A 56,311-nucleotide genomic window follows, 5' to 3' on the forward strand; every position below is an offset into this window, starting at 1 on the left:
CGGCCTGCTCGGCGACGACCTTCTGGCGCACGGCGTCCTTGATCGTGTCGAGTGCCGGCACGGCAGCCGGCTTGTACTCGGTCACGCGGGCCGAGATCAGCGTGTTGTTGCCGATGTCGATCGCCTGCGTGTTGTTCTGGTTCTTCACCGCGTCGTTCGCGAACACGGCGGCCAGGAACTTCGGATTGTTCAGCGGGCTCGTCGGCGGCAGTTGCGGATTCGACGTCGGCGTGACGGTGGCCGTCTGGATCGTCAGCTTGTACTTGTCCGCGGCCGGCTGCAGCGTCTTCGCCTTTTCATAGACGGTCGACGTGAAGCCTTCCGCGTTGTCCGAGAACGCCTTCGATGCGTACTGCTGCTTCAGTTCGGCCGCGATCTGATCCTTCACGTCCGCGAACGGCTTGACGGCCGCCGGCTTCACTTCGGTCGCCTTCAGGATGTGGAAGCCGAGATCCGACTGCACGACACCGCTCACGTCGCCCTGCTTCAGCGCGAATGCGGCATCGTCGAACGCCTTGCCGCCCGCCGTCGAACCGCGCGTGATGAAGCCGAGGTCGCCGCCCTTCGCTGCCGACGGCGCGTCCTGTGAGCTCTTCTGCGCGATCTGCGCGAACTGGTCCGGATGCGCCTTCACGTCGGCGAGCACTTGCTCGGCCTTCGTTTTCGCGGCGGCCTTGTCGGCCGCGCTTGCGCTGCCCGCCGCGGCGAAGAAGATGTGGCTCACGCGAACCTGCGCTTCGGTACGGAAGTGCGTCGGATTGTCGTCGTAGAATTTCTTGACGTCCGCATCGGTCGGCTGCGCGCTCGCGGCCGCTGCGGCCGGCGAATAGACGAGGTACTGGATCGTCGCCGTCTCCGGCGTCGCGAAGCTCTGCTTGTGTGCGTCATAGTACGCGGCGAGCTGCGCGTCGGTCGGCTGGACCTTCGATGCGAAGTCGCTCGTCTTCAGCACGAGCGCCTGCACTTCGCGCTGCTGCGCGGCCAGTTCGGACAGATGCTGCGCGAGGCTCTTCGGCGTGAACGCGCTCGACACGATGCTGGCCGGAATCTGCTGCAGCGAGAGGCTGTAGCGCACGCGCTCCTGGTACTGCTCGGGCGTCATCCCCTGGAACGACAGCAATTGCGCATAACGCTCGACATCGATCGAACCGTCGGGCTTCTTCAGCGACGCGATCATCGGGTCGCTCATCAGCGCTTCGCGCACGGCGTTGTCGGAGGCGGTCAGGTGCAGACGCTGCGTCTCGTCGGCCAGCACGCGTTGCTGGATCAGGCCGTCGAGCACCTGCTTGCGATGGTCGGGCGTATCGAACATCTTGATGTCGAACTGCCCGCCGAGCGCCTGACGCGCCTGGTCGATCTGCTGGCGGAACGCGCCGTCGAATTCGACCCGCGTGATCTTGTGCCCGTTGACTGCCGCGACGTTCGCACTATCGTCGAAGAAGCCGCGGAAACCTTGGATCCCGACGAAACCCAGCCCCGGCAACACGATCAGGAGCAGGAGCGCCATCATCAGGCGCTGGTGATTACGGAAGAAATCGAGCATGCGTGACGGGAAAATTGGACAAAACGTCCGATATTACAACATACGGGGTGGGACGGGAGAAAAGCAGACGTGGTACGCGTGAGCGGCGTCCTCCACTCCACAGTTACGCGCCAGAGAACGGGCGCAAACTGGACGCACAAATGAAAAAACCCGCACGAGGCGGGCTTCTTCATTTTCTGGCGGAGCGGACGGGACTCGCCTACATCCTGCAGGCCGCGATTGCGCTTGCAAGCGCAACCCTTCGAGTCCCGCCGGAAGCCGCGCAGGCGGCTTCCTCCACTCCGCAGTCACGCGCCCGCAAACGGGCGCAAACCGGACGCACAAACGAAAATGCCCGCACAAGGCGGGCACTTTCGTTTGTTTGGCGGAGCGGACGGGACTCGAACCCGCGACCCCCGGCGTGACAGGCCGGTATTCTAACCGACTGAACTACCGCTCCTTGGTCTGGCTGAATCAGGAAACTGGTGGGTGCTGAGGGGTTCGAACCCCCGACCTACGCCTTGTAAGGGCGCCGCTCTACCAGCTGAGCTAAGCACCCGTTCCCGATTCGTTCTGGCTGCGATCTGCGTTTCCGCATCAACAACCAGCGAGCCCGCAAGTTTAATTCATCCCCGATCATTTTGCCAAGCCTGGATGCGAATTTTTTTCTGCCGCACCCGCGCGTGATTTCGACACGCATAAAAAAACCCGCGGACACGCCGCGGGTTTCGTGAACAACCGTCAGGAACAACGGCGTTCCGGGTCTCAGTGCTTGACGACTTCCGTCGAGCCGGCATCCTTCGCCGCCTCGCCGACCGGCGCCGCGGCCTTCGCTTCTTCTTCCGGCGGCAGCGGAGTCGGCGAACGCTCGAGCGCGAGCTCCAGCACCTTGTCGATCCAGCGGACCGGCACGATCTCGATCGCGTTCTTCACGTTGTCCGGAATGTCCGCGAGATCCTTCACGTTCTCTTCCGGGATCAGCACGAGCTTGATGCCGCCGCGATGCGCGGCAAGCAGCTTTTCCTTCAGCCCGCCGATCGGCAGCACTTCACCACGCAACGTGATTTCACCCGTCATCGCGACATCGGCACGCACGGGGATACCCGTCAGCACCGACACCAGCGCGGTGGTCATCGCACCGCCGGCGGACGGACCGTCCTTCGGCGTCGCACCTTCCGGCACGTGGATGTGGATGTCCTGCTTCTCGAACGCTTCGTCCTTGATGCCCAGACGGCGCGAACGCGAGCGCACGACCGAACGCGCAGCCTCGACCGACTCCTTCATCACGTCGCCGAGCGAACCCGTGCGGATCACGTTGCCCTTGCCCGGCATCACCGCGGCTTCGATCGTCAGCAGGTCGCCGCCGACTTCCGTCCACGCGAGGCCCGTCACCTGACCGACCTGGTTTTCCTTCGCCGCGAGGCCGAAGTCGTACTTGCGCACGCCGAGGAACGTATCGAGGTTCTCGCCATCGACCTTGATCGCGCCCGATGCCTTCTTCAGCAGCAGCATCTTCACGACCTTGCGGCAGATCTTCGACACTTCCCGCTCGAGCGAACGCACACCGGCTTCGCGCGTGTAGTAGCGAATGATGTCGCGGATCGCCTGTTCGGTGACGTCGATCTCGCCTTCCTTCAGCCCGTTGTTCTTCTTCTGCTTCGGCAGCAGGTAACGCTGGGCAATGCTGACCTTCTCGTCTTCCGTGTAGCCCGACAGACGGATCACTTCCATCCGGTCGAGCAGCGGCGGCGGGATGTTCAGCGAGTTCGACGTCGCGACAAACATCACGTCCGACAGGTCGAAGTCGACCTCGATGTAGTGGTCGGCGAACGTGTGGTTCTGTTCCGGATCCAGCACTTCGAGCAGCGCCGACGACGGATCGCCGCGGAAATCCATGCCCATCTTGTCGACTTCGTCGAGCAGGAAGAGCGGATTGCGCACGCCGACCTTCGCGAGGCTTTGCAGGATCTTGCCCGGCATCGAACCGATATACGTGCGGCGGTGGCCGCGGATCTCGGCTTCGTCACGCACGCCGCCAAGCGCCATCCGGACGAACTTGCGGTTCGTCGCACGGGCGATCGACTGGCCGAGCGAGGTCTTGCCGACACCCGGAGGCCCAACGAGGCACAGGATCGGTGCCTTGACCTTGTCGACGCGCTGTTGCACCGCGAGATACTCGAGGATGCGTTCCTTGACTTTCTCGAGGCCGAAGTGATCCTCGTCGAGCACCTGCTCGGCGTTCGACAGATCGTTGTTGACCTTGCTCTTCTTGCGCCACGGCAGGCCGATCAGCGTGTCGATGTAGTTGCGCACGACGGTGGCTTCCGCCGACATCGGCGACATCAGCTTCAGCTTCTTCAGCTCGGCGTCGGCCTTCTTCTTCGCTTCCTTCGGCATGCGCGCGGCGTTGATGCGCTTCTCGAGTTCCTCGAGATCGGCACCCTCTTCGCCCTCGCCCAGTTCCTTCTGGATCGCCTTGACCTGTTCGTTCAGGTAGTACTCGCGCTGGCTCTTTTCCATCTGGCGCTTCACGCGCCCGCGGATGCGCTTTTCGACCTGCAGGATGTCGATCTCGGCTTCGAGCTGCGCGAGCAGATGCTCGAGACGCTCGATGACCGGGAACATCTCGAGGATGTGCTGCTTCTGGTCGAGCTTCAGCGGCAGGCGCTCGGCGATCATGTCGGCGAGACGCCCTGCTTCGTCGATGCCCGACAGCGACGTGAGGATCTCCGGCGGGATCTTCTTGTTCAGCTTCACGTACTGGTCGAACTGCGACACGATCGCGCGGCGCAGCGCTTCAGTTTCAGCGCTGTCGGCATGATCGGGCTCGAGCGGCATCACGTCGCAGGAGAACTGCGTCTCCTGTTCTTCGATCGACAACGCCTTCGCGCGCTGCAGGCCCTCGACGAGCACCTTTACGGTGCCGTCCGGCAGCTTCAGCATCTGCAGAATGTTGGCGATACAACCGACCTCGTACATGTCCTTTTCGGTCGGTTCGTCCTTGGCCGCGGTTTTCTGGGCGACGAGCATGATGTGCTTGCCGCCTTCCATCGCTGCTTCGAGGGCCTTGATCGATTTCGGCCGGCCCACGAAGAGCGGAATCACCATGTGCGGGAAAACGACGACATCCCGCAGCGGCAGCAGCGGGAGCGTGATGCGTTCCGGCGGGAGAAGTTGGGTGCCTGACATTTCATTTCCCCATGAGTGGAATCAATTGTTCGGTAATTGAGGCCGCCACAACGAATTGCAAGCCTTCAAGTGCGGGAAATATTCGGTAAGAAAGTAACCACCGCGTGTCGAGTCAGAGTTACCCACAAGATAAACGAAAAAAAGCCGCCCACGGTCTCATGAACGGCCTTTTTCGCAGAACATCGTCGGCTAGCCGGTCAGTTCGAACCCGCCACCTTCGGCGTGTCCTCGTAGATCAGCAAAGGCTTGCCGTCGCCCTCGATGACGTTTTCGTCGATGATGACCTTGCTGACCCCTTTCATCGTCGGCAGTTCGTACATCACGTCGAGCAACGCCTGTTCGATGATCGAACGCAAACCGCGCGCGCCGGTCTTGCGGCGGATCGCCTTGCGGGCAACCGCCTGCAGCGCGCCTGGCCGGATCTCCAGTTCGACGCGCTCCATCGCGAACAGCTTGTGATACTGCTTCACGAGCGCGTTCTTCGGCTCGACCAGGATCTTCATCAGCGCGGCTTCATCGAGCTTGCCGAGCGTCGCGACCACCGGCAAACGGCCGATCAATTCGGGGATCAGACCGAATTTGATCAGGTCTTCCGGTTCCGTTTCGCGCAGCACTTCGCCCGCGTCGCGTTCCTGCTTGCTCTTGACCGTCGCGCCGAAGCCGATACCGGTTTTCTCGGTACGATCGGTGATCACCTTTTCGAGACCGTCGAACGCGCCGCCGCAGATGAACAGGATGTTGGTCGTGTCGACCTGGATGAAATCCTGGTTCGGGTGCTTGCGGCCGCCCTGCGGCGGCACCGACGCCATCGTGCCCTCGACGAGCTTCAGCAGTGCCTGCTGGACACCCTCGCCCGACACGTCGCGCGTGATCGACGGGTTGTCCGACTTGCGGCTGATCTTGTCGATTTCGTCGATGTAGACGATCCCGCGCTGGGCCTTGTCGACCTCGTAGTTGCAGTTCTGCAACAGCTTCTGGATGATGTTCTCGACGTCCTCGCCGACGTAGCCGGCTTCGGTCAGCGTCGTCGCATCGGCGATCACGAACGGCACGTTGAGCAACCGCGCGAGCGTCTGCGCGAGCAGCGTCTTGCCGGAGCCCGTCGGGCCGATCAGCAGGATGTTGCTCTTCGACAGCTCGACGTCGTCCTTCTTGTCGAGATGCTTCAGGCGCTTGTAGTGGTTGTACACGGCCACCGCGAGGATTTTCTTCGCGCGCTCCTGGCCGATCACGTACTGATCGAGGATGTCGCGAATTTCCTGCGGGCTCGGCAGATCCGACCGGGACAGGCTGGCCTCGACGCCGGCGGCAGCCGCCTCGTCGCGAATGATCTCGTTGCAGAGGTCGATGCATTCATCGCAAATGAACACCGACGGGCCCGCGATGAGTTTTTTCACCTCATGCTGGCTCTTGCCGCAAAACGAGCAATACAACAGCTTCTCGCTGTTCGAACCTTTTTTGTCCGCCATGAATGTAGAGCCTCCGGACAGGTAAATGACATGATACGCCGAATGCTCCGAACGCCGCGCCTAGGGCGCGACCGGAGCGGGCCGAATGCGCTTGCCGCAGATGCTCAGGGCGTGCGGGATATCGCCGGGGCGCCGCGCGAATCGGGGCGGCACCCCACTTAAATTCACGGGCGCTTCAGGAGCACCTGATCGATCAGCCCGTACGCCTTCGCATCTTCGCTCGACATGAAGTTATCACGGTCGGTGTCGCGCGCGATTCGCTCGACGTCCTGGCCCGTGTGCTGCGCGAGCAACTGGTTCAGCCGCTCCTTCAGGTAGAGGATTTCGCGCGCCTGGATCTCGATGTCGGATGCCTGGCCACGTGCGCCGCCGAGCGGCTGGTGAATCATCACGCGCGAGTTCGGCAGCGCGAAACGCTTGCCCTTCGCACCCGACGCGAGCAGGAACGCACCCATACTGGCCGCGAGCCCCATGCACAGCGTCGACACGTCCGGCTTGATGAACTGCATCGTGTCGTAGATCGCCATGCCGGCCGACACCGACCCGCCCGGGCTGTTGATGTAGAGGCTGATGTCCTTGTCGGGATTCTCGCTCTCGAGGAACAGCAATTGCGCGACCACGAGGTTGGCGGTCTGGTCGTTCACTTCGCCGACCATGAACACCAGGCGCTCCTTCAGGAGACGCGAATAGATATCGTACGAACGCTCGCCGCGGCCGCTCGTTTCGACGACGATCGGCACCAGCCCCAGTGCTTGAGCCTCGAAACCCTGCGGCGCGTTCGAAGCAAGCATGTCCAGCAATTCAGCGCGAGTGATCATTCAATGAACCTTGTTCGAATGGAAAATTGAACGGAAGGAAGCCGCCCGCTCAATCGCCATATTAATGGCAACCGTGCGCTTGACGTAAAAACGGCGTGCAGGCCGTCGCTCCGACAGCCGGCACGCCGCTAGAGCGACACTTACGCTTGCGACGACGCGCTCGCGAGTGCCTCGAAGCTCACTTCCTTGTCCGTCACCTTCGCCTTGCCCAGCACGAAATCGACGACGTTGCTTTCAACGACGAACGCTTCCATCTCGGCGAGGCGCTGCTGGTTGGAATAATACCAGCGGACCACTTCCTTCGGGTCTTCGTAGCTCTTGGCGAACTCGTCGACTTCCGCGCGGATCTGTTCCGGCTTCGCTTCGAGGTTGTTCGACTTCACGAGCTCGGCCAGCACGAGGCCCAGCTTCACGCGGCGCTCGGCCTGCTCGGCGAACATCTCGGCCGGGATCGGTGCGTCCTTCGCGTTCGGCACGCCGCGCTGCGCCAGATCCTGGCGAGCCATTTCGACGAGGCGTTGCTGGTCCTGCTCGATCAGCGCCTTCGGCACGTCGAGTTCGGAGATCTTCAGCAGCGCGTCCATCACCTGGTTCTTGACGATGGACTGCGTGCGGCGCTTCGCTTCGCGTTCGAGGTTTTCCTTGATCTCGCCGCGCATCTTAGTGAGGTCGCCGTCTTCGATGCCGAGCGACTTCGCGAATTCGCCGTCGATTTCCGGCAGGTGCGGCCACTCGATCTTCTTCATCGTGACCGTGAATTGCGCGGTCTTGCCTGCCACGTCAGCGCCGTGGTAATCGTCCGGGAACTTCAGGTCGAACGTGCGCGCTTCGCCGGCCTTCAGGCCCAGCGCCGCGGTTTCGAATTCCGGCAGCATGCGGCCTTCGCCGAGCACGAACGGGAAATCTTCAGCGGTGCCGCCCTGGAACGCGACGTCGTCGATCTTGCCGACGAAGTCGACCGTCACGCGGTCGCCGTTCTTGGCTGCGGTGTCCGCGCCGCCGTCACCATGGTCGCCGGCTTCGCCGCGTGCGTGGAAGTGCACGCGCTGCTTGCGCAGGATGTCCAGCGTGCGGTCGATTTCGGCGTCGCTGATCGACGTCGTCGAGCGCTCGACTTCAGCCGTCGCCAGATCGCCGATCTTCACTTCCGGGTAGACCTCGAACGTCGCGTCGAACGCGTACGCATCTTCAGCCTGCTCCTGCTTCGGCTCGAAGCTCGGCTGGCCGGCGACGCGCAGGTTTTCCGCGCGGCTGATCGTGAAGAATTCCTGGCCGATCTTGTCGCTCAGCACTTCCGCCTCGACCTGACCCGCGTACTGTTGCGCGACCATCTTCAGCGGCACCTTGCCCGGGCGGAAACCCGGCATGCGCACGTTCTTCGCGAGTTTCTGAATACGGGCGTCGATTTCCTTCTGCACGGTGTCTTTCGGCAGGGAAATCGTCACGCGGCGTTCAAGCTTGCCGAGGTTCTCAACAACGTTAGCCATGGCTTCAATCGTCCTAAAATTATTCGAGCGAATCGGGTTTTCCTTGCCGTGCCTGCCTGCGGCATTGCATACGCCGCGCCGGAGCGCCACGCCATCCCTGCACGCGCCGAATGGCTAGCGCAAGCGGCTCGGAGCACGGCTTTGGCCGGAAGAATCGACTATTCTAGCAAACAATTTTCCTCACACCGCCAGATCGGCGCGATGCGCATGCGTCCCCGCCGTGTCGGCAACCCATTGCACGGCAATGCGCGCGGATCGCCGCTATGCCGAACGCCGTATCCACCACGGGCCCGCCATCCTGTAAGCTCCGATCGAGGGTGAGGCGCCGTCGCGCCCCCATTATTCTTCACACCAATCACGCCTTCCGGAGACACCATGCCGCAACACCCGTCCGCGCCTGTCGTCGTCATCGCGCCCGATTCGTTCAAAGGCTCGCTTTCCGCCGAGCAGGTCGCGGATGCGATCGCCACCGGCATCCGCCGCGCCCGCCCCGATGCGGTCGTGCGCAGCTGCCCGATGGCCGACGGCGGCGAAGGCACGCTCGACGCGATGCTGGCAGGTGGCGGCACGCGGCGCGCGCTGCGGGTGGCCGGCGCGTCGCTCGCGGCTCGCGACGCGGCGGTCGGCGTGATCGACGCGCGCACCGCGATCGTCGAAACGGCCGAGATCGTCGGCATTACGGACCCGGTCGGCATGAGCGTGGCGGTGGATGCGCGCAGCACGCGAGGAATGGGCGAGGCGATCCGCACGCTGCTCGACGACGGCGTGCGCCGCTTCTTCGTCGCGCTCGGCGGCAGCAGCACCAACGACGCGGGTGCCGGGCTGCTCGTGGGCCTCGGCCTGCAGTGCTTCGACGCCGGCGGCCAGCCGGTCGAGCCCGTGCCGTCGCGGCTCGCCGACATCGCGCGCATCGACGCGTCGGGGCTCGACCCGCGCCTGAAGGAAACGGAATTCATCGGCATGTCCGACGTCGACAACCCGCTGACGGGCGCGCACGGCGCAACCGCCGTGTTCGGCCCGCAAAAAGGCGTGACGCCGGAGCAGGTTGCGACGCTCGACGCCGCACTCGGCCGCTTCGCCGACCTGCTCGAGGCCGCGCTCGACCGGCGTGGCCGCGATCTGCCGGGCGCCGGCGCCGCGGGCGGCCTCGGTTTCGCGCTGCACATGCTCGGCGCGCAATTCGAAGCCGGCGCCGAAGTGGTCGCGCGGCAGGTCGGGCTCGACGCGGCGCTTGCCGGCGCCGACTGGCTGATCACCGGCGAAGGCCGCTCCGACGTGCAGACGCTGCACGGCAAGGCGCCGTTCATCGCGTGCCGGCATGCGCAGGCCGCCGGCGTGCCGGCGTCGCTGCTGTCGGGCGCGGTCGACCCGGCCGCGCTGCCGCGCCTGTCCGAACATTTTTCCGGCTGCTTCTCGCCGGCTCCCGGGCCGATCACGCTCGACGTCGCGATCCGCGACGCGGCGAACCTGCTCGCGAACGAAGCGGAGCAATTGACGCGCCTGAAATACGGCGCACACTGACCGTTGACCCGAGCGCTCGATACAGGAACAATCGGGCCCGCCCTTTTTCTTCAGGATTCGACATGAAAGGCCGTCAAGCCGGGCTCGATCAGTTTCTGACCTATCGCCTCCACGCGCTCACGAAGCGATCCGACCGCGGGATCGGCGAGGTGTATCGGCACAAGCTCGACATCTCGCTGCCCGAGGCGCGCGTGATCGCCGCCGTCGGCGCCTTCGGTCCGTTCTCGATCATGGATCTCGCGCGCCACACCAATCTCGACAAGAGCCAGGCGAGCCGCGCGGCCGAAGCGCTGCTGCGCCAGGGGCTGCTCGAGCGCAGCACGAGCGACGAGGATGGCCGGATCGTGCTGATCGCGCTGACCGCCGACGGTCGCGCGCTGCATCGCAAGATCATGCCGATCGTGCGCAAGTGGAACGACGGCTTGCTCGCATGCCTGTCCGACAGCGAACGCCAGACGTTCGAACGGCTGCTCGACAAGGTCGTCACGCACGCGACCGAGCGGGACGACTGACCCGCATCGCGGGTTTGGCGCCGGCACGCTGCCGAACCCTGCCGGCGGCATTGATCAGATGAATTCGACGGGCCACCCGGGTCGCACCACCAGCGGCGCGGGTGGCCCGCTTTGCATCGTGCGGCGGCGTCGAAAGGTTCGCGGTTCGCCGCCGGGCCGAGGCCGCGCATGCAGCGGCCGCTCACGCGCTACAGGCCGCTGTTTACCGCGCGCTGGCGCACCAGCCCGAGCACCGCGTCGCAATACGGCGTCGGCACGTCGAGCTTACGCCCGAGTTCCGGAAACACGCCGAGGATCGGCCCGATCTCGAGCGAACGCCCTGCCTCGAAATCCTGCAGCATCGACGTCTTGAACGCACCCAGCTTGCGCGTGACCGCGATCCGCTCGGGCCCGCTCATCCCCGTCGACAGACCGAGCTTCGCGCCGATCGCGCTGGCCTCTTCCATCATCCGCAGCGCGAGATCCTGCGTGAACGGATCGTCGAGCAACTGCTCGGCCGTCGACCCCGTCAGCGCGCTCAACGGATTCATGTTCATGTTGCCCCACAGCTTCGTCCAGATCTCGGTCCGGATCGCGGGCGTCGACTCGACGTCGAAACCACCCGCCACAAGCGCTGCGGCAAACCGCGCGGTGGCCGCGTCGAGCCGTGCATCGGGGGCACCGACGATCAGCCGGTTGCCGCGGCCGCGGCGCACGACGCCCGGCGCGTCGGTGCTCGACGACAGATGCACGACGCAGCCGATCGCCTGCGCGGGCGGCAGCGCCGCCGACACGGCGCCGGCCGGATCGACCGCGTCGAGCGGCACGCCGTCGATCGGCCCTTCGAGCCCGTGCGTGAACCACCACGGCAGCCCGTTCATCGCGGCGACGATCACGGTGTGCGGCCCGACCAGCGGCGCAATGCGCGCGGCCAGCGCCGGCAGCGCCTGCGCCTTCAACGCGATCACCACGTAGTCCTGCACGCCGAGCGCGCCCGCATCGTCGCTCGCACGCACCGGAACCGACGAAACAACGCCCGCCTCGTCGATCACGCGCACGCCGTGCGTATTCAGCGCATCGAGCGTTGCGCCGCGCGCATACGCGCTCACGGTCATGCCGGCCCGCGACAGCGCGGCAGCGAGCAATCCGCCGATCGCGCCCACACCGACCACCGCTGCGCGCACCGACCCTGAATTCGTGTCGTTCATGATGAAATTCCATCTCCTGGGAGCTGACGAGCATAACGCTCAATGGTTGCGGGCACAACCATTTGCATGACGGCGTGCGGCGCGCCCGCGCTCACCCGCTTCAGCGCGGCTCGCCGCCGGCTGCCACCGGCTCGTCGTCGGCCGCGCCGCTCGTCGCGCCAAGCACGCCCGCGATCTGGCTCTTGTCGTGCATGCCGAGCTTGCGGTACGCGCAGCGCAGATAGTGGCGCACGGTCGTCGGCGAAATCGCCATCTGCTGCGCGACTTCCTTGTGCGAACGCCCGGCACCGTAATAGCGGATCGCCGCGAGTTCGCGCGGGCTCAACCGGTCGAGCAGCGAGCGTGGCCGCGCCTCGATCTGGAACAGCCCCGCGACGGGCACGCACTGGATGCGCAATGCTTCGCCGACGAACGGCTGGCCCGACTGGCGCCGCAGGTGTGCGACGAGGGGCTCCGGCACGCGCGCGCCGACCCATGCCGGCCATTCGGTGCGCAGCACGTCGTCGAAACCGTGATCGGCATGATGCAGCACGCCGAAGTTGTCGCACAGCGCGCGCGCCGCCGGCGCAACCGCATCGCCACGTTCGCGCGTGAGCTGCGCGGCGCGATTGATCGTGAGCGCGGCCGCCAGATGTGGAATCACTTCCTCGAATCGGCGCGCATCGTCGTCGCTGAACGGGCGATTCAGGCCCTGGCGGTAAATCGACATGAACGTCGTCAGGCCGAAGCGGCGATCGAGCGTGCACACGCACATCAGTTGCGCGAGCCCGTACTTCACGCACCAGTCGCGAAACCGCGCATCGAGCCCCGGCTCGACGACCGACAACCGCACCGCGCGACCGTGCGCGCCGTGCAACGTGCGGTGCGCGAGCGGGTCGCAATCGCGCACGCGCTTCCAGTCGCTGAAGAACGCGTGAGGCAGGCGGAACAGGAAGCTGTTGTGCATCACCGGGCCGGTCGGCGCATGCGTCGCGACGCCGGTCCATGCGGCATCGAACGGAACGAGCGCCTGCAGCAGCGAAAAGAAACGGTATTCGAATTCGCCGATGCCGGACTGTGCGGCAACCGCGTACAGGTCGAGCAGCATTAGCCCGAGTTCGCGCTGCGACGCGTCGCCCCGCGTGACGCCGTCGAAATCGGCACGACGGGACGGCCGTGGCGGCCACGCGAATTCGTCGAGCACGATGGCGGCCGGCACGTCGCGCAGCGCATCGAGATCCTGCCCGATATCCGTCGTGATCCTCACCTTCCGCTCCCCTGCCCGATCGGGCTGCTGATGTGCGCAACGACACCGGCCGATTATAGCGAGCGGCTTTTTTGGCGGGCCACGGTGCCGGAACGGGCATCAACCCCATCCATTTGAACGGTGCGCGACACGTTGCTGCTGCGCAGCACGCCGCGTCGCGGCATCGCGCTACGTCCAAGCCGCGCACCGCGGGTTTTCCGCACCGTTCATCTGTACGACTGTTCGAAGGTTTTCCCGCTGCGGACACTGCGTCGCGACAACACCAACGACAAACCGATGCAGGACGGCATGGAGAACCCGACGTGACGAAACCCCGCTTCATCCGCACGGCCGCGGCCGCCGCGACGCTCGCCGCGTGCAGCGCCGCCGCGCACGCGCAGTCGACCCTCACGCTGTACGGCGCGCTCGACGCCGGCGTGCAATACCTGACGCACGCCGACGGGCGCCACGCGGCCGTGCAGTTGCAGAACTACGGCATCCTGCCTTCGCAGATCGGGCTGAAAGGCAACGAGGATCTCGGCGGCGGCTGGCGCGCGCTGTTCAAGCTCGAACAGGGCCTCAACCTCGACGACGGCACCGCGACCGTGCCCGGCTACGCGTTCTTCCGCGGCGCGTACGTGGGCATCGCGGGGCCGGTCGGCACCGTCACGCTCGGCCGGCAATTCAGCGTGCTGTTCGACAAGACGTTGTTCTACGACCCGCTCTGGTATGCGTCGTACAGCGGCCAGGGCGTGATCGTGCCGATGACCGCGAACTTCATCGACCACTCGGTCAAGTACCAGTCGCCGACGTTCGCCGGCTTCGACGTCGAGGCGCTTGCCGCGACGTCCGGCGTCGCCGGCAATACGCGCGCCGGACGCGTGCTCGAACTCGGCGGCCAGTACACGAGCAACGGCCTGTCGGTCAGCGCGGTGCTGCACCAGGCGCACGGCGACGTGTCGGGGGCCGACGACACGTCGGCGCGACGGCGCGAACTCGGCACGCTCGCCGCGCGCTACGCATTCGCCACCTTGCCGCTCACCGTCTATGCCGGCGTCGAACGCCTGACAGGCGACCTCGATGCGGCGCGCACGATCGTCTGGGGCGGTGCGCGTTACCTGACGTCGAACGGGATCGGCCTGAACGCGGGCGTGTACCACACCGACTCGCACACGCCGGCGATCGGCCATCCGACGCTCTTCATCGCGAGCACCACGTACGCGCTGTCGAAACGCACCGTCGCATACGTGAACCTCGGTTACGCGCGCAACAGCGGCCAGAGCTCGCAGACCGTCTACGAATACGACCCGACGCCGCTCGCCGGCGCGTCGCAGTTCGGCGCGATGGTCGGCATGTACCACCTGTTCTGATTTCCCCACACGAGAACCCGCCATGAAAACCCTGTCCCCGGATGCCGCACTTTCGCACGACGGCCGCGCGTCGACCTTCGCGCGCTCGACGCTCGTCGCGCTCGTCGTGTTCGCGGCCATCACACCGCTGCTGCTGCTCGTGGCGCCGGCCGTCGCCGGCCAGCTTGCGACGCAGCTCGGGCTGTCCGCGTCGCAGATCGGCACCTACTTCTTCGTCGAACTCGGTGCGTTCAGCCTCGCGACCGTGCCGTCGTACCTGTGGCTCGGCCGTGTGGACGCGCGCCGCGTCGCCGCGTTCGCGATCGCGCTGTTCGGCGCGGGCAACCTGCTGACCGCGCTGTGGATGCCGGACTTCACCGTGCTGCTCGCGCTGCGCGCCGTCACGGCGCTCGGCGGCGGATCGCTGATGGTGCTCTGCATGACGAGCGCGGCAACCAGCGAGAACAGCGACCGCGTGTACGGCCTGTGGGTCGTCGGCCAGTTGATCGCGGGCGCGATCGGCCTGTTCTTGCTGCCGCATGTGTTCGCCGCATTCGGGCTGCGCGCGCTGTATGTCGCACTCGCCGCGCTCGCACTGCTCGCGGCGCCGCTGTCGCGCGGTTTTCCGTCGTCGCTCGGCGTACGGACGGCATCCGCACAAACCGCGCGCGGAAATGCACCGCATACGCCGCGGCATTTCATTGCGCTCGCGATCGGCGCGGTGCTGACGTTCTATCTCGCGATCGGCAGCGTGTGGACCTTCGCGAGCCGCGCTGCAACGGAAGCCGGGCTCGACCCGCAGTCGACCGGCAACGTGCTCGCGATCGCGAGCGTGATGGGGATCGCCGGCGCGGCGCTCGCCTCGTGCGCAGGCGGCCGGCTTGCGCGGCGCGCGATGCTGGCCGCCGGTTACGCGCTGCTCACGGCCTCGCTCGTCGCGCTCGCCGCGATGCGGCACGCCGGCGGCTACAGCGCGGCGATCTTCGCGTTCAAGTTCGCGTGGACGTTCGTGCTGCCGTTCATCCTCGCGACCGTCGCGCAGATCGACACGTCGGGCCGCCTCGTCGCAACGCTCAATTTCGTGATCGGCGCCGGCCTCGCGGCCGGCCCGCTGCTCGCCGGGTTGATGCTCGACGCGGGCGGCACGATGCGCGCGCTGTACTCGGCCGCGACGGCCGTCGCGATTATCTCGTTCGCCGCGCTGCGCCATCTCGATCGCCGCGCACGCCCTTCCGTTTCCTCCCAACCGTGACAGGTCACAAACGTCCATGAACCGCACTGCCTTCTTCACCGACGAACGCACTTTCTGGCATACCGGCGGCACGCACGCGCTGTTCTTCCCGGTCGGCGGCTGGGTCCAGCCGCCATCGAGCGCGGGCTACGCGGAATCGCCCGATTCGAAGCGTCGCTTCCTGTCGCTCGTGCAGGCCTCGGGGCTGGCCGCACAGCTCGACCTGCGCGGCGCCGCGCCGGCATCGACCGCCGACCTGCTGCGCATTCATCCCGCGCGTTATCTCGACGCGTTCCGCGCACTCAGCGATGCGAACGGCGGCGATCTCGGCGATCTCGCGCCGTTTGGCAAAGGCAGCTACGAGATCGCCGCGCTGTCGGCCGGCCTCGCGATCGCTGCCGTCGACACCGTCGTTGCCGAGCACGCGGCCAATGCGTTCTCGCTGTCGCGGCCGCCCGGCCATCACTGCCTGCGCGACCGGCCGATGGGCTTCTGCCTGCTGGCGAACATCCCGATCGCGATCGAGGCCGCCCGCGCGAAACACGGCATCGAGCGCGTCGCGGTGATCGACTGGGACGTGCATCACGGCAACGGCACGCAGTCGATCTACTACGACGATCCGGACACGCTGACGATCTCGCTGCACCAGGACCGCTGCTTCCCGCCCGGCTACAGCGGCGCGGACGATCGCGGCGAAGGCGCGGGCGTCGGCGCGAACCTGAACGTGCCGCTGCTCGCGGGCAGCGGCGACGACGCGTATCGCTATGCGTTCGAGCGGATCGTGCTACCGGCGCTCGAGCGTTTCCGGCCCGAGCTGATCGTCGTCGCGAGCGGCCTCGACGCGAGCGCGGTCGATCCGCTTGCGCGCATGCAACTGCATACCGACAGCTACCGGTTCATGACGCACGCTGTGAAGGATGCGGCGCAGCGTCATTGCGGCGGGCGGCTCGTGATCGTTCATGAAGGCGGGTATTCGGAAGCGTACGTGCCGTTCTGCGGGCTCGCGATCGTCGAGGTGATGGCCGGCATCCGTACCGACGTCGCCGATCCGATGCTCGATCTCGCGATCGCACAGCAACCGGGCAAGCGGTTCGTCGCGTTCCAGCGCGAACTGATCGATGAACTGGCTTCGGCGTTCGGGTTGTAACGCGCGGGAACCCGCGTGACGGGGCCGGCACGCGCCGGCCCTTGCGCGATCCGTGCGGATGGGGTTTCCTGTGCATTTACCCCTGTTCCGGCCCGAAGCCGCACTCTTCCGATGAAATCGTCCCCGCGCGATAACAACGACAATGCCAAGACGCGCCGCCAGCCTTCGAAGCTGGTCCTGAACATCGCCGCCGTCACGGTCGGCCTCATCACGTTCGCGATCGGCGCGGCGTGGGTGATCTATAGCTGGGTCGTCGATCGCGAAGCGCAGTATTTCGCGATCCCGCTGGTGTTCTCGGTGCCGGTGATCGTGGCGGTCGCGATCCGGAGCTTCTGGGAGTAGGCGCGCCTGAAACGACAAAGCGCCGCGGTCGGGTGACGCGCGGCGCTTGTTATCGAGCTTGTGTCAGACGAAGCGGCGAACCCTGCGGTTCGCTTGCGAACCGGTCACAGGCCGGGGCGCGGGCACGGATTGGGGGCTGCGCCCTGATATCCGCCGGCAACGGCGCCCAGCGCGGCGCCGGCCAACGACGTGCCGAGCGCTTTCAGCACGTTTTCCGTCGACAACGGCTCACCGCTCGACATCACGCGCCCCGAGTAAGCGGAGCACGCCGACGACGCTGCAACCGTCTGCACGGGTTTGGCGCTCCATGCGACGTTTTCGGCGGGCGTAGAGGCAAATGCCGGCGCGGCCAGCATCAGCGCGAAAATGGAAATCGGCAAGCGTGCGGTGTTCTTCATCGGTGGCCCTCGGCGTAATGTGCTTCTTATATGAAAAGTGATCACGATATTACACGCGGCCGACGTTCCGTGAGCGCTCGTTAATGCCCGCATTCCAGAGAAAGCGCCGGCATCAAAAGAAAAAGCGCTGCGGTCAGCCGACCGGCAGCGCTTTTTCCGGAACACGCATCCTGGCGGGTGCGGGTTCGACTTCTGGTGCGTGAGGCCGGACTCGAACCGGCACACCCTTGCGGGCGTCAGGACCTAAACCTGGTGCGTCTACCAATTTCGCCACTCACGCGCATTTCTGTCGCCTGACCGCGCGGCACGCAAGATGCGTTCTCCACGCGCCCGGGACGTCACGCCGGCTCGAAAACCGGCACACCCGATCAGGCGAGCGCGAGATTCTACCCGATCCGTGCGGGCTTGTCTCGCCCCGCCGGCACCCGTCGTGCGGCGGTGCTAGAATGCCGCGCTCGACGTTTCGGCACCGTGCCGCCGCGCGTCCCCCGAACCCGCCCCCCACACGATTCCGCCCGTGAACTTCGACGACTACTGTCAGCAAAAGGCCGCCCCCGCGGGCTCCAGCGTCTACTACGCGTTGCGTCAGGCGCCGCTCGCCGCGCAGCCGCGCCTGACGGCGCTGTTCGCGTTGCGTCGCGAACTCGAGGAAACCGTCAAGGAAACCAGCGACCCGACCGTCGGTCACACGAAGCTTGCGTGGTGGCACAAGGAACTCGCGGCGCTGGCCGCCGGAGAACCGTCGCACCCCGTCACGAAGGCGCTCGCGCAGCATCATCCGGCGATCGCCGCCGAGGCCGACGCGCTGCGCACGCTCGTCAACGGTTACGGGATGGACCTCGAACAGGCGCGCTACCTCGATTTCGCGAACCTGCGGCGCTACATCGCACAGGCCGGCGGCACCTTCGCGTCGCTGGTCGCGCGCGCAGGCGCAGCGAACCCGGCCGACCCGCAACCGTGGGCCGCGGACGCCGGCCACGCGCTGATGCTCGCGCAATTCGTGCAGGAACTCGGCAACGACGCGCGCCACGGCCGCATCTACCTGCCGATCGACGAACTGCAGCGCTACAACGTGACCGCGGCCGATCTGCTGAACCGCCGCTACAGCCCCGCCTTCACCGAATTGCTGCAATTCCAGACGGCCCGCGCGCGCGAGGCGCTTGCCGCCGCTGAAGCGGCGATCCCCGCATCCGAGCGCCGCGCGCAGCGCACGCTGCGCGCGCAGATCGCACTGGCCGGCGCGCTGCTCGACGAAATCGAACGCGGCGGCTACCAGGTGCTGCATCAGCGCATCGCGCTGACGCCGATCCGCAAGCTGTGGATCGCGTGGCGCGCCGCGCGCCGGCGCTGAACCCGGCGCATCACGCCTTCAACAACGGCAGCGTGTCGAAGCGCTGCTGCAGCACGCGCGTCGCATCGAGCCCCCACCACGGACCCAGCACGGTCGCGTAGAGCTGGCGGAAATCGACCGCGACCGGCAGGTTGCCATTGCCGTCGAGCCGCCCAAGCGCCGGCGGCGCGCCATACAGCCCGCCGGCCACCCGGCCCCCCATCACGAAATGCGGCGCGGCCGTGCCGTGATCGGTGCCGTTGCTCTGGTTCTCGTGCACGCGCCGCCCGAATTCCGCATACGTCATCACGAGCGTCTGGTTCCAGCGCCCGAGCTCGATCAGCGCGCCGCGCATCGCGCTCATCCCTTCCGCGAACTGCTTGAGCAGCGCGGCCTGCTGCCCCGGCTGGTTCTGGTGCGTGTCGAAGCCGTTGAGCGTCAGGCGCAGTACCGCGACGCCATCCTGCGCGCCAGGCCCGGACGCTTCGCACGCGGCCAGCACCTGCATCGCGGTCTTGACCGACGTGCCGAACGCGCCGGCCGGAAATGCCGTCTTGAATTCACGCATCCCGCCGCGCGGGCGCAGCCGGTCGGCCGCCTTCACGATGTCGTTCTCGACGTCGATGATGTGCGCGAGCGCCGGGTTCTGCTCGCGCAGCGACGACGGCTCGGCGAGCCGGGCCGCACGGATGAACTGCGCGGGATTGACGAGCGCGATCGCACGCGCGCCGTTCGCGAGCGGCCCCATCTCGGCGCTGCCGAGCACGACGCCGTCCGCCGCGAAACCGGGCGGCACGGGCGCCTGCGCGAACGTGCGCGTGAGCCAGCCTTCGTGCAGGTACTGGTCCGAGCGCGACGCGGTATCCCAGATCTCGATCGAGCGGAAATGCGACAGGTTCGGCTGCGGATAACCGACGCCCTGCACGACCGCGACCTGTCCGTCGCGCCACAGCGGCATCAGCGGCGCGAGCGACGGGTGCAGCCCCGTGTGCGCATCGAGTTGCAGCACCTGCTCGCGCTTGATGCCGATGCCGCGCCGGAACTGGTAGTACAGCGGGTCCGCATACGGGACCACCGTGTTGAGGCCGTCGTTGCCGCCCTTCAGCTCGACGAGGATCAGCACGTTCGCATACCCGGCCGCCGGTTGCCGTCCCGTCGATGCGGCCGCCAGCGCGGGCGACTGCCACATCGACACGCCGGCCGCGGCCGCCGCGCCCGTCAGCGTCAGAAAATCACGTCGGTTCATCGCGCATCCTTTGGTTTGCCGCCCGGCACCTTTACCGCACCGGCTCCCCGATTCGTCGTCGTTTGCATCATTTCAGTTGATAGGCCGGATCCATCAGCAGCGCTTCGAGATACGCGCTGCCGGTCGAATCCGTGTCGATCGCCGCGACCGGTGAAAGTTGCAGCACCGCGTGCTGCAACTGAAGCTCGGTCGACAATCCCGCGATCGCCTGCGGCCGCGCACGATATTGCGCAAGCCAGCGTTCGAGATCGAAGCGCAGGCCGGCACGCGCGGGCTTGGCCGGCCCGCGCATGCCGGCGGCGGACGCCGTGTCGGCCACCGGCATCGCATGCACCCGGGCATTCGGCGGCGGCGCCATCGCATGCCCGGGCGGCCGCATGCCGGCCGTCTCCGTCGCGCGGAACAGTTGCTCGACGAACTGCTTGCGCGCGAGCAGCGTGGTGCTGTTGATCCATAACGCGCCGCCGGGCCAGCCCTTCACGTTCGGCGGATAGAACAGGTTCTGCCCGAGCGTGCGCACGGTGTTCGCGAGCATCTGCGGATCGCCGTAGGCAACGTCGAACAGCCGCACCGACCCGACGACGAACTCGGCCGGCGACTTGACGAGCACGCCGCGGTTGCGCGGATCCCAGAACGCGTCGGTCGACCACAGCGCGGCGAGCGCCGCGCGAATGTCGTAGCCGCTCGCGCGAAACCGGTCGGCCACCGCATCGAGCGAGCCCGCGTCGGGCGTATCGGACACGAACTCGCGCCACAGCTTGCCGACGATGAAGCGCGCGGTGCCCGGCCGCTTCAGCAGGATGTCGAGAAAGCCGTCGCCGTCGAACGGCCCCGTTTCGCCGAGAATCGTCTTGACACCCGCGTCGTGCAGATCCGGCCGCACCTGGAAGCGCAGCGTATCGGGATCGACCGTCCAGCCCGTCATCGCGCGCGCGGCTTCGGTCACGTCGTATTGCGTGTAGTGTCCTTCGCCGAGCGTGAACAGCTCCATCACCTCGCGCGCGAAGTTCTCGTTCGGGCGCCCCTTCCGATTGCTCGCGCCGTCGAGATACTGCAGCATCGCCGGATCCTTCGCGACCGCGTGCAGCAGCGTGCCGAAGTTGCCGAGCGCCTCGCTGCGAAACAGCGCGTTCTGCGCGGCCATCGTCTGCGGGTAAGGCACCTTGTCCTGCCCCGACGTGAAATGCCCGTGCCAGAACAGCGTCATGCGCTCGGTCAGCGGCGACGGCGTGACGACCATCTCGTTGACCCAGGCCGCGCGCAACGCATCGTAGCGGTGATTGCGCTCGTTCTGTTCGTCGCGCCGCATGTCGGGCGTCAGCGCCTGGCGCTGCGCGCGCGTCGGCGGCAACGTGCCGATCCAGTCCGGCCAGGTCGTGACGGGTTCGCGGCGAACATTGCCGAGCGTGTCGGCAACGACCTGCGCGCGCGTCATGCCGACGACGCGCGCGACATCGGCGGGCGCGGGAGAAAAACCGGTGCGGCTCAGGAAAAACAACGCATCGTCGGCGTCGAGCGGCGACTGCATAGCGGGCGACGGCGCCGGTACGGCAGCGTTCGCTTTCATCGTCATGGACTCCCGGAACGCACCGGCGGTGCGGATGCCGATACAACGGCATTCGACAGGCGAAAGTTGACGGAAAAATTGCTACGAATTTTTTCCGCGCGGGATTTTCCGCGCAATGAGAAAAACGGCGCGTGTCAGCGCTTGTACAACTCGCGAACGGCGTCTTCGATGTGCTGGCGCAAGAGGTGGCGTTCTTCGGGCGTCATATGCCCGTCACGGCGGCGCTGTTCGAGATCGGGAGGCACGGCGGAACGGACCGTCATCTCGGCGGGACGATCGGGCTGCGGCGCCTTGCCGCGCGGCGGCTTGCGCGACGGGGCGCCCTGCTCGGGACGTTGCGCATACGCGAAGTTCGACGCATACGGACCGGCGAGCGCGATCGTCAGCATCAGTGCAATCCGGACAGATCGCATGACCGTCCTCGCTTCTTTGGTCGATTTGTTCCCTTCGTCACGCGGCAACCGGCTACCTCTGGTACTTGAAAAACCCTGCGGAAATCGGGTGTGCAAAGATGAAAGATGGAGTGCTGGGGAGTATCTACCGAATTTCAGCTTCGAGTAAAGGAATCTCTATAGCCTGCCTTTACTCTGCGCGACACTACGGGTAAATTTTGTAACTGACTGTAACGCACGAAAATACGTGGCCGTGCGTCAATTCCCATTCGCGATAAGATGCCGATCATGGAAACGAAAAACCCCTCCAAGATTCTCGTCGTCGACGACGACCCGCGCCTGCGCGATCTGCTGCGCCGCTATCTCGGCGAGCAGGGTTTCAACGTATATGTCGCGGAAAACGCGACCGCGATGAACAAGCTCTGGGTACGCGAGCGTTTCGACCTGCTCGTGCTCGACCTGATGCTCCCCGGCGAAGACGGCCTGTCGATCTGCCGCCGCCTGCGCGGCAGCAATGACCGCACGCCGATCATCATGCTCACCGCGAAGGGCGAGGATGTCGATCGCATCGTCGGCCTCGAGATGGGCGCCGACGATTACCTGCCGAAGCCGTTCAACCCGCGCGAGCTCGTCGCGCGCATTCATGCGGTGCTGCGCCGCCAGGCACCGGCCGAACTGCCGGGCGCGCCGTCGGAAACCACCGAGGTGTTCGAGTTCGGCGAGTTCTCGCTGAACCTCGCGACGCGCACGCTGACGAAGTCCGGCCAGGAAATTCCGCTGACGACCGGCGAATTCTCGGTGCTGAAGGTGTTCGCACGCCATCCGCGCCAGCCGCTGTCGCGCGAGAAGCTGATGGAGCTCGCGCGCGGTCGTGAATACGAAGTGTTCGACCGCAGCCTCGACGTGCAGATTTCGCGCCTGCGCAAGCTGATCGAACCGGATCCGGGCAGCCCGCGTTTCATCCAGACCGTCTGGGGCCTCGGCTACGTGTTCATCCCGGACGGCGCCGCCTGATCTTTTTCTTTTCCGGTTTCGCCCCCCACGGCCCGTCCCATGCGTATTGACCGGCGCCTCCTGCAGCTCGCGTTCGGCGGGCTGTTCTGGCGCACCTTCCTGCTGATCGCGCTGCTGATCTCGGTCAGTCTCGCCGCGTGGTTCCAGAGCTTTCGCGTCATCGAGCGCGAGCCGCGTGCGCAGCGCGTCGCGCTGCAGCTCGTCGCGATCGTGAAGCTCACGCGCACCGCCCTGCTCTATTCCGATCCCGATCTGCGGCGCGCGCTGCTGCAGGATCTCGAGAGCAACGAGGGCGTGCGCGTTTACCCGCGCGAGAAAACCGACAAGTTCAAGCTGCAGCCCGACGAATCGCTGAACCGCCTGATCGAACACGACATCCGCAGCCGTCTCGGCGACGACACCGTGATCGCGCAATCGGTCAACGACATTCCCGGCGTGTGGATCAGCTTCAAGATCGACGACGACGATTACTGGGTCGCGCTCGACCGCGACCAGCTCGACAACGTCACGGGCCTGCAGTGGGCCGGCTGGGGGCTGTTCGCGCTCGCGCTGTCGCTGTTCGGCTCCGCGTTCATCACGAGCCTCGTGAACCGGCCGTTCGCGCGGCTCGCGCTCGCCGCGCGCCAGATCGGCTCGGGCCAGACACCCGAGTTGCTGCCCGAGCGCGGGATGGGTGTCGCGGCCGACACCAATCGCAGCTTCAACCAGATGGTGCGCGACCTCGAACAGCTCGAGGCCGACCGCGCGCTGATGCTCGCGGGCATCTCGCACGACCTGCGCACGCCGCTCGCGCGGCTGCGCCTCGAAACCGAGATGAGCCCGTCCGACCAGGCGACCAAGGACGCGATGGTCGACGACATCGAACAGATGGACCGCATCATCGCGGCCTTCATCGACTACGCGCGCCCGTCGCAGCGCAGGCCCGAGCCCGTCGACCTGTCGTCGATCGCGCAGGAAGTCGCCGCACGCGTGTCGGGCGAGGACGGCGTCGAGATCCATACGCGGCTCGCGCCGCGCGCGATCATCGAAGCCGACGAGACCGACATGCGCCGCGTGATCGGCAACCTCGTCGAGAACGCGCGCAAGTACGGCCAGAGCAAGCAGGACGGCATCTCGCGCATCACGCTCGAGACGCGCGTGTCGCACGCGCGCGTCGAGCTGTCGGTGAGCGACGAAGGCCCCGGCATCCCCGAGGATCAGCTGCCGCTCGTGATGCGGCCGTTCTACCGCGTCGACACCGCGCGCACCAAGGCGGACGGCACGGGCCTCGGGATGGCGATCGTGCTGCGGCTCGTCGGCCGCTATCGCGGCGCGCTGCGCCTGCGCAACCGCAACCCCGAAGCGGGCCTCGAAGTCACGGTCGAATTCCCCGGCGCCGGCAAGGCGCGTGCGACCGCGTGACGCGCTCGCCCGCGCCCCTCGCACTTCACACTATCGATCCAGTTGAAAAAAACTATGAAGATCATTAGTTAAAATCTATTGAAGTGTTTTATTAATAGTGTTAGAGTCTTCCCCATGCTGTCACAGCATCGTTGCAGCACCGAGGTAGCTTGACTCAGTCTTCTTCCCAACTCATACAGGAGTATCCGCATGAAAACCGTGGGCGATAAACTCGAAGCTTTCACCGTCGTAGCCGCGAAGCCGGGCTTCAATCATCACGAGGAAAACGGCCAGTCGGCGTTCGAGACCGTCACCGAAGCGTCGTTCCCGGGCAAGTGGAAGATCATCTACTTCTATCCGAAGGATTTCACGTTCGTGTGCCCGACGGAAATCGTCGAGTTCGCGAAGCTCACGAAGCAGTTCGAAGAGCGCGACGCCATCCTGCTGGGCGGCAGCTCGGACAACGAATTCGTCAAGCTCGCATGGCGCCGTGAGCACAAGGACCTGGACAAGCTGAACCACTACGCGTTCGGCGACGTCAAGGGCGAGCTGATCGACCAGCTCGGCGTGCGCGACAAGGAAGCCGGCGTGGCCCTGCGTGCAACGTTCATCATCGATCCGGACAACACGATCCAGCACGTTTCGGTGAACAACCTGAACGTCGGCCGTAGCCCGGCAGAAGTCCTGCGTATTCTGGACGGCCTGCAAACGGACGAACTGTGCCCGTGCAACCGTGCAGTCGGCGGCGCAACGCTGTAAGCGCATCGATGCACGAAGCCCGCGGCGCACGTCCTGCCTGCGGGCTTTTTTAACGGCCAACCCATAGGAGATATCAATGGAATTCATCGATTCGATTAAGGCGCGTATTCCCGACTACGCGAAGGACATTCGCCTGAACCTCGACGGCACGATCTCGCGCTCGTCGCTCGAAGGCACCGACGCGGTCGGCGTCGCGCTGGCAGCGGCGATCGCGGCGAAGAGCAGCGTGCTCGTGAAGACGATCCGCGAGGCCGGCGTGCTGTCGCCCGAAGAGACGAACGCCGTGCTGACGGCGGCCGCGCTGATGGGGATGAACAACACCTGGTATCCGTATGTCGAGATGGCCGACGACGCCGACCTGAAGACGCAGCGCGCCGAGCTGCGGATGGGCGCGTATGCGACGCACGGTGGCGTCGACAAGCGCAAGTTCGAGATGTACGCGCTCGCCGCGTCGATCGTCGGCAAGTGCCACTTCTGCGTGAAGTCGCACTACGCGCTGCTGAAGAACGAGCAAGGGATGACCGTCACGCAACTGCGCGACGTCGGCCGCATCGCGTCGGTGATCAACGCCGCCGCGCAGGTGATCGCCGCCGAAGGCGAGTGAATGGCCGCATGAGCGGTTGCGCCGCGCGGCCGGCAGCCATGCCGGCGCGGCCGCCGCTGCAAACGAAAATGCCACGCTAAAGCGTGGCATTTTTCATTTCCGCACCACGGCGCGCGGAGCGAACCGCACACCGCGACGGCCGGGCGTCAGCCGCCCTGCTTCACGAGCAACGCGGCGGCCTGCGCCTCGATCCCGTCGCCGCGACCGAGATAGCCGAGCTTCTCGTTGGTCTTCGCCTTCACGTTCACGCGATCGAGCGGCAGCCCGAGATCGGCCGCGATGTTCGCTCGCATGCCGTCGATGTGCGGCGCGAGCTTCGGTGCCTGCGCGATCACGGTGCTGTCGACGTTCTGGATCGTGAAGCCGCCCGCCTTGACCCGTGCGGCGCACTCGCGCAGCAGCACGCGGCTGTCCGCGCCCTTGAACGCCGCGTCCGTGTCGGAGAAATGGCGGCCGATGTCGCCGAGTGCCGCCGCGCCGAACAGCGCGTCGGTGACCGCGTGCAGCAGCACGTCCGCGTCCGAGTGACCGAGCAGGCCGCGCTCGTACGGAATCGTCACGCCGCCGATGATGAGGGGGCGCCCCGGGACGAGCTGGTGCACGTCGTAGCCTTGTCCGATTCTGAAATCCATGCGTGTTCCGATTGAGATGGGGTAAAAGTCAGGAAGCGGTCGCGGGGCGCGCGAGGATCGCTTCCGCGAGCGCGAAATCTTCCGGGTACGTGACCTTGAAGTTGCGCAGGCTGCCCTGCACGACGCGCGGCGTATGGCCGGCCCATTCGATCGCGCTCGCTTCGTCGGTCAGGTCGTGCCCTTCACGCTGCGCGCGCAGGATCGCCTCGCGCAGCATGCCGATGCGGAACATCTGCGGCGTCTGCGCCTGCCACAGCGCGTCGCGCGACTCGGTACGCGCGATCGCGTCGCCGCCGGCCGGCACGCGTTTGAGCGTATCGGCCACCGGCAGCGCGACGATGCCGCCGACCGGGTCGTCCTTCAGCGTCGCGACGAGCGTGCGGATCAGCTCCGGCGTGATGCCCGGGCGCGCGGCGTCGTGCACGAGCACCCAGTCGTGATCGGTCGCGCCGAATTCGCCCAGCTCGAGCAGCCCGTTCAGCACCGACGCCTGCCGCGAGCCGCCGCCGCAGCGGCGCACCGCGAAGCGCAGGCCCGCGAAGCGGCGCGCGTCGAAATGGGCATCGTCGGGTGCGAGGACGACGAGCGTCTGCGCGAATTCGCTGCACGCGTCGAACGCGGCGAGCGTGTAATGCAGGAGCGCGCGGCCGGCCAGCGTGCGATATTGCTTCGGCACGGCCGAACCGGAACGGCTGCCCGTGCCGGCACAGGGAATCAGGGCGAAAAGTCGGGGAGTCACGAAAGGAAAACGCCGGAAAGATGAAATCGAGAAGCGGATTTTATAATAGGTCTTTCGTCTCGACCGGCGCACCGTGTGCGCCCGTGCACGCCACCCCTGCCGTCCCTATGCCAGATAACGCTTTCACCCCGTCCGCCTCGCCCGTTGCCCGCGTCAAGCCCGGTCAGCGTTTCGCCTTCGACGGCGCGCATGGCTCCGCCGACGCGCTCGCCATCGCCCGTTATCTCGCCGACAACCGTCCGGACGTGCCGCTCCTCGCCGTGATCTGCGCGAACGCGGTCGACGCCCAGCGGCTTTCGCAGGAAATCCCCTATTTCTCGCCCGACGCTCGCGTGCGCCTGCTGCCGGACTGGGAAACGCTGCCGTACGACACGTTCTCGCCGCACCAGGACCTCGTGTCGGAGCGTCTCGCGACGCTGCACGACCTCGGCGAGGGCCGCTGCGACATCCTGCTGGTGCCCGCCACCACCGCGCTGTACCGGATGCCGCCCGCGTCGTTCATGGCCGCGTACACGTTCGCGTTCGCGCAGGGCGAACGGCTCGACGAGGCGAAACTGAAGGCACAGCTCACGCTGGCCGGCTACGAGCACGTGAGCCAGGTCGTGCGGCCCGGCGAATACTGCGTGCGCGGCTCGCTGATCGACCTGTATCCGATGGGTTCGCCGCTGCCGTACCGGATCGACCTGTTCGACGACCAGGTCGACTCGATCCGCGCGTTCGATCCCGACACGCAGCGCAGCCTCTACCCGGTGCGCGACGTGCGGCTGCTGCCCGGCCGCGAGTTTCCGTTCGACGAAGCCGCGCGCACGGCCTTCCGCAGCCGCTGGCGCGAGACCTTCGAAGGCGACCCGAGCCGCGCGCCGATCTACAAGGACATCGGCAACGGCGTGCCGTCGGCCGGCATCGAGTATTACCTGCCGCTCTTCTTCGACGAGACGGCCACGCTGTTCCACTACCTGCCGCAGGACGCGCACCTCGTGTTCGCCGGCGATCTCGAAGCGTCGATCCGCCGCTTCACGGCCGACACGAAGCAGCGCCACGCGTTCCTGTCGCACGATCGCGAGCGGCCGATCCTCGAGCCGCAGCGCCTGTTCCTGTCCGACGAGGATTTCTTCGCGTTCGCGAAGCCGTTCGCGCGCGTCGTGCTGCCCGCGCAACCGGCCGGCGGCTGGGCGACGGGGCTGCCCGAGCTCACCGTCGACCGCCATGCGGACGATCCGCTCGCGTCGCTGCGCACGTTCGTCGAATCGTCGGGCAAGCGCGTGCTGCTGACCGTCGAATCGGCCGGCCGCCGCGAAACGATCCTGCAGTTGCTCGCCGAGCATCACCTGCGCCCCGTGTCGAACGACCACTTCGCGGGCTGGCTTACGAGCGACGAACGCTTCGCGCTCGGCGTCGCGCCGCTGTCGAGCGGTTTCTCGGTGCCGGGCGAAGGCTACGCGATCGTCACCGAAACCGAGCTGTACGGCGCGCTCGGCCGCCGCGCGGGCCGCCGCCGGCAGGAACAGGCCAGCAACGTCGACGCGATGGTGCGCGACCTGTCGGAGCTGAAGGTCGGCGACCCAGTCGTCCACGCGCAGCACGGCATCGGCCGCTACATGGGCCTCGTGTCGATGGATCTCGGCGAAGGCGACACCGAATTCCTGCATCTCGAATACTCGGGCGAGAGCAAGCTCTACGTGCCCGTCGCGCAATTGCACGTGATCTCGCGCTACAGCGGCGCCGATCCCGACAGCGCCCCGCTGCACGCGCTCGGCTCCGGCCAGTGGGAACGCGCGAAGCGCAAGGCCGCGCAGCAGATCCGCGATACGGCCGCCGAACTGCTGAACCTGTACGCGCGCCGCGCGGCCCGCGAAGGCCACGCGTTCGCGCTCGACCCGCGCGACTACGTGAAATTCGCGGAAAGCTTCGGCTTCGAGGAAACGCCCGACCAGGCCGCGGCGATCGCCGCCGTGATCGGCGACATGACGAGCGGCAAGCCGATGGATCGCCTCGTGTGCGGCGACGTCGGCTTCGGCAAGACCGAGGTCGCGCTGCGCGCCGCGTTCATCGCGGTGATGGGCGGCAAGCAGGTCGCGCTGCTGTCGCCCACGACGCTGCTCGCCGAGCAGCACACGCAGACCTTCGTCGACCGCTTCGCGGACTGGCCGGTGCGGATCGTCGAGCTGTCGCGCTTCAAGACCACGAAGGAAGTGAACACGGCGATCGCGCAGATCAACGAAGGCAGCGTCGACATCGTGATCGGCACGCACAAGCTGCTGTCGTCGGACGTGCAGTTCAAGCGCCTCGGCCTCGTGATCATCGACGAGGAACACCGTTTCGGCGTGCGCCAGAAGGAAGCGCTGAAAGCGCTGCGCGCGGAAGTCGACGTGCTGACGCTCACCGCGACGCCGATCCCGCGCACGCTCGGGATGGCGCTCGAAGGGTTGCGCGATTTCTCGGTGATCGCGACCGCGCCGCAGAAGCGGCTCGCGATCAAGACCTTCGTGCGCCGCGAGGAGGAAAGCGTGATCCGCGAGGCGATGCTGCGCGAGCTCAAGCGCGGCGGCCAGGTGTATTTCCTGCACAACGAGGTCGAGACGATCGAGAACCGCAAGGCGATGCTCGAGGCGCTCGTGCCCGAAGCGCGCATCGTGATCGCGCACGGCCAGATGCACGAGCGCGAGCTCGAACGCGTGATGCGCGATTTCGTCGCGCAGCGCGCGAACGTGCTGCTGTGCACGACCATCATCGAGACCGGCATCGATGTGCCGAGCGCGAACACGATCATCATGCACCGCTCGGACAAGTTCGGCCTTGCGCAACTCCACCAGCTGCGCGGCCGCGTCGGCCGCTCACACCACCAGGCCTATGCGTACCTGCTGGTCCACGATCCGCAGGCGCTGACCAAGCAGGCGCAGCGCCGGCTCGAGGCGATCCAGCAGATGGAGGAACTCGGTTCGGGCTTCTATCTCGCGATGCACGACCTCGAGATCCGCGGCACCGGCGAAGTGCTCGGCGACAAGCAGTCGGGCGAAATCCACGAGATCGGCTTCCAGCTCTATACGGACATGCTGAACGACGCGGTGAAGGCGCTGAAGAACGGCAAGGAGCCCGACCTCACCGCGCCGCTCGCCGCGACGACGGAAATCAACCTGCATGCGCCCGCGATCCTGCCGGCCGACTACTGCGCGGACGTGCAGGAACGGCTGTCGCTGTACAAGCGCCTCGCGAACTGCGAGCACGGCGACTCGATCGACGGCATCCAGGAAGAACTGATCGACCGTTTCGGCAAGCTGCCGCCGCAGGCGCACGCGCTGGTCGAGACGCACCGGCTGCGCATCGCCGCGAAGCCGCTGGGCATCGTGAAGATCGACGCGAGCGAAGTCGCGATCGGGCTGCAGTTCGAGCCGAATCCGCCGATCGATCCGATGCGGATCATCGAGATGGTGCAGAAGCACCGGCACATCAAGCTCGCGGGCCAGGACAAGCTGCGCATCGAAACGCGCTCGCCCGATCTCGCGATCCGCGTATCGACGATCAAGGAAACGCTGCGCGCGCTCGGCCCGAAGCAGGGAGCGGCGGCCGCGGCACGCTGACGGCCGCGTCGATGCTGCACCGCACCGCGCCCGGCGCGGGCGGCCCGGCGCGTTTTTGAGTATGATTTTCCCATTCATCAGACGGAGTTTTGCCATGTCCACTCTCGACGCGACCGCGCCGTCCGCCGCACCCCAAGACGACGCATCGCTCGTTTGCCTGCCCTGGGTCAAGCAACTGGTATCGATGGACACGACGAGCCGCGTGCCGAATCTCGGTCTGATCGAAACGGTGCGCGACGCGCTCGCCGCGAACGGCATCGCATCGACGATCACGCACGATCCGCGCGAGGGCTGGGCCAACCTGTTCGCAACCGTGCCCGCGCACGACGGCTCGACGAACGGCGGCATCGTGCTGTCGGGGCACACCGACGTCGTGCCGGTCGACGGCCAGCAATGGGACAGCAACCCGTTCGCGCCGGAGATCCGCGACGGCCGCCTGTACGGCCGCGGCACCTGCGACATGAAGGGCTTCATCGGCACGGCGCTGGCACTGTTGCCCGAGATGCAGGCGACCAAACTCGCGCAGCCGATCCATTTCGCGCTGTCCTACGACGAGGAAATCGGCTGTGCGGGTGCGCCGCTGATGATCGCCGACCTCGTCAAGCGCGGCGTGCAACCGTCCGGCTGCATCGTCGGCGAGCCGACCAGCATGCGGCCGATCATCGCGCACAAGGGCATCAACGCGTACCGCTGCTGCGTGCGCGGCCACGCGGCGCACTCGTCGCTGACGCCTAAGGGGCTGAACGCGATCGAGTACGCGGCGCGCCTCATCTGCCACATCCGCGACCTCGCCGACCGCTTCCGCGCCGAAGGCCCGTTCGACGAGCTGTACGACGTGCCGTTCACGACCGCGCAGACGAGCACGATCCAGGGCGGCAACGCGATCAACACGGTGCCGGCCGAATGCCGGTTCGACTTCGAGTTCCGCAACCTGCCGACGCTCGATCCCGAGCAGATCTTCACACGCATCGAAGCGTATGCGCACGAAACGCTGCTGCCGCAGATGCGCCGCGAGCATCCGAATGCCGCGATCGAGTTCTCGAAGATCGCCGCGGCGCCCGGCCTCGACGCAACCGAACAGGCCGCGATCACGCAGCTGGTGCGCGCGCTGACGGCCGACCAGGACAAGCGCAAGGTCGCGTACGGCACCGAGGCCGGCCTGTTCGCACGCGCGGGCATCCCGAGCGTCGTCTGCGGGCCCGGCAACATCGAGCAGGCGCACAAGCCGAACGAGTATGTCGAGCTCGCGCAGCTCGCCGGCTGCGAGCAGTTCCTGCGCAAGTTCATCCGCAGCATGTCGGTCGACGCGCACTGACTGCCTCCCGCCACGCCGGCCCGCGTGTGCGGGCTGGCCCACTCCGCCACCCGCCACGCCATGTCGACTGAACAACAGCGCAATGCCCATACGACGATCGACGGTGAGCCGATTCCGACGCTCGATGAAATCGCCGCCCAGCATTTTGCGTTGTCGCCCTGGGTCGCGCGCACGCCCGTGTTCGAACGCGCCGACCTGCCGTCCCTCGAGGGCACGCACGTCAACTTCAAGTTCGAACTGCTGCAGGTGAGCGGCAGCTTCAAGGCACGCGGCGCATTCACGCACCTGCTCGCGCTCGACGAGGCGCGCAAGGACGCCGGCGTCACCTGCGTGTCGGCCGGCAATCACGCGGCGGCCGTCGCGTATGCGGCGATGCGGCTCGGCAGCAGCGCGAAGGTCGTGATGTTCCATACCGCGAGCCCGACGCGCATCGCGCAATGCAAGCAGTACCGCGCGGAGGTCGTGCTCGCGGGCAGCGCGTCGCAGGCGTTCGATCTCGTGCGGCGGATCGAGGCCGAAGAAGGCCGCTTCTTCATTCATCCGTTCAACGGCTATCACACGATACTCGGCACCGCGACGCTCGGCTACGAATGGGCGACGCAGACCCCCGACCTCGACGCGGTGATCGTGCCGATCGGCGGCGGCGGGCTCGCGGCCGGCATGGCGACCGCGCTGCGGCTCGCGAATCCGCGCGTGCACGTGTACGGCGTGGAGCCGGAAGGCGCCGATGCGATGAGCCGCAGCTTCGCGGCGAATCACACGATCAAGATGAGCGCGATGCAGACGATCGCCGATTCGCTGATGGCGCCGCATACCGAGGAATACAGCTACCAGCTGTGCCGGCGCCACATCGACCGCATCGTCACCGTGTCCGACGACGCGCTGCGCGACGCGATGCTGTTCCTGTTCTCGCACCTGAAACTGTCGGTCGAACCGGCCTGCGCGGCCGCGCTCGCAGCGCTGCTCGGCCCGCTGCGCGAAACGCTGCAGGGCAAGCGCGTCGGCGTGCTGCTGTCGGGCACGAATACTGACCCCGGCACGCTCGGCATGCATCTCGCGCACGCGAAACTGCGGCACTGACCCCGCGCGGGCACACGTGGACCAACCTAGGGTTATCCCCAGATTATGTTGACAGCCCTGTTGATAACCCGCCGGACAAGCACGCAAGTGGTTGAGCGCGCAGCGTTTTGCGCGCGCGAAGGTCGATCGACGCGAAATGGGCAGATTGGGCGGATGCGGCCGCTGCACGCACGGGCTGCGACGTGGCGGCACCGCGTGCTGCCGCTGGTCGGCGCCGTGGCGATCGCGCTGCTCGCCGGCTGCGCGGCACCGCCCTCGCCCGTCGTCGGCGCGCAGCCGGCTTGCACGCAGCCGGGCGAGAACCGCATGCTGCAGGCCGACCTGCTGTTCGGGCGCGACATCGCGGGGCGCGGCCCCGTGACCGATGCGGAACGCACGGCGTTCCTCGCCGATACGATCACGCCGCGTTTCCCCGACGGCCTCACCTACTGGGACACGCACGGCCAGTGGCGCGACCGCGCAAGCGGCGGGATCACACGCGAAGACAGCTTCGTGATCCGTATCATCGCCGACGATACGCCCGACACGCGCGCGCGGCTCGCCGCGATCCGCCAAGCGTATGTGGCGCGATTCCGGCAGGAGTCGGTCGGCATGACGGTCGTGCCGGCCTGCGCGTCGTTCTGATTCCGCTGCTCCCGCTGTCGGCGACACGCAAAAAAAACGGGCGCCCGAAGGCGCCCGTCGCATGCCGGAACAGCGGCGTACCGCTTACTTGTTCTCGAACATGTCCATGATCTGCTGCTTCTCCTGCGCCGTGACGGGCGGCGGCGCGAGCCCCGCCGCGCCGGCCGAGCCGAGTGCGTCGTTTGCGCTGATCGCGTTCTCGGCCGGGTTGATGTCGACGTTCGCGACGAAGCCGTTGCCCGGCGTGCGATCGGCGTAGTACAGCTCGCCGTCGAGCGAGGTCAGGCCGTCCGGCATCGGCATCTGCTGCTCGGGCACGCCGTTCAGTGCGGTGCGCATGTAGTTCACCCAGATCGGCAACGCGAGCTGCGCGCCGAATTCGCGGCTGCCGAGGCTCTTCGGCTGGTCGAAGCCCATCCACGCGACCGCGACGAGCGACTGCTGGTAACCGGCGAACCAGCCGTCCTTCGCATCGTTCGTCGTACCCGTCTTGCCCTGCAGGTCGCTGCGGCCCAGTGCGTTGGTACCCGCGCCCGTGCCGGCCGTCGCGACCGAATGCAGCAGGCTGTTCATCACGTACGCGTTGCGGCCTTCGATCGTGCGCGGCGCCGTGCCGCCCGCGATCACCGGCTGCGACTTCTGCAGTGCCTGGCCGCGCGCGTCGTCGACTTCGGCGATCAGGTACGGGTCGACCTTGTAGCCGCCGTTCGCGAACACCGCATAGCCGGTCGCGAGCTGCAGCGGCGTCACGAGGCCCGCGCCGAGCGCCATCGGCAGGTAAGGCGGCGTCTTCGCGGGATCGAAGCCGAAGCGCTGCGTCACGTACTGCTGCGCATACTGCGTGCCGATCGACGCGAGGATCCGGATCGACACGAGGTTCTTCGAACGCTGCAGGCCCGTGCGCATCGTCATCGGACCGTCCGGCTGGTCGTCGTCCTTCGGCTCCCACGCGGTGCCGCCCGGCACGCTCGGCGGGAAGTACAGCGGTGCGTCGTTGATCATCGTCGCCGGCCCCATGCCCTTGTCGAGCGAGGCCGAGTAGATGAACGGCTTGAACGACGAGCCCGGCTGCCGCCATGCCTGCGTCACGTGGTTGAACTTGCTCTTGTTGAAGTCGAAGCCGCCGACGAGCGAGCGGATCGCACCGTCCTGCGGCGCGATCGCGACGAGCGCGCCTTCGACCTGCGGCAGTTGCACAACCTGCCAGCCCGTCTTGCCGTCCTTCAGCACGCGCACGATCGAGCCCGGCTTGATACGCAGCGCGTTGTTCGCACGGGGCCCAAGCGCGGCCGACACGAAGCGCAGCCCGGCCGGGCCGATCGTCGTCGTCGCGCCGCCGACGAACTGCACCTCGACCGCGTTCGGCGAGGCCGACAGCACGACCGCCGACTGCAGGTCGCCGTTGTCCGGGTGATCGGCGAGCGCGTCGTCGATCGCCTCGTCGCGGTCGTCGCCGGCCGCGGGCAGGTTGATCGACGCTTCGGGCCCGCGATAGCCGTGGCGGCGCTCGTAGTCGAGAATGCCGCGACGCACGGCCTGGTACGCGGCCTCCTGGTCGGCCGAGTTGATCGTCGTCGTGACGGTCAACCCGCGCGTGTAGGTTTCGTCCTTGTACTGCTGATACATCATCTGCCGCACCATCTCGGCGACATATTCGCCGTGCACCGCGTACTGGTTGCCCGGCGTGCGCACGTGGATCTCTTCCTTCACGGCTTCGTCGTACTGCGGCTGCGTGATGTAGCCGACCTCGAGCATGCGCTTCAGGATGTATTCCTGGCGCACCTTCGCGCGCTTCGGATTGACGACCGGGTTATACGCGGACGGCGCCTTCGGCAGCCCCGCGAGCATCGCTGCTTCCGCGAGCGTGATGTCCTTCAGGTCCTTGCCGAAATACACGCGTGCGGCGGCCGCGAAGCCGTACGAGCGCTGGCCGAGATAGATCTGGTTCATGTACAGCTCGAGAATCTGGTCCTTCGTCAGGGCCTTCTCGATCTTGTACGCGAGCAGCATTTCGTAGATCTTGCGCGTGTAGGTCTTCTCGCTCGACAGGAAGAAGTTGCGCGCGACCTGCATCGTGATCGTGCTCGCGCCCTGGCGCGCGCCGCCGTGCATCAGGTCGGCGACACCCGCCCGCAGGATGCCGACGAAGTCGACGCCGCCGTGCTCGTAGAAGCGGTAGTCCTCGATCGCGAGCACGGCCTTCTTCATCACGTCCGGAATGTCCTGGAAACGCACGAGGCTGCGGCGCTCCTCGCCGAATTCGCCGATCAGCACGTGATCGGCCGTGAACACGCGCAGCGGCACCTTCGGCTGGTAGTTGGTCAGCGCATCGAGCGACGGCAGCTGCGGCGCCATCACGACCAGCGCGTAACCGACGATCAGCGCGCCGACGATCGCCAGCGTCACGAACAGGCCGGCGAACCACAGCGCGACGCGCGAGCCGAACGAGCGACGGCCCCCGCCGCCGCCGCTGCGCTGTGCGCGGCGGTCGTCGTTGCGAGGATCGCGGTCGTCGTCATCGGGGTAATAGGCTCCGGACGGCGAACGGCGCAGCGTGTAGTGGGGTTCGTTCCTGTCGGAAGAAGAAGGCGGTCGTTTGATAATTGGCATGTCGGAATGGCGGGCGTACGTGGCGCCCTCGGACGCATGCGGAAATGCAAGCGAATGAATCAGAGTGGGTGCATCGAGATGCGGCTGTCACGTCGACAGACCCCGCCGCGCGGCGATCCGTTCCCGCGACGTGACAGCGCATTTTAATGAAATCGACCGGGCCCCTTCGCGATTTTTTGTAAAAATTCCCGCAATGCCGTGATTTCCGGAACGTATTGTCCGCATCCTCGGCCTATCATGGACACGCAATGCGGGGTCCGCGGCCGATTTTCTTTCAATCGCGAAAGGTTCGACATCCTGATGCCCATGCCGCTTGAACTCGCGCGTTTAAGCCGTATTTAAGTGAACCGGTGGTGTAATATCCGCCGGCTCACGCGGGTCGCAAACGGCTCGCGACGGGCATTGCCGCGGTCACGCGGCGCCATTTAATCACGGAGGATTTCATGTCGCTTTTCGACTCTGTTTCGCGCACGATCAAAGGCCTGCTGAACGATGCGGCCGATTCGGTACAGGATCCGTCGCGCGACGCACGGCAGATCGTGCGGGAGCTCGACGACAGCATCGGCCGTGCCGAGAATTCGCTGATCGAGATCGAGGCACAGGTCGCGACCCAGCGCAGCAAGCGCGACGCGGCCGACGACAAGGTGAAGAAGTACGAGGACGGCGCGAAACGCGCGCTGCAGGGCGGCGACGAAGCACTCGCACGCGAGGCGCTCGCCGCGCAGTCGAACGCGGAAGCCGAGCGTGACGCGCTCGCGGCCGAACTGACGACGCTCGAACCGTCGGTCGACAAGCTGAAGGGGCAGATCGCCGACATGCGCCAGCGCCGCAACGACCTGAACGCGCGCTCGAACATCCTGCAGGCCAAGCAGGAAATCGCACAGGCGAAGGATGTCGCGGCCAGCGCCTTGGGCGGCATCGGCGGCAAGAACCTGTCCGAGGATTTCCAGAAGCTCGAGGACAAGGTCGCACTGCAGAACGCACGCTCGGACGCGCGCCTCAATTCGGCCGACACGTCGAGCGGCAAGGCGCTCGACGACAAGCTCGCCGCGCTGAACAAGGGCCCGTCGGTCGAGGACCGCCTCGCCGCGCTGAAGAAGCAGCTCGACACGCCCGCGCAGTAACGGCCACCGCGCCGCGGCCCGCCCCGGGCACGCGGCGCGAACCGATCGTCAGGAGACGGGCGCCCGCGCCCGGTTCAACCATGAAGAAGTCTCTCGCCGCACTCGGCCTCTCGCTGATGTTGCTGTCGTCCGCCGCGTTTGCGGTACCGTCGCTGCAGCAAGTCGAGCAGTCGATCGCGCAGCGCAACTGGCAACAAGCCGACACGCAGCTGTCGCAAGTCATCGACGCCCATCCGAACAACGCGCACGCGCGCTATCTGTATGCACAGGTGCTGGACCGCGAAGGCCGCGCGTCCGATGCGCTCGCGCAACTGCAGCGTGCGAAGTCGCTCGATCCGCAACTGCGCTTCACCGATGCGTCGCACTTCGCGCAGACCGAATCGCGCATCCGCGCGGACGCCGCGCGCGTGAGCGGCAACGCGCCGTCGGCCACGCAGGCCGGCACGCTGCAACCGTCGCTCGCGCCCGCCGCGCCTGCCGAAAAACACGGCCCGTCGACCGGCATGTGGATCGGCCTCGGGCTGATCGTCGCGATGATCGCGCTGGTGCTGCGCTGGACGCTGCGGCGCGCGCGCACGGCCGACGACGGCCGCGCCGACGACGAACGCCGCACGCAGCTCAAGCGTGCGACCGACGTGCTGAACGACATCCGTCCGCTGAAACTCGATGCGAAGCTGTCGACGGCGCCCGGCGCCGCGGCGCTCACGGGCGAACTCGACGCGCTCGAGGCCGATGCGCGCACGCTCGTCGAGGCGCTGTCGAACGGCAAGAATCCGGTGCCGCCGTATCGCGTCGATGAACTCGAACAGCGCCATGCAAGCGTGAAGGCGCGCGTCGAAGGCCGCCCCGACCCGGCCGCGCAACCCGCGGCGCCGGTAAACGGCAGCGGCTCCGTGTACGCGCAGGAAGCCGATCGCATGACGGGCGCGCAGGGCCAGCCGTATCCGCCGCAGCCTTATCCGCAACAGCAGCCGCCCGTCGTGATCCAGCAAGGTGGCGGCGGTTTCGGCGGCGGAATGGGCGGGCTGCTGACCGGCGTGCTGCTCGGCGAGGCGATGTCGGGCGGCCGCGAACGCGTGGTCGAACGCGACGTGATCGTCGACGGCGAGCGCCGCCGGCAGGATGCCGACCCGGGCTTCGACCTCGGCCGCGGCGACGCATCGAACTGGAGCGACGGCGGCAGCGGCAACGTCGATCTCGGCAGCAACGACGACGGCTGGACCGACGACAACACCTGACCCTGCGCAGCGCGTCGACGCACGACACGACGCGCTGCAACGCACGCCCCGCTCCCCTGCATGGCCGGCCGCGCCGACGCGCGGATTTGTCAATCATTTCAAGATGGACTACCGGCAATGGGGAGCGTTCGCTATCATGCGGCCATCGGCGTGCCACCGACCCTCATTCGACGCAATGCATCCCTGCGCGTCGCGGCACGCCTCCCTTCGCCCCAACAAGGAGAAAGCCGCTCATGAGCATCATCAAGGAATTCAAGGAGTTCGCCGTCAAGGGCAACGTGATGGATCTCGCCGTCGGCGTGATCATCGGCGGCGCGTTCTCGAAGATCGTCGACTCGATCGTGAAAGATCTCATCATGCCGGTCATCGGCGTGCTGACCGGCGGTCTGGATTTCTCGAACAAGTTCGTTCTGCTCGGCACCATCCCCCCGACGTTCAAGGGTAATCCCGATTCGTTCAAGGACCTGCAGGCCGCCGGTGTCGCCGCGTTCGGTTACGGCTCGTTCATCACGGTCGCGATCAATTTCGTCATCCTCGCGTTCATCATTTTCCTGATGGTGAAATTCATCAACAAGCTGCGCAAGCCGGACGAAGCCGCGCCGGCCGCGACGCCGGAAGACACCGTGCTGCTGCGCGAGATCCGCGATTCGCTCAAGCAGCGCTGAGCGCCAAGCGCCCCGCCCGCCAGGCCCGCCTCGTGCGGGCCTTTTTATTGCGCGCGCCATGCACTGCCGCATGCGGCCTATCTCACTTTTTTGTGACGCGCGAATGCACGCGCGGGGAAAGCAGGTCTATGATGGAGACTAAACGACAGTACGGGCGCCAAGACGCTGGCTGTGTCGATCATGGCGAGCAGGTCGACGGGAGACATTGATCGTCGTACTGCACGAATGCAGCATTTTCGTGTGCTATAAAGGATCGACATGCGGCGTACATAGCCGGGAGTGGGTCGCATGAAAGTGCCGCATTTCTTGCAATTGTTTTTGAGGCGAGTGTTTATGTCCTTCCCGAAAAAACGTCGGCGGGCCCAACAGGATGGCCAGGAGTCATTCCTCGCGGTTTTGCGCCACTCGAAACCGTTTGCCCAGCTCGACACCAAGATTGCCCGCGCCCGTGCGCAGGACGAACCCGTCCTCTACGCGCATGTGCTGCCCGGTCTCGACGTGCTCCTGTGCAGCGTGCGCGGCGCACAGCCGCCCTATCCGGCCATTGCCGAGCTGCGCAAGCGCTGCATCGAATCGATCGCCAACGCGCTCGAGCAGCCGCTGGACGGCCTCGAAAACGGCGGATACTGGTACGAAGCGAACGGCTTCGGTTTCCTGGTATTCGCGAGCCGGGCGCGCGCGCGCATCCTGCCCGAGTTTGGTGCAGGTACGAAAGCGAGCCTGCGCGGCGGGCTCGGTCGCCAGAACGCCGGCGACACGACGCCACGCTCCCTCGGCTGATCCGCCAGCCATTCGATGGGCCGCCTCGGGGCGGCCCATCTGCCGTTTACGCGCTTAGTTCACCCGTCACGCGAGTTGCTGACGCCCGTTGCCGGGCCGCACGATGTCGATGAACGCGGCGAAATCGGCACCGGCGAGCCCCTGCGCGGCGCCGAGCCGCAGCACCTGCTGCACGGTGGCCGACACGGGCATCACCGCGCCCGTGTCGCGCGCGGCGTCGGCGATCGCATCGACATCCTTCTGGAAGGTGCCGAGCGCGCCGATCGGCGCGTGGCCGCCCGACGTCATGCGCGGCACGAACGTCTGCAGCAGCACCGAGTCGGCCCAGCCGCCGGCCAGCGCCTCGGCCAGGCGCGCGGCGTCGATGCCGCTCGCCTGCGCAAGACCGACCGCCTCGGCGATCGCGGTCACCGTCGCGGTGACGATCGCCTGGTTGCACAGCTTCGCCGTCTGGCCCGCGCCCGCGTCGCCCAGGTGCGTGATGCGCGACGCATATGTGCCGATCAGCGGCCGCACCGCGTCGAGATCAGCCGCGCGGCCGCCGGCCATCACCGCGAGCGTGCCGGCCTGCGCGCCCGGCACGCCGCCCGATACGGGCGCATCGACCCAGCCAACGCCGAGCGCGGCCGCGCGCGCCGCGTAGTCGCGGGTTGCGGCGGGCGGAATGCTCGAATGATCGACGATGCGCTGCAGGCGCCGCGCAGCGGCGTCGCCGGAGAGCAGCCCGTGCTCGCCGAACACGACGTCGCCGACCGCGCGGCCGTCGAGCACGCACACGAATACCGTGTCGACGCGTTCCGCCAGTTCGCGCGGCGTACCAACCACCTGCGCGCCGTCCTTCACAAGCGCCTCGGCCTTGTCGCGCGAGCGATTCCACACGCTGACCCGATGCCCGGCCGCCAGCAAATGCCGAATCATCGGCGCGCCCATCAATCCCGGTCCGCAAAATCCGACTTCCACGATATTCCTCGTCTCCGATATGGGTTGCACTTGCCGCCCATCATACCTATCACTCAAGAAGCCGGGCACGCGCGGCGCAGCTTCGGGACCGCGACCTGCACCGACGATATATGTCGATATCCCAGGGAGCGCATCATGAGCGACCACGTGTACAAGATGATCGAGCTGACCGGTTCGTCGCGGCAATCGAGCGACGATGCCATCCGCAACGCGATCTCGAAAGCCGGCAAGACGCTGCACAACCTGCACTGGTTCCAGGTGACCGAAACGCGCGGCCACATCGAAGGCGACCAGGTCGTTCACTGGCAGGTCACGCTGAAGGTCGGCATGCGCATCGACGACTGACACGCACGCCGCATCACGCGCCGCGAACCGGATCCGCGCAACGCGCATCCGGACGGCACCGCGCGCTCCGCACCCTGCATTCCACCCCGTTCGGGCCCCTTGTCGAGGCCCGAGCGGCGGGTACCTGCGGGTATCCATCTCTTGACGCTGGCCCAGCTTCATATTAAAAACGATATATCCCCCCTGCCCCTCGATCAGCCCAGACATATAAAACGGAGATATCATGAGTCAGCAACGCGAGGCGATCGACACGTACCTCTTGCGCGTCTTGCACACCTTGTTGATGGAGCGCAGCGTCACGCGCGCGGCCGTCAAACTGAACCAGTCGCAACCGGCGATCAGTGCCGCACTGCGGCGCCTGCGCGACATCACTGGCGACCCGCTGCTCGTGCGCGGCAAGTCCGGCATGGTGCCGACCGAATACGGGCTGCGCCTGCTCGAGCCCGTGCAGAACGCACTGCGTGAAATCGAGCGCATCAAGTTCCAGCAGCACAACTTCGACCCGGCCACGTCGATCCGCTGCTACCGGATCGGCTGCCCCGACTACCTGAACGTGCTGTTCGTGCCGACCGTCGTGGAACGCTTCCGCCAGGCCGCGCCGAACGCGACGCTCGAGTTCCACTCGCTCGGCCCCGCATTCGACTACGAGCTCGCACTGGAAGACGGCAAGCTCGACATCGTCGTCGGCAACTGGCCCGAACCGCCCGAGCAGTTGCACCTGTCGAACCTGTTCGTCGACGAAATCGTCTGCCTGATGAGCAACACGCACCCGTTCGCGAAGCGCGGCGGGCTCACGCTCGACCAGTACCTGAACGCGCCGCATCTCGCGCCGACACCGTACTCGGTCGGCCAGCGCGGCGCGATCGACGTGCATCTCGCGCGCGAACGGCTCAAGCGCCACGTGGTCGTCACGCTGCCGTACTTCAACCTTGCACCGTACGTGCTCGTGAAGTCCGACCTGATCTTCACGACGACGCGCCTGTTCGCCGATCATTACGCGAAATTCCTGCCGCTGTCGGTCGTGCCGGCACCGCTCGACTTCCCGCCGATGCAGTACTACCAGCTGTGGCACGAGCGCTGCCACTACTCCGACGAAGTGCGCTGGCTGCGCAGCCTCGTCGCCGAAGCCACCCGCACGCTGATCGAGGCGTAACGACACACGCCGCCCGCGCCATCGCGGCGCGGCGACGGCGGCACGCCCGGCAAGGCGGCCGCCGCACAGCGTCAGCGTTCGTTCAGCGCGAGGCCTCGACGAGCGCGTGCGCGAGCGCGTTATGGCGCTCGATGACCGGCGGCAGATCGAGCGTCGCCAGTCGCCCTTCCCGCACCACCACCTTCCCGTTCACCACCGTGTACGCCGTCTGCGACGGCGCGCAGAACACGAGCGCCGCGACCGGATCGTGCAGCGCGCCCGCGAACAGCGGCTGGCGCAGGTCGAACGCGGCGAAGTCCGCGGCCATGCCGGGCTTCAGCGCGCCGATATCGTCACGGTTGAGCACCTTCGCGCCGCCGAGCGTCGCGATCTCGAGCGCTTCGCGCGCCGTCATCGCATCGGGCCCGAAACCGACCCGCTGCAGCAGCAGCGCCTGCCGCACTTCCGCGACCATCTGCGCACCGTCGTTCGACGCGGAGCCGTCGACGCCGAGGCCGACCGGCACGCCCGCGAGACGCATCTTCTTCACCGGCGCGATGCCCGACGCGAGCCGCATGTTCGAGCACGGGCAATGCGCGACGCCGGTGCCGGTGCGCGCGAACAGGCCGATGCCCGCGTCGTCGAGCTGCACGCAGTGCGCATGCCACACGTCGTGGCCGACCCAGCCGAGATCTTCCGCATATTCGGCGGGCGTCATCCCGAACTTCTCGCGGCTGTACGCGATGTCGTTGACGTTCTCCGCGAGGTGCGTGTGCAGCGACACGCCGTACTCGCGCGCGAGCACGGCCGCGTCGCGCATCAACTCACGGCTCACCGAGAACGGCGAACACGGCGCCACCACCACGCGCAGCATCGCGTAACGGCCTTCGTCGTGATAGGTCTCGATCAGGCGCTGCGCGTCGCGCAGGATGTCCGGCTCGCGCTCGACGACCGAATCGGGCGGCAACCCGCCGTCGCGCTGGCCGACGCTCATCGCGCCGCGGCTCGCGTGAAAACGCATGCCGATCCGCTGCGCGGCGCCGATGCTGTCGTCGAGCCGGCTGCCGTTCGGGTAGATGTACAGGTGGTCGCTCGACGTCGTGCAGCCCGATTGCAGCAGTTCGGCCATCGCGGTGAGCGTCGACACCTCGATCATCTCGGGCGTCAGGTGCGCCCAGATCCGGTACAGGTTCGTGAGCCAGCCGAACAGCTCGGCGTTCTGCGCGGCCGGTACCGCGCGCGTGAGGCTCTGGTACATGTGGTGATGCGTGTTCACGAGCCCCGGGATCACGAGGTGGCCGCGCAGGTCGAGCACTTCGTCGGCCGTGTCGGGCAGCTCGGCGGTCGGGCCGACCGCGACGATCCGGTTGTCTTCGATGTAGAGCCCTGCATCGCGCAATTCGCGGCGCGTGTCGTCCATGGTCACGAGCACGTCCGCGTGCTTGACCAGCAGGGTTTTCGGGCGGGATGGGGATGCGTTAGGCGCGCGTGCGCCAGCGTGCTGCTCGAGGTTCATGCGTTCTCCGCGTCGGTCTGCCCCCAGGGTTGAATCCTGGAGACGGTCACACAGCCGTTCGAACGCTGAATCGCGGCACGTCCCGGTGCCTGCGTCCGTTCGAACGCCCTGGCCCGGTTACCCGGCGTGCTCGCCGTCTTCGGGGTACGCGCGGGCCACAGGCCGACGCGCACGGCGGGAGGATCGCCCAAGCGCGCGCCACGCACAATGCGCGATCCCGAATACCACGTTTCACGGTTCCGATATGGTACGCCGCGCGCAGCCCCGCCAGGCACCCGAAACGTACGCTCAAAGCCGTATCCGGCGTACCGTCGACAGCCGCTCATGCGCGGCGCATTATCTTTGATATCGCGCCCGTATTTGCGCGGGGAACCTTTTTACAATGCCTGCACGGCGCTCGCTTCAACTTCGCCGACGGGTATGTAGCCACGTGACGTGGAGCCTCGATCCGCCGCACAGTCAATGGATCGAGTCGCCGCCGAACCTCGCATTCACACAAGGACAATTGCGAATGGGAAAGCTCACTACCCACGTACTCGATACGGCGCACGGTCGTCCCGGCGCCGCAATCAAGGTCGACCTCTACGCGCTGGACGGCGAATCGCGCCGCGCGATCAAGACCGTGCTGACCAATAGCGACGGCCGCTGCGACGAGCCCCTGCTCGAAGGCGCCGCGCTCGCCGCCGGCGAATACGAACTCGTGTTCCATGCCGGCGACTACTTCGCGTCGCTCGGCGTGAAGGTGCCCGAACCCCGTTTCGTCGACCGCGTCGTGCTGCGCTTCGGCATCGCCGACACCGGCTCGCACTACCACGTGCCGCTGCTCGTGTCGCCGTGGTCGTACAGCACCTATCGCGGCAGCTGACATACGTATCAGCGCCCACATCAAAGACAAACGATCTGAGTCTGGAGGAGTTTCATGGAAGGCTTCATCACCGACTGGCTGAACCTCGCGCTGCGATGGCTGCACGTCATCGTCGCCATTGCGTGGATCGGCGAGTCGTTCTATTTCGTCGCGCTCGACAACAGCCTGAAACCGCCGACCGACCCGAACCAGCGCAAGCGCGGTGTGTTCGGCGAGCTGTGGCACGTCCACGGCGGCGGTTTCTACAACATGCAGAAGTACACGGTTGCCCCGCCGGAAATGCCGGATGACCTGCACTGGTCGAAGTGGCCGTCGTACACGACCTGGCTGTCGGGCTTCTCGCTGTTCTTCGTGCTGTACCTGCTCGCGCCGAACACCTACCTGATCGACAAGAGCGTGCTCGACATGGGCCCGGTGGTCGCCGTGGCCTCCGCGCTCGGCTTCCTCGCAGCCGGCTGGATCGTCTACGACTCGCTGTGCCGCGTCCTCGGCACCAACGACCGCGTACTCGGCGTTTGCGTCGGTATCTACGTCGTCGTCGCAGCGTACCTCGCCTGCCACATCTTCTCGGGCCGTGCCGCGTACCTGATCGTCGGCGCGATGCTCGCGACGATCATGTCGGCGAACGTGTTCTTCGTGATCATCCCCGGCCAGCGCAAGATGGTCGACAAGATGCTCAAGGGCGAAGAGCCGAACCCGATCTACGGCAAGCGCGGCAAGCAGCGCTCGGTGCACAACACGTACTTCACGCTGCCCGTCGTGTTCGCGATGCTGTCGAACCACTATGCGATGACGTACACGAACAAGTTCAACTGGGTCGTGCTCGTGCTGATCATGCTGGCCGGCGCGCTGATCCGCCAGTTCTTCGTGATGCGTCACCGCGGCAAGCAGCTGTGGTACCTGCCGATCGGCGGCGTCGCACTGCTGTCGGGCGCGCTGGTGTGGACGATGCCGAAGCCGGTCGCACCGGAAGCGCAGGCCGCGAACGCGCCGAAGATCGTGATCAACGACATCATGCCGATCCTGCAGCAGCGCTGCGTCGAGTGTCACTCGGCGAAGCCGACGCTGATGGGCAGCGCACCCGCGGGTGTGATGTTCGACACGCCGGACGAAGTGTCGAAGAACGCGCAGCGTATCTACGAACAGGCCGTGCGCCTGAAGGCGATGCCGATCGGCAACGTCACGCACATGACCGACGACGAGCGCACCAAGCTCGCCGCCTGGTTCGAGGGTGGCGCGGTCAAGTAAGCCGCCGTGCGCCGGTTGCCGGCGCAATCCTTTCCGTTCGCGGGCCCGGTGACGGGCCCGTTTTTTTGCCTGCTCGGAACCCCTCGCCCGCTAACCGTGCATCGCGTCGCGCTGAAGCGCAACGAGCGCATCGAGCGCGCGCGGACCGTCGTCGAACGGCACGAAGATGTGATCGTGGTACGCGGCAGCCATCACGTTGCAGCTGATGCCGGCCGCGCCGAGCGCCCGCGCGAACGCCGCCGTGAGGCCGACGGCCGCGAGGTCGGAATGCACGGTCAGCGTGATCCACGCGGCACGGAACAGCACGGGCCAGCCGCGACGCGCGGCCGCTTCCTCATCGACGACGACCGTCAGCCCTTCCGTTTCGCGGAAGGTCGCAACCGTTTCGGATAACGATACATCTGCGTCAGTCGGCAGCGATACGAAGGCGTACGCACCGGGATGCAGTTCGGGTTGCATCGTGCGCAGCAGGATCGCGAGGTCGTTTTCAGGTTGGCTCATCGGAGGGGCGCGCCCGGAACCGGGCGCCGTGCGGTGGCGATGCGGGCAAGATAGCACGCGCGGCGATCGCGTCACGCGCGCACCATTGCAACTTCGTCCGCGAGCCAGCCGCGGAACGCGACGATGCGTGGATCGTCCTGTGCGCGCTCGGGATACACGACGTGATACGCAACATCGGGCGACAGCGCGACGCTCACGTCGAACAGCCGCACGATGCGCCCGTCCGCGAGTTCGCGCGCGATCATGTGCGGCTCGGCGAGACCGACCGCCGCGCCGTCCGTCACGGCCTGCACCACATGGCTCGAATCCGGAAACGCGACACACCGGCTGTCGTCGAAACCGTCGACGCCGGCCGCGGCCATCCATGCCGACCAGCGCGGCCAGATCACGCCATCGACTTCGCAGTCCACGTGACAAAGCGTCTGGCGCAGCAGGTCGCGAGGCCCGCGCAACGGCGGCCCGGCCGACAGCAGCGCCGGGCTGCAGACCGCGACGACCGACGTGCCGAACAGGCGCTGCGCGCACGCGTCGCGATAACGCCCGGTGCCGAAGCGGATCGCGACATCCACGTCGTCGTCATCGAAATCGCGCAACCAGTCGGTGATGTCGAACGTCAGTTCGAGCGCCGGATGCGCGGCCCTGAAACGCGGCAGGCGCGGCAGCAGCCAGTGCGTCGCAAAGCGCGCGCCGACCGACACGCGAAGTTCCGTCTGCTCCCGCGCGATACGGCGCGCCCGGGCGGTCGCACGCTGCAGGCCCGCCAGCGCTTCGGCGGCCGCACCGGCCAGCACGACGCCCGCCGGCGTCAGCCGGATGCTGCGACTCGTGCGGACGAACAGCGCCATGCCGAGCTGCGCCTCGATTTCCTTGATCTGGTGACTGACCGCCGCCGGCGTCAGCCCGACCTCGTCGGCCGCCCGCGAGAAATTCAGATGCCGCGCCGCCGCATCGAACGTCCTCAGCGCGCGCGTACCGGGCCACATGCGTTCCATCGATCTTCAAAGAGGATTTGATGACCGTTCCAAAACTACTCGTTTTTCAGGACGCCATCAATCGGCAAACAATAGGCTTTCTTGAAGATGCCGCGGGCCGCACCATGCCCGCGGCCGAACCCGGAGATTTGTCGATGACCGCTGCCCCGTTCCCGTCCGTCGCCCAGCTCAACGGCGTGACCGCGCCGCCAGACGCTCTCGCCGCGCTGGCGTTCGCGGGCCATGCGCATTTCACCGCGATGCAGGTACGCGACGGCCGCGTGCGCGGCCTCGACCTGCACCTCGCGCGGCTGCGCGACGCATCGCACGCACTGTTCGGCCATGCGCTGCCCGACGACCGGATTCGCGCGTTCCTGCGCGCCGCGCTCGAGCGCGCGCCGTCCGCGCTGTCGCTGACGGCGACCGTTCATGCGACGACCGGGGAATTCGTCGCGGCGCGCGACGACGAAGCGCTCGACGTGCTGGTCCGCACCGCCGCGCCGTCGTCGGGGCCGGCCGGCCCGCTCGATCTCGCGCTGTTCGAATACGAGCGCGTGCTGCCCGACATCAAGCACGTCGGCGAAGTCGCGAAGACGCACTTCCTGCGCCGCGCGGTCGCGCAAGGTTTCGACGATGCGGCGTTCACCGATCGCCACGGGCGCATCAGCGAAGGCTCGATCTGGAATCTGGCGTTCTGGGATGGCGACGCGGTCGTGTGGCCGGTGGCCGGCATGCTCGGCGGCGTCACGATGCGCATCGTGCGCCGGCAACTGGCGAGCCTTGGCGTGGCGCAGCACGAGCGTGAGGTGACGCCGGCCGACCTGCCGTCGATGGCCGGTGCCGTCGTGATGAATTCGTGGACGCCCGGTGTCGCCGTACGCCGGTTCGGCACGGCGACGCTGCCCGATTCGCCGTCGCTCGCCGCGTTGCTGCATCGCGCGTATGAACGGGAGCCATTGGTCGCGCCGTGAAGCGCACCGACGCCAAGCGGCGCGGGTGCGCTGCTTGTCACCTCACGCTTCGACAGGCTCCGGCAGCCGCGCGATCGCCTTGATCTCGAACTGGAAGCCGTACAGCCAGGTCACGCCGACGGCAGTCAGCGTCGGATGCGGCGCATCGCCCCAGTATTCGGGGACGATCTCCCAGACCCGCTCGAACGTCGCTTCAGGATCGACGAGGAAAACCGTCACGTCGACGACGTCGTCGAACGTACAGCCGGCCGCGCGCAGCACCGCGTTCAGGTTGTCGAACGCGCGGCGGACCTGCGCGTCCAGTTCCGGCTCGGGCGAACCGTCCTCGCGGCTGCCGACCTGCCCGGACACGAACAGGAACCCGTTCGAGCGCAGCGCCGGCGAATAGCGGTTGCGGTCATACAGCGCCTGGCGACCGGGCGGAAAAACTACGCTACGCTTTGCCATCCAACACCTCCATCAGTCAGTGGGGCGAACCGCCCCTGCATCAACGATGAAGGCACTTTAAGGACCGTTGCGCGGCGGATAAACGGGCAACCCTGTCCAACACTGTTTGCGCGACCCAAACAATTTCCGACCGACGCGGAGCCCTGACCCGATGGATCGATTCGACGCAATGCAGGCGTTCGCCCGCGTGGTGGAAGCCGGCAGCTTCACGAAGGCGGCCGAGACGCTGCACATGAGCCGCACCACCGTCACGCAACTGGTGCAGCAGCTCGAAGCGCGGCTGCGCGTGAAGCTGTTCAACCGCACGACGCGCAAGGTCGTCGTCACGGCCGACGGCGCCGCGTACTACGACCGCGTGGTGCGGCTGCTTGCCGACATGGACGACGCCGAAACGAGCCTGTCCGTTGCGTCCGCATCGCCCAGGGGGCGGCTGCGCGTGGACGTGCCGAGCCCGTTCGCGCGCCTGATCCTGATCCCCGCGCTGCCCGCGTTCCACGCGCGCCATCCGGACATCCAGCTCGACATGGGCGTGAGCGACCGCGTGGTGGACGTGATCGGCGAGAACGTCGATTGCGTCGTGCGCGGCGGCGAACCGGCCGACCGGTCGCTGGTCGCGCGTCACGTCGGCGACCTGCGGCTCGGCGTGTATGCGTCGCCGGCCTATCTCGCGCGCGCCGGCACGCCTTCGCATCCGGACGAACTGGAAAACGCCGATCACCGGATCGTCGGCTTCCTGTGGGCGCGCACCGGCAAGGCGCTGCCGTTCGCGATGGAATGCGACGGCGAGCATGTCAACGTGCGCGGACGCTACGTGCTGGCGGTCGACGACGGCAACGCGTATCTCGAGGCCGGCCTCGCCGGGCTGGGCATCCTGTGGCTGCCCGACTACATGGCCGCCGCGTATCGCGCCCGCGGCGAACTGGTGCCGCTGTTCGAACGATGGCGACTCGAACCGATGCCGATGTACGTCGCGTTCCCGCCGAACCGGCACGTCAGTGCGAAGCTGCGCGTATTCGTCGACTGGATCGCCGACCTGATGGCGCAGCATGCGCCGGTCGCGAACCGGCGCCGCGGCGGCGACGGTTCGCGCGACACGCGCAAAGCCGCGGCGACCTGAACCGCGCGACCAGCGCCCGCGTATAAAAAAACCCGCGCAACATGCGCGGGTTTCGACAGGCTGGCGACGAAACGCCGGTGACTCAGGCAGTCAGCGCGGTGAGCGCCTCATCGGTGAGCCACAGCGATTCCTGCAGATCCTGCTCATTGAGGTTCAGGCCGTCGCCGCCGCGATCGACGACGATAAAGTCGCTGACGCCGCCGAGTGCGATCAGCGGGTGATGCCACACGCCCTTCGCATAGTTGACGCCCTGCCACCCGCTCGTCACGAACGCGCGGATCTTCGCCGGATCGAGATCGCCCGCGGGCGCCACGACGACGAGATACGGCTGGTCGTTCAGCGGCACGAAGGCCTGGCTGCCGAGCGGGTGTCGTTCGAGCATCTTCACTTCGAACGGCAGCGTGCGCGGCTGGCCGCGGAACAGGTTGACGAGCGTACGGCCGTCTTCATCCGTCACGTCGACTGTCGCGAGATCGTGAAAACGGATCGTCGTGCCGAGGTTGATCGGGATCTGCTTCGCCCCTTCCGTTTCGATCACGTCGCCGAACGGCGCGAACGCTTCCTTGGTCAGCGGTTCGATAACAAGCGTCTTCATTTGTCGAGCGTCCCCCACAGACGCAGGCGCGACACGCCGCCGTCCGGAATGATGTTCAGTCGCACGTGCGTGACGGGGCCAAGCGACGCGATGCCTTGTTCGAAGTAATGCTGCTTGTCCATCTGCAGCTTCTGTTCGCCGAGCAGCACCGGCCAGAACATCGACTGCGTGATCAGCGAGCTGTCGGTGCCGCCCGACACGTAGGCGGCCTGGATCGAGCAGCGGTCCGGGAAGTTGCCCTTGAAGAATGCGGTATCGACTTCGATCTTGCGGATCACACCCGGCTGCGCGAGCGCGATGATCGCCCAGTCGTTGCCCGGTTCGCGGCGGCGGCGGGTTTCCCAGCCGTCGCCCATGTTCACGCCGCGGCCCGGCAGCAGCAGGTTCGACGCGACGCCGAAGTGCTGGTTGTTCGCGGCCACGACATAACCGCCGTTTTCCATCGCCGCGAGATCGAACTGCTCGGTCGCGCTCGCGCCTGCCCAGTCGAGTTGCGGCTGGCCGTACACGCGCAGACGGGCGATGCCGCCGTCCGGGTAGATGTTCACGCGCAGGTGCGTGAAGGCCCGGGCGTCGCTCGCATCGACGTAGTGATGGCTGTTGCCCTGCAACGTCGTCGACGGCACGATCTCGACCCACTCGGTCGCGTGCGTCGGCGCGCCGTCGGCCACGAAGGCAGCCTCGATCGACGCGGCCGGCGGGAAGTTGCCGGTGAAGTGGCTCGTGTCGATGTCGAAGCCCTTGATCACGCCTGGACGCGCGAGCTTGACGATGCACCAGTCGTAGCCCGTCGTGCGCTTGCGGCGCGTTTCCCAGCCGTCCATCCACTTGCCGTGGTCGTCGTACTTGCCGGGAATGAATACGGCCGGCTCGGGGTTCAGCATCCGGTCCTTCGGCGCGAAGAAATCGTCGCTGGCCTCGAGCGCCTGCGCACCGAGACGCGGGTCGGCGAGGTTCACATAGCGCCGCGTGAAATCGGGTGCGTTGGGATCGAGAAGCGGAACAGCCATGATGTTTCCTTGTTTCAGTGATGCGATCAGGCCGCTGCGACGCAGCAGGCCGTATTGCGGTGTCAGGCGTCGATCAGGTCGTCGAGACGGAAGCGTGCGATCCGGTAGATCTGGTCGAGGCTCGTGCGCAGTTCCTCGGTGCGAGAATGATTCACGCGCGCCTCGAAGTTCGCGATGATGCCGTGCCGGTCATAACCGCGCACCGCGAGGATGAACGGAAAGCCGAACTTCTCGCGATACGTGCGGTTCAGCGTCAGCAGCTTGTCGAACTCTTCCTGCGTGCACTGGCCGAGGCCCGCGCCGCTCTGCTCGCGCGTCGACTCGGCCGTCAGCTCGCCGCGCACGGCGGCCTTGCCGGCCAGCTCCGGGTGAGCGTTGATCAGTGCGAGCTGGCGGACTTCGCCGGAGCCTTCGACCGCGCCCGACATCGTCGTGTGCAGCGCGTCGATGCTCGCGAACGGCCGCTCGCCCGCGGCGACCTCGGCCACCCACGGCGAATGTTCGAAGATGCCCGACAGCGCCGCGACAAATGCGCTCGGCGCCATCGTATTGAGTTGATTCAACGTGTAGCGCATCGCCTTCATGCTTTCCCTTCGTTTTGATGATTGGGCTGATACGGATGATGTTCGCGCCAGTGACGCGCGATATCGACACGGCGCGTCACCCATACGCGATCGTGTTTCTCGATGTGATCGAGGAAACGCTGCAGCCCGCGGAACCGGCCCGGCCGGCCGAGCAGTCGGCAGTGCATGCCGATCGACAGCATCTTCGGCGCCTCGTCGCCCTCTTCGTACAGCACGTCGAACGCGTCGCGCAGGTAGTCGAAGAAGTGATCGCCCGTGTTGAAGCCCTGCGGCGTCGCGAAGCGCATGTCGTTCGTGTCGAGCGTGTACGGCAGGATCAGTTGCGGCGACGTGCCGCCGCCCGACACCTCGACGTCCATCCAGAACGGCAGGTCGTCGCCGTAATTGTCCGAGTCGTACAGAAAGCCGCCGTATTCCGCGACCAGGCGGTGCGTATTGGGGCTGTCGCGGCCGGTATACCAGCCGAGCGGACGCACGCCCGTCACGCGCTCGATCGCTTCCATCCCGAGCCGCATGTGCTCGGCCTCGAGCTCCGGCGACATGCTCTGATAGTGGATCCAGCGCCAGCCGTGGCACGCGATCTCATGGCCGAGCTCGACGAACGCGCGCGCGAGCTCCGGGTGACGCTCGATCGCCATGCCGACGCCGAACACCGTCAGCGGCATCCCGCGCTTCTCGAATTCGCGCAGGATGCGCCACACGCCGGCCCGCGAACCGTATTCGTAGATCGACTCCATACTCATGTGGCGGTCCGGATACGCGGCCGCGCCGACGATTTCGGACAGGAACTGCTCGGAGCCCGGATCGCCGTGCAACACGCAGTTCTCGCCGCCTTCTTCGTAGTTCAGCACGAATTGCACGGCGACGCGGGCGCGCCCCGGCCAGTTCGCCTGCACGGGATGGCGGCCATAGCCGATCAGGTCGCGAGGATAGTTGGAATCGAGTGACATGGTTCGAAGGGCAGCGAAAGCTTGCTCAAATAATGGGTTCGCATCGACTGCGCGGATGCCGGAGGCCGGCCGCGCAAGCCGATGCGATGACGGCCCAGTGTAGCGAAAACGTCCATACGCGCCCATACAGCGACGCAGATAGTGCGTGTCAGACGGTGTGTATGTGCGGTTGCGGCAAATTCGGGGCCGGTTGGGCCGCATCCCCGTCCGGTGGGCTGAAGCGGGCGAACGCGCCGTCGTAGCGCTTCGGCAGCGGCCGCGCGTAGTCGCCGCGCTTCGCGGTCGCGAGGCGCAGCGACACGAGCGCCTCGGCCCATTTGACGGCCGCGGTGACGCCCTCGACCACCGGCGCGCCGATCTGCTGCTCGATCTCGTGCGCGAACTCGGCCATCCCGGCGCAGCCGAGCACGATCGCGTCGGCGCCGTCCTCGTCGAGCGCGCGCCGGCATTCGTCCACGATGATCCGGCGCGCGGCCGATCCCGGCCTGTCGAGTTCGAGCACCGCGACGTCGGTCGCGCGCACGTTGCGGCAGAACCGCTTCATCCCGTAGCGCTCCGCCAAGTGCCACGCCATCCCGCAGGTGCGTGCGAGCGTCGTGACGACCGAGAAGCCCGGCGCGAGCACGCTCGCCGCATGCATCGCGGCCTCGGCGATGCCGATCACCGGCCCGCGCGCGAGCTCGCGCGCCGCATACAGGCCCGGATCGCCGAAGCACGCGATCACGTACGCGTCGCAGCCGTCGCGCTCGCCCTGCGCGATCTCGGCGAGCAGCCCCGGCGTCGCGAGCGCCTCGTCGTAATACCCTTCGATCGACGGCGGCCCCATCGGCGGGCTCACGGCCACGATCTCCGTGCCCGCGGCCGCGACGTCGCGCGCGCAGCGGCCCATCGCGTCGGTCATCCGCTGCGTCGTGTTCGGATTGATCAGTCGGATCTTCATCGCACGCTCCTCAGGCCTTCGCGCTTACGAGCAGCCGGTAGAACACGAAGCCGAGCCCCGCGCCGATGAACCACGAGAAGTTCGCGACGCCCTGCCAGCCCGGCACCATCACGCAGACGATCGCGATCACCGCGGCCGGCAGCAGCGCGGCCAGCGCGCGGCGGTTCACGCCGCCCGTGTACCAGTACGTGCCGCTCTCCGACATCGTGTACAGGTCGTCGCGCACGAGCCGGCCGCGCTTGACGAGGTAGAAGTCGGCGATCAGCACGCCGTACAGCGGGCCGATGAACGCGCCGAGCACGTCGAGCGTGTAGTGGATCACGGCCGGGTTGTTGAACAGGTTCCACGGCGTGATGAAGATCGACGCGACGGCCGCGAGCATCCCGCCCACGCGCCAGCTGATCAAGCGCGGCGCGACATTCGAGAAGTCGAATGCGGGCGACACGAAGTTCGCGACGATGTTGATACCGATCGTCGCGATCGTGAACGTCAGCGCGCCGAGGATCACCGCGGTCGGATGGTCGATGCGGCCGACCGTCTCGACGGGATCGGTGATGAGTTCGCCGAACACGGGCAAGGTCGCGGCCGTCGTGATCACCGTGACGAGCGAGAACGCGAGGAAGTTGACCGGCAGCCCCCAGAAATTGCCGCGCTTCACTTCGCCGAACGAACGGCAGTAGCGCGAGAAATCGCCGAAGTTCAGCATCGGCCCGGAGAAGTACGACACGACGAGCGACACGGCCGTGATCATCACCGGGATCACTTCCGCGCCGTGATACTTGACGCCGCCGAGATTGATGCCGATGTTGCGCCAACCCGCGCGCCACACCATGTAGCCGGCGAGGATGAACATCACGACGTAGACGGCCGGGCCCGCGAAGTCGATGAACTTCTTGATCGTCTCCATCCCGTTCCAGAACACCAGTGCCTGAAGCACCCACAGCACCATGAACCCGGCCCAGCCGACCGCCGACAGCCCGAGGAAACCGTAGTGGTGGACGTCCGCATACGGCAGCCATTGCGGGAAGAACTTCAGCACGACGATCACGAGCGCGCTCGATGCGAGATAGGTCTGGATGCCGTACCACGCGATCGCGATCAGCCCGCGGATCACGGCCGGCACGTTCGCGCCGAGCACGCCGAACGTCGCGCGGCACGCGACCGGATACGGCACGCCGATCTGCTGGCTCGGCCGCGCGATCAGGTTGCACAGCAGGTTCACGAAGCCGATCCCGACGATCAGCGCGATCAGCACCTGCCAGCTCGTCAGCCCGAGCGCGAACAGGCTGCCCGCGAACACGTAGCCGCCGACGCTGTGCACGTCCGACATCCAGAATGCGAAGATATTGTACGAGCCCCATGTCTGATGTTTTAGGGGTGCCAAATCTTCGTTGTACAGACGTTCGCTGTAACCATTCGGCAGCGCCGGTTCGCCGCCCTCGCCGCCTTCTTCCGCCGGGTAGGCGCTGTCGTGCGCCACACTGAACTGAGCCATGACTTCTCCTTGACGCGGCCGGATGGCCGCTCCACCGTCATCGATATCGCTCCGGATCGTCGCCCGGAGTCGGACCAGCGGCCCGCAGCAAATACCGCAGGCCAGCATTGCTCTCGTTCTGTGGCGCGCAGCCGGGTTCGCGTCGCCGCTCAGGCGCCGCCGAACACTTCGCGCAAATCGACCTGCCCTTGCGCGGGCCGGTCCAGCATCTTCAGTTCGACATGCTGCAGGTGGTGCGCCATCAGCGTCACCGCCCGCTTCGCGTCCCCCGCCTCCAGCGCGGCGAGGATCCCGTCGTGGTCGTCGCACGAACACGGGCTGCGCCCGTGCGATTCGTACAGCGCCGACATCAGCGTCGAGCGTGCGACGAGCCCCTCGAGGCACTCGCTGAGCGTCGCATTGCCCATCAGCGTGGCAAGCGCCGTATGGAATTCGCCCGACAGCCGGATCCATGCCGCGAAATCGTGCCGCTCGAACGCCTTGCGTTCCTTGTCGAGCAGCGCGGCGACACCCTTCAGCCGCTTCGCACCGGGCCCGGTCGCAAGACGCTCGACCACCGCGAGCTCGATGATCCGGCGCATCTCGAACAC

52 protein-coding genes and 3 tRNA genes (2 of these 55 running past the window's edge) are annotated in these 56,311 nt (G+C 66.7%); 26 read left to right on the top strand and 29 right to left on the bottom strand.

Features of this window, described 5'->3' with window-relative positions; genetic code table 11:
* The 7 genes from VL15_RS22010 to tig all read right to left on the bottom strand — a co-directional run.
* Positions 1-1,543: the 5' portion of a SurA N-terminal domain-containing protein gene (locus tag VL15_RS22010; RefSeq protein ID WP_048248490.1), read on the bottom strand. 392 nt of this gene lie to the left of the window's left edge; 1,543 of the gene's 1,935 nt are visible here — the first part of the coding sequence; its start codon is at positions 1,541-1,543; its stop codon lies beyond the left edge, outside the window.
* Positions 1,544-1,905: 362 nt separating this feature from the next.
* Positions 1,906-1,982: transfer RNA gene (locus VL15_RS22015), tRNA-Asp, on the bottom strand.
* A gap of 23 nt (positions 1,983-2,005) precedes the next feature.
* Positions 2,006-2,081: transfer RNA gene (locus tag VL15_RS22020), tRNA-Val, on the bottom strand.
* Between the two features lie 206 nt (positions 2,082-2,287).
* Positions 2,288-4,711, bottom strand: coding sequence for an endopeptidase La (gene lon / locus VL15_RS22025; protein ID WP_048248492.1), 2,424 nt, complete (start codon positions 4,709-4,711; stop codon positions 2,288-2,290).
* A 197-nt stretch (positions 4,712-4,908) separates the two neighbouring features.
* The gene (clpX, locus tag VL15_RS22030) at positions 4,909-6,180 is read right to left on the bottom strand and encodes an ATP-dependent Clp protease ATP-binding subunit ClpX (protein WP_048248493.1); all 1,272 of its coding nucleotides are present in this window, start codon (positions 6,178-6,180) and stop codon (positions 4,909-4,911) included.
* 164 nt (positions 6,181-6,344) lie between these two features.
* Positions 6,345-6,998 (bottom strand): ATP-dependent Clp endopeptidase proteolytic subunit ClpP, encoded by a 654-nt coding sequence (clpP, locus tag VL15_RS22035; RefSeq protein WP_010092137.1) that lies wholly within the window; start codon positions 6,996-6,998, stop codon positions 6,345-6,347.
* A gap of 140 nt (positions 6,999-7,138) precedes the next feature.
* On the bottom strand, positions 7,139-8,485 hold the full coding sequence (gene tig, locus VL15_RS22040; RefSeq protein ID WP_048248495.1) for a trigger factor: 1,347 nt from the start codon (positions 8,483-8,485) through the stop codon (positions 7,139-7,141).
* Between the two features lie 375 nt (positions 8,486-8,860).
* Between tig and VL15_RS22045 the strand changes: the two genes are divergently transcribed.
* A complete protein-coding gene (locus VL15_RS22045; protein WP_048248496.1) occupies positions 8,861-10,006 on the top strand; it encodes a glycerate kinase in 1,146 nt (381 codons plus the stop codon).
* 62 nt (positions 10,007-10,068) lie between these two features.
* On the top strand, positions 10,069-10,518 hold the full coding sequence (locus VL15_RS22050) for a MarR family winged helix-turn-helix transcriptional regulator (protein WP_048248498.1): 450 nt from the start codon (positions 10,069-10,071) through the stop codon (positions 10,516-10,518).
* Between the two features lie 188 nt (positions 10,519-10,706).
* Here VL15_RS22050 and VL15_RS22055 read toward each other — a convergent pair whose 3' ends face one another.
* Together VL15_RS22055 and VL15_RS22060 are read right to left on the bottom strand one after the other, a co-directional pair.
* Entirely contained in the window at positions 10,707-11,705 is a 999-nt protein-coding gene (locus VL15_RS22055; protein ID WP_048248499.1) for a 2-dehydropantoate 2-reductase, read from the bottom strand.
* A gap of 100 nt (positions 11,706-11,805) precedes the next feature.
* On the bottom strand, positions 11,806-12,951 hold the full coding sequence (locus VL15_RS22060) for a helix-turn-helix transcriptional regulator (RefSeq protein ID WP_048248501.1): 1,146 nt from the start codon (positions 12,949-12,951) through the stop codon (positions 11,806-11,808).
* A 120-nt stretch (positions 12,952-13,071) separates the two neighbouring features.
* On the opposite strand from VL15_RS22060, the gene VL15_RS22065 reads away from it, so the two are divergent.
* The 5 genes from VL15_RS22065 (at position 13,072) to VL15_RS22085 (ending at position 16,999) form a co-directional block, all read left to right on the top strand.
* Positions 13,072-13,257 (top strand): hypothetical protein, encoded by a 186-nt coding sequence (locus VL15_RS22065; protein WP_048248502.1) that lies wholly within the window; start codon positions 13,072-13,074, stop codon positions 13,255-13,257.
* Positions 13,254-14,300, top strand: a complete 1,047-nt coding sequence (locus tag VL15_RS22070) for a porin (protein ID WP_048248504.1) — start codon at positions 13,254-13,256, stop codon at positions 14,298-14,300. The genes VL15_RS22065 and VL15_RS22070 overlap by 4 nt, the downstream gene beginning before the upstream one ends.
* Positions 14,301-14,322: 22 nt before the next feature.
* Positions 14,323-15,531 (top strand): MFS transporter, encoded by a 1,209-nt coding sequence (locus tag VL15_RS22075; protein WP_048248506.1) that lies wholly within the window; start codon positions 14,323-14,325, stop codon positions 15,529-15,531.
* A 16-nt stretch (positions 15,532-15,547) separates the two neighbouring features.
* Positions 15,548-16,657: a class II histone deacetylase gene (locus tag VL15_RS22080; RefSeq protein ID WP_048248507.1), complete on the top strand. Its 1,110-nt coding sequence runs from the start codon at positions 15,548-15,550 to the stop codon at positions 16,655-16,657.
* A gap of 111 nt (positions 16,658-16,768) precedes the next feature.
* Entirely contained in the window at positions 16,769-16,999 is a 231-nt protein-coding gene (locus VL15_RS22085; RefSeq protein WP_048248508.1) for a hypothetical protein, read from the top strand.
* Positions 17,000-17,103: 104 nt separating this feature from the next.
* On the opposite strand, the gene VL15_RS22090 is transcribed toward VL15_RS22085, so the two are convergent.
* Both VL15_RS22090 and VL15_RS22095 read right to left on the bottom strand, forming a co-directional pair.
* The gene (locus tag VL15_RS22090) at positions 17,104-17,397 is read right to left on the bottom strand and encodes a hypothetical protein (protein ID WP_048248509.1); all 294 of its coding nucleotides are present in this window, start codon (positions 17,395-17,397) and stop codon (positions 17,104-17,106) included.
* Positions 17,398-17,590: 193 nt separating this feature from the next.
* A tRNA-Leu gene (locus VL15_RS22095) sits at positions 17,591-17,677 on the bottom strand.
* A 237-nt stretch (positions 17,678-17,914) separates the two neighbouring features.
* Here VL15_RS22095 and hpnD point away from each other — a divergent pair.
* On the top strand, positions 17,915-18,748 hold the full coding sequence (hpnD, locus tag VL15_RS22100; protein WP_048248510.1) for a presqualene diphosphate synthase HpnD: 834 nt from the start codon (positions 17,915-17,917) through the stop codon (positions 18,746-18,748).
* Positions 18,749-18,758: 10 nt separating this feature from the next.
* Here hpnD and VL15_RS22105 read toward each other — a convergent pair whose 3' ends face one another.
* The 3 genes from VL15_RS22105 to VL15_RS22115 form a co-directional block, all read right to left on the bottom strand.
* Positions 18,759-19,973 carry a DUF1501 domain-containing protein gene (locus VL15_RS22105; protein ID WP_048248511.1) on the bottom strand — a complete coding sequence of 405 codons (1,215 nt, stop codon included), beginning with the start codon at positions 19,971-19,973 and terminating at the stop codon, positions 18,759-18,761.
* Between the two features lie 67 nt (positions 19,974-20,040).
* On the bottom strand, positions 20,041-21,540 hold the full coding sequence (locus VL15_RS22110) for a DUF1800 domain-containing protein (RefSeq protein ID WP_048248905.1): 1,500 nt from the start codon (positions 21,538-21,540) through the stop codon (positions 20,041-20,043).
* A gap of 134 nt (positions 21,541-21,674) precedes the next feature.
* Positions 21,675-21,953 carry a hypothetical protein gene (locus VL15_RS22115; protein WP_048248512.1) on the bottom strand — a complete coding sequence of 93 codons (279 nt, stop codon included), beginning with the start codon at positions 21,951-21,953 and terminating at the stop codon, positions 21,675-21,677.
* A gap of 258 nt (positions 21,954-22,211) precedes the next feature.
* On the opposite strand from VL15_RS22115, the gene ompR reads away from it, so the two are divergent.
* The 4 genes from ompR to VL15_RS22135 all read left to right on the top strand — a co-directional run bounded on the left by ompR (position 22,212) and on the right by VL15_RS22135 (position 25,689).
* Complete coding sequence (ompR, locus tag VL15_RS22120) at positions 22,212-22,946, top strand: two-component system response regulator OmpR (RefSeq protein ID WP_006478565.1); 735 nt, start codon at positions 22,212-22,214, stop codon at positions 22,944-22,946.
* Between the two features lie 39 nt (positions 22,947-22,985).
* Positions 22,986-24,347 carry an ATP-binding protein gene (locus tag VL15_RS22125; RefSeq protein ID WP_048248513.1) on the top strand — a complete coding sequence of 454 codons (1,362 nt, stop codon included), beginning with the start codon at positions 22,986-22,988 and terminating at the stop codon, positions 24,345-24,347.
* A 189-nt stretch (positions 24,348-24,536) separates the two neighbouring features.
* Positions 24,537-25,085 carry a peroxiredoxin gene (locus VL15_RS22130; RefSeq protein WP_048248514.1) on the top strand — a complete coding sequence of 183 codons (549 nt, stop codon included), beginning with the start codon at positions 24,537-24,539 and terminating at the stop codon, positions 25,083-25,085.
* A gap of 76 nt (positions 25,086-25,161) precedes the next feature.
* Positions 25,162-25,689, top strand: coding sequence for a carboxymuconolactone decarboxylase family protein (locus VL15_RS22135; protein WP_048248515.1), 528 nt, complete (start codon positions 25,162-25,164; stop codon positions 25,687-25,689).
* Between the two features lie 146 nt (positions 25,690-25,835).
* Here VL15_RS22135 and ispF read toward each other — a convergent pair whose 3' ends face one another.
* Complete coding sequence (gene ispF / locus VL15_RS22140; RefSeq protein ID WP_048248516.1) at positions 25,836-26,321, bottom strand: 2-C-methyl-D-erythritol 2,4-cyclodiphosphate synthase; 486 nt, start codon at positions 26,319-26,321, stop codon at positions 25,836-25,838.
* A gap of 28 nt (positions 26,322-26,349) precedes the next feature.
* Entirely contained in the window at positions 26,350-27,060 is a 711-nt protein-coding gene (gene ispD, locus VL15_RS22145; protein ID WP_048248517.1) for a 2-C-methyl-D-erythritol 4-phosphate cytidylyltransferase, read from the bottom strand.
* 20 nt (positions 27,061-27,080) lie between these two features.
* Here ispD and mfd point away from each other — a divergent pair, with 20 nt between their 5' ends.
* The 4 genes from mfd (at position 27,081) to VL15_RS22165 (ending at position 33,657) form a co-directional block, all read left to right on the top strand.
* The gene (gene mfd, locus VL15_RS22150; protein WP_155420274.1) at positions 27,081-30,638 is read left to right on the top strand and encodes a transcription-repair coupling factor; all 3,558 of its coding nucleotides are present in this window, start codon (positions 27,081-27,083) and stop codon (positions 30,636-30,638) included.
* Positions 30,639-30,732: 94 nt separating this feature from the next.
* Positions 30,733-31,953, top strand: coding sequence for an acetylornithine deacetylase (argE, locus tag VL15_RS22155; protein WP_048248520.1), 1,221 nt, complete (start codon positions 30,733-30,735; stop codon positions 31,951-31,953).
* Positions 31,954-32,013: 60 nt separating this feature from the next.
* Positions 32,014-33,033, top strand: coding sequence for a threonine/serine dehydratase (locus VL15_RS22160; protein ID WP_048248521.1), 1,020 nt, complete (start codon positions 32,014-32,016; stop codon positions 33,031-33,033).
* A gap of 153 nt (positions 33,034-33,186) precedes the next feature.
* Complete coding sequence (locus VL15_RS22165) at positions 33,187-33,657, top strand: DUF3574 domain-containing protein (RefSeq protein ID WP_048248522.1); 471 nt, start codon at positions 33,187-33,189, stop codon at positions 33,655-33,657.
* 84 nt (positions 33,658-33,741) lie between these two features.
* Here VL15_RS22165 and VL15_RS22170 read toward each other — a convergent pair whose 3' ends face one another.
* Positions 33,742-36,267 carry a penicillin-binding protein 1A gene (locus VL15_RS22170; RefSeq protein ID WP_048248524.1) on the bottom strand — a complete coding sequence of 842 codons (2,526 nt, stop codon included), beginning with the start codon at positions 36,265-36,267 and terminating at the stop codon, positions 33,742-33,744.
* A 443-nt stretch (positions 36,268-36,710) separates the two neighbouring features.
* Here VL15_RS22170 and VL15_RS22175 point away from each other — a divergent pair, with 443 nt between their 5' ends.
* From VL15_RS22175 to VL15_RS22190, 4 genes are all read left to right on the top strand, one after another.
* On the top strand, positions 36,711-37,391 hold the full coding sequence (locus VL15_RS22175; protein ID WP_048248525.1) for a PspA/IM30 family protein: 681 nt from the start codon (positions 36,711-36,713) through the stop codon (positions 37,389-37,391).
* Positions 37,392-37,471: 80 nt separating this feature from the next.
* Positions 37,472-38,629 carry a tetratricopeptide repeat protein gene (locus VL15_RS22180; protein ID WP_048248526.1) on the top strand — a complete coding sequence of 386 codons (1,158 nt, stop codon included), beginning with the start codon at positions 37,472-37,474 and terminating at the stop codon, positions 38,627-38,629.
* Positions 38,630-38,862: 233 nt separating this feature from the next.
* Positions 38,863-39,294 (top strand): large conductance mechanosensitive channel protein MscL, encoded by a 432-nt coding sequence (gene mscL / locus VL15_RS22185; RefSeq protein WP_048248527.1) that lies wholly within the window; start codon positions 38,863-38,865, stop codon positions 39,292-39,294.
* A 333-nt stretch (positions 39,295-39,627) separates the two neighbouring features.
* Positions 39,628-40,074, top strand: coding sequence for a hypothetical protein (locus VL15_RS22190; protein ID WP_027784713.1), 447 nt, complete (start codon positions 39,628-39,630; stop codon positions 40,072-40,074).
* 66 nt (positions 40,075-40,140) lie between these two features.
* Here VL15_RS22190 and VL15_RS22195 read toward each other — a convergent pair whose 3' ends face one another.
* Positions 40,141-41,034 (bottom strand): NAD(P)-dependent oxidoreductase, encoded by an 894-nt coding sequence (locus VL15_RS22195; protein ID WP_048248528.1) that lies wholly within the window; start codon positions 41,032-41,034, stop codon positions 40,141-40,143.
* Positions 41,035-41,169: 135 nt separating this feature from the next.
* On the opposite strand from VL15_RS22195, the gene VL15_RS22200 reads away from it, so the two are divergent.
* Positions 41,170-41,379, top strand: coding sequence for a dodecin (locus VL15_RS22200; RefSeq protein ID WP_006493215.1), 210 nt, complete (start codon positions 41,170-41,172; stop codon positions 41,377-41,379).
* A gap of 223 nt (positions 41,380-41,602) precedes the next feature.
* Entirely contained in the window at positions 41,603-42,532 is a 930-nt protein-coding gene (locus VL15_RS22205; protein ID WP_006762467.1) for a LysR substrate-binding domain-containing protein, read from the top strand.
* Positions 42,533-42,614: 82 nt separating this feature from the next.
* On the opposite strand, the gene VL15_RS22210 is transcribed toward VL15_RS22205, so the two are convergent.
* A complete protein-coding gene (locus VL15_RS22210; protein WP_048248531.1) occupies positions 42,615-44,027 on the bottom strand; it encodes an 8-oxoguanine deaminase in 1,413 nt (470 codons plus the stop codon).
* A gap of 511 nt (positions 44,028-44,538) precedes the next feature.
* On the opposite strand from VL15_RS22210, the gene uraH reads away from it, so the two are divergent.
* Together uraH and VL15_RS22220 are read left to right on the top strand one after the other, a co-directional pair.
* Entirely contained in the window at positions 44,539-44,892 is a 354-nt protein-coding gene (uraH, locus tag VL15_RS22215) for a hydroxyisourate hydrolase (protein WP_011352401.1), read from the top strand.
* A 54-nt stretch (positions 44,893-44,946) separates the two neighbouring features.
* A complete protein-coding gene (locus VL15_RS22220; protein WP_048248533.1) occupies positions 44,947-46,140 on the top strand; it encodes a urate hydroxylase PuuD in 1,194 nt (397 codons plus the stop codon).
* A 90-nt stretch (positions 46,141-46,230) separates the two neighbouring features.
* On the opposite strand, the gene VL15_RS22225 is transcribed toward VL15_RS22220, so the two are convergent.
* Positions 46,231-46,641 (bottom strand): ACT domain-containing protein, encoded by a 411-nt coding sequence (locus VL15_RS22225; RefSeq protein ID WP_048248534.1) that lies wholly within the window; start codon positions 46,639-46,641, stop codon positions 46,231-46,233.
* 71 nt (positions 46,642-46,712) lie between these two features.
* Positions 46,713-47,633: a LysR substrate-binding domain-containing protein gene (locus VL15_RS22230; RefSeq protein ID WP_048248536.1), complete on the bottom strand. Its 921-nt coding sequence runs from the start codon at positions 47,631-47,633 to the stop codon at positions 46,713-46,715.
* Positions 47,634-47,767: 134 nt separating this feature from the next.
* Here VL15_RS22230 and VL15_RS22235 point away from each other — a divergent pair, with 134 nt between their 5' ends.
* Positions 47,768-48,583, top strand: coding sequence for an aminotransferase class IV family protein (locus VL15_RS22235; RefSeq protein ID WP_048248538.1), 816 nt, complete (start codon positions 47,768-47,770; stop codon positions 48,581-48,583).
* Between the two features lie 42 nt (positions 48,584-48,625).
* On the opposite strand, the gene VL15_RS22240 is transcribed toward VL15_RS22235, so the two are convergent.
* On the bottom strand, positions 48,626-49,030 hold the full coding sequence (locus VL15_RS22240; protein ID WP_048248540.1) for a RidA family protein: 405 nt from the start codon (positions 49,028-49,030) through the stop codon (positions 48,626-48,628).
* Between the two features lie 151 nt (positions 49,031-49,181).
* On the opposite strand from VL15_RS22240, the gene VL15_RS22245 reads away from it, so the two are divergent.
* Positions 49,182-50,147, top strand: coding sequence for a LysR family transcriptional regulator (locus VL15_RS22245; RefSeq protein ID WP_048248542.1), 966 nt, complete (start codon positions 49,182-49,184; stop codon positions 50,145-50,147).
* Between the two features lie 82 nt (positions 50,148-50,229).
* Here VL15_RS22245 and VL15_RS22250 read toward each other — a convergent pair whose 3' ends face one another.
* The 7 genes from VL15_RS22250 to VL15_RS22280 form a co-directional block, all read right to left on the bottom strand.
* Entirely contained in the window at positions 50,230-50,742 is a 513-nt protein-coding gene (locus VL15_RS22250) for an ureidoglycolate lyase (protein WP_048248544.1), read from the bottom strand.
* Complete coding sequence (gene alc / locus VL15_RS22255) at positions 50,739-51,752, bottom strand: allantoicase (protein WP_048248546.1); 1,014 nt, start codon at positions 51,750-51,752, stop codon at positions 50,739-50,741. Before alc ends, VL15_RS22250 begins: the two co-directional genes overlap by 4 nt.
* Positions 51,753-51,814: 62 nt before the next feature.
* Positions 51,815-52,336: a 2-oxo-4-hydroxy-4-carboxy-5-ureidoimidazoline decarboxylase gene (gene uraD / locus VL15_RS22260; protein ID WP_048248547.1), complete on the bottom strand. Its 522-nt coding sequence runs from the start codon at positions 52,334-52,336 to the stop codon at positions 51,815-51,817.
* Complete coding sequence (gene puuE / locus VL15_RS22265; protein ID WP_048248549.1) at positions 52,333-53,286, bottom strand: allantoinase PuuE; 954 nt, start codon at positions 53,284-53,286, stop codon at positions 52,333-52,335. The genes uraD and puuE overlap by 4 nt, the downstream gene beginning before the upstream one ends.
* Before the next feature lie 148 nt (positions 53,287-53,434).
* Positions 53,435-54,226: an aspartate/glutamate racemase family protein gene (locus tag VL15_RS22270; protein WP_048248551.1), complete on the bottom strand. Its 792-nt coding sequence runs from the start codon at positions 54,224-54,226 to the stop codon at positions 53,435-53,437.
* 10 nt (positions 54,227-54,236) lie between these two features.
* Positions 54,237-55,721, bottom strand: a complete 1,485-nt coding sequence (locus tag VL15_RS22275; RefSeq protein WP_048248552.1) for an NCS1 family nucleobase:cation symporter-1 — start codon at positions 55,719-55,721, stop codon at positions 54,237-54,239.
* A 149-nt stretch (positions 55,722-55,870) separates the two neighbouring features.
* Positions 55,871-56,311: the 3' portion of a GntR family transcriptional regulator gene (locus VL15_RS22280; RefSeq protein WP_048248554.1), read on the bottom strand. 264 nt of this gene lie beyond the right edge of the window; only the last 441 of its 705 coding nucleotides appear in the window; its start codon lies off the right edge, out of view; it ends in the stop codon at positions 55,871-55,873.

The organism is Burkholderia cepacia (assembly GCF_001039005.1).
Lineage (GTDB): Bacteria > Pseudomonadota > Gammaproteobacteria > Burkholderiales > Burkholderiaceae > Burkholderia > Burkholderia theae.

Excerpts from the sequence above, each read along its gene's own strand:
- VL15_RS22250 (WP_048248544.1), bottom strand. The coding sequence starts at position 50,742 with ATGAAGACGCTTGTTATCGAACCGCTGACCAAGGAAGCGTTCGCGCCG.
- mscL (WP_048248527.1), top strand. The coding sequence starts at position 38,863 with ATGAGCATCATCAAGGAATTCAAGGAGTTCGCCGTCAAGGGCAACGTG.
- VL15_RS22275 (WP_048248552.1), bottom strand. The coding sequence starts at position 55,721 with ATGGCTCAGTTCAGTGTGGCGCACGACAGCGCCTACCCGGCGGAAGAA.
- lon (WP_048248492.1), bottom strand. The coding sequence starts at position 4,711 with ATGTCAGGCACCCAACTTCTCCCGCCGGAACGCATCACGCTCCCGCTG.
- VL15_RS22135 (WP_048248515.1), top strand. The coding sequence starts at position 25,162 with ATGGAATTCATCGATTCGATTAAGGCGCGTATTCCCGACTACGCGAAG.
- VL15_RS22170 (WP_048248524.1), bottom strand. The coding sequence starts at position 36,267 with ATGCCAATTATCAAACGACCGCCTTCTTCTTCCGACAGGAACGAACCC.
- VL15_RS22050 (WP_048248498.1), top strand. The coding sequence starts at position 10,069 with ATGAAAGGCCGTCAAGCCGGGCTCGATCAGTTTCTGACCTATCGCCTC.
- VL15_RS22235 (WP_048248538.1), top strand. The coding sequence starts at position 47,768 with ATGACCGCTGCCCCGTTCCCGTCCGTCGCCCAGCTCAACGGCGTGACC.
- VL15_RS22045 (WP_048248496.1), top strand. The coding sequence starts at position 8,861 with ATGCCGCAACACCCGTCCGCGCCTGTCGTCGTCATCGCGCCCGATTCG.
- VL15_RS22130 (WP_048248514.1), top strand. The coding sequence starts at position 24,537 with ATGAAAACCGTGGGCGATAAACTCGAAGCTTTCACCGTCGTAGCCGCG.
- VL15_RS22205 (WP_006762467.1), top strand. The coding sequence starts at position 41,603 with ATGAGTCAGCAACGCGAGGCGATCGACACGTACCTCTTGCGCGTCTTG.
- tig (WP_048248495.1), bottom strand. The coding sequence starts at position 8,485 with ATGGCTAACGTTGTTGAGAACCTCGGCAAGCTTGAACGCCGCGTGACG.
- VL15_RS22230 (WP_048248536.1), bottom strand. The coding sequence starts at position 47,633 with ATGGAACGCATGTGGCCCGGTACGCGCGCGCTGAGGACGTTCGATGCG.
- VL15_RS22190 (WP_027784713.1), top strand. The coding sequence starts at position 39,628 with ATGTCCTTCCCGAAAAAACGTCGGCGGGCCCAACAGGATGGCCAGGAG.
- VL15_RS22085 (WP_048248508.1), top strand. The coding sequence starts at position 16,769 with ATGAAATCGTCCCCGCGCGATAACAACGACAATGCCAAGACGCGCCGC.
- uraH (WP_011352401.1), top strand. The coding sequence starts at position 44,539 with ATGGGAAAGCTCACTACCCACGTACTCGATACGGCGCACGGTCGTCCC.
- VL15_RS22175 (WP_048248525.1), top strand. The coding sequence starts at position 36,711 with ATGTCGCTTTTCGACTCTGTTTCGCGCACGATCAAAGGCCTGCTGAAC.
- VL15_RS22080 (WP_048248507.1), top strand. The coding sequence starts at position 15,548 with ATGAACCGCACTGCCTTCTTCACCGACGAACGCACTTTCTGGCATACC.
- VL15_RS22270 (WP_048248551.1), bottom strand. The coding sequence starts at position 54,226 with ATGAAGATCCGACTGATCAATCCGAACACGACGCAGCGGATGACCGAC.
- VL15_RS22165 (WP_048248522.1), top strand. The coding sequence starts at position 33,187 with ATGCGGCCGCTGCACGCACGGGCTGCGACGTGGCGGCACCGCGTGCTG.
- uraD (WP_048248547.1), bottom strand. The coding sequence starts at position 52,336 with ATGAAGGCGATGCGCTACACGTTGAATCAACTCAATACGATGGCGCCG.
- VL15_RS22220 (WP_048248533.1), top strand. The coding sequence starts at position 44,947 with ATGGAAGGCTTCATCACCGACTGGCTGAACCTCGCGCTGCGATGGCTG.
- clpP (WP_010092137.1), bottom strand. The coding sequence starts at position 6,998 with ATGATCACTCGCGCTGAATTGCTGGACATGCTTGCTTCGAACGCGCCG.
- VL15_RS22075 (WP_048248506.1), top strand. The coding sequence starts at position 14,323 with ATGAAAACCCTGTCCCCGGATGCCGCACTTTCGCACGACGGCCGCGCG.
- VL15_RS22160 (WP_048248521.1), top strand. The coding sequence starts at position 32,014 with ATGTCGACTGAACAACAGCGCAATGCCCATACGACGATCGACGGTGAG.
- argE (WP_048248520.1), top strand. The coding sequence starts at position 30,733 with ATGTCCACTCTCGACGCGACCGCGCCGTCCGCCGCACCCCAAGACGAC.
- VL15_RS22105 (WP_048248511.1), bottom strand. The coding sequence starts at position 19,973 with ATGAACCGACGTGATTTTCTGACGCTGACGGGCGCGGCGGCCGCGGCC.
- clpX (WP_048248493.1), bottom strand. The coding sequence starts at position 6,180 with ATGGCGGACAAAAAAGGTTCGAACAGCGAGAAGCTGTTGTATTGCTCG.
- alc (WP_048248546.1), bottom strand. The coding sequence starts at position 51,752 with ATGGCTGTTCCGCTTCTCGATCCCAACGCACCCGATTTCACGCGGCGC.
- ispF (WP_048248516.1), bottom strand. The coding sequence starts at position 26,321 with ATGGATTTCAGAATCGGACAAGGCTACGACGTGCACCAGCTCGTCCCG.
- ompR (WP_006478565.1), top strand. The coding sequence starts at position 22,212 with ATGCCGATCATGGAAACGAAAAACCCCTCCAAGATTCTCGTCGTCGAC.
- mfd (WP_155420274.1), top strand. The coding sequence starts at position 27,081 with ATGAAATCGAGAAGCGGATTTTATAATAGGTCTTTCGTCTCGACCGGC.
- puuE (WP_048248549.1), bottom strand. The coding sequence starts at position 53,286 with ATGTCACTCGATTCCAACTATCCTCGCGACCTGATCGGCTATGGCCGC.
- VL15_RS22240 (WP_048248540.1), bottom strand. The coding sequence starts at position 49,030 with ATGGCAAAGCGTAGCGTAGTTTTTCCGCCCGGTCGCCAGGCGCTGTAT.
- VL15_RS22090 (WP_048248509.1), bottom strand. The coding sequence starts at position 17,397 with ATGAAGAACACCGCACGCTTGCCGATTTCCATTTTCGCGCTGATGCTG.
- VL15_RS22210 (WP_048248531.1), bottom strand. The coding sequence starts at position 44,027 with ATGAACCTCGAGCAGCACGCTGGCGCACGCGCGCCTAACGCATCCCCA.
- VL15_RS22110 (WP_048248905.1), bottom strand. The coding sequence starts at position 21,540 with ATGAAAGCGAACGCTGCCGTACCGGCGCCGTCGCCCGCTATGCAGTCG.
- VL15_RS22225 (WP_048248534.1), bottom strand. The coding sequence starts at position 46,641 with ATGAGCCAACCTGAAAACGACCTCGCGATCCTGCTGCGCACGATGCAA.
- VL15_RS22180 (WP_048248526.1), top strand. The coding sequence starts at position 37,472 with ATGAAGAAGTCTCTCGCCGCACTCGGCCTCTCGCTGATGTTGCTGTCG.
- VL15_RS22200 (WP_006493215.1), top strand. The coding sequence starts at position 41,170 with ATGAGCGACCACGTGTACAAGATGATCGAGCTGACCGGTTCGTCGCGG.
- VL15_RS22245 (WP_048248542.1), top strand. The coding sequence starts at position 49,182 with ATGGATCGATTCGACGCAATGCAGGCGTTCGCCCGCGTGGTGGAAGCC.
- VL15_RS22115 (WP_048248512.1), bottom strand. The coding sequence starts at position 21,953 with ATGCGATCTGTCCGGATTGCACTGATGCTGACGATCGCGCTCGCCGGT.
- VL15_RS22055 (WP_048248499.1), bottom strand. The coding sequence starts at position 11,705 with ATGAACGACACGAATTCAGGGTCGGTGCGCGCAGCGGTGGTCGGTGTG.
- VL15_RS22125 (WP_048248513.1), top strand. The coding sequence starts at position 22,986 with ATGCGTATTGACCGGCGCCTCCTGCAGCTCGCGTTCGGCGGGCTGTTC.